Origin of the sequence: Ilumatobacter coccineus YM16-304 (assembly GCF_000348785.1) — a bacterium.
GTDB classification, from domain to species: domain Bacteria; phylum Actinomycetota; class Acidimicrobiia; order Acidimicrobiales; family Ilumatobacteraceae; genus Ilumatobacter_A; species Ilumatobacter_A coccineus.
In genome coordinates this window covers 687,648-743,640 of record NC_020520.1, presented here as the reverse complement: position 1 = coordinate 743,640, position 55,993 = coordinate 687,648, and the positions used below count along the sequence as shown (strand labels likewise).

Below are 55,993 nucleotides of genomic sequence, written 5' to 3'. Positions count from 1 at the left end.
AACTCGACCTGCTCGGACGCATCGTCGACGAGGTCGGTCGACCGATGAGCTTCACGGTGCAGCAGAACGACGAGACACCGAACCGCTGGCGCGAACTCGTCGCTCGGATCGACGAGTGGAGCACTCGCGGTGCCGACGTGCGAGCCCAGGTCGCCGTCCGGCCGATCGGGGTGCTGCTCGGGCTGTCGGCCACCGCCAACCCGCTGCGTCGCTGCCCCACCTACGCCCGCCTGCACGACCTGCCCGTGGAGGAACGGGTCGCCCATCTCGCCGACCCGGCGACCCGCGCCGACATCATCGCCGAACACGCCGAGGTGCGCGTCCGAGACTTCCCGGCGCTGATCCACGGCGGCTTCGACCGCATGTACCCGCTCACCGATCCGCTCGACTACGAGCCCACTCCCGAGGACAGCGTCGCCGGTCTGGCCGCCGCGGAAGGGGTCGACCCGGTCGAGAAGATGTACGACCTGATGCTCGCCGATGACGGCGCGCAACTGCTGTACATGCCGTTGATGAACTACGCCAACGGCAACCTCGACGACGTCCGCGAGATGATCCTGTCGGAGCACTCGATGTTCGGCCTGTCCGACGCCGGCGCTCACTGCAACATCATCTCCGACGGCACGTTCCCGACCACGGCGATCACGCACTGGACCCGTGACCGCGATCGTGGCGAACGGATCGATCTCGAGTTCATCGTGCACCAGCAGACCCAGCGCACCGCGGCACACGTCGGCTGGCACGACCGTGGCGTGATCGCTCCGGGCTACCTCGCCGACATCAACCTCATCGATCACGACCGCCTGGCCTTGCGCCCGCCACGCCTCATCGACGATCTGCCCGCCGGCGGCACTCGACTGATGCAGCCCGCCGACGGATACGTCGCCACGATCAAGCGCGGTGTCGTCACCGCCGAGAACGGCACGCTCACCGGTGAGCGTCCGGGCCGTCTCCAGCGCGGCGCGCAGCCGGCGCCGGCCTGAGACGGCTCGGCTGCTCGGGAGGCGATCGCCACCGCCTCCCTGACATGATGAGCTCGTGAGCACTCCACAACGACTTCAGCTCGGCGTCCACGTCGGCCAGCAGAACGCGGCGATGGCCGACCTCATCGCACTGTGGAAGCGGCTCGACGACACCGTCGACTGGATCTCGATCTGGGATCACCTGTACGAGGCGCCACCCGCTGGCGGGACCACGCCGCACTTCGAGGCCGTGGCGACACTCGGTGCGCTCGCGTCGGTCACGTCGAAGGCACGGCTCGGCTGCCTGGTGTTCTGTGTGCCGTACCGCAACCCGGCGGTGCTGGCGAAGTCGATCGTCGCGATCGATCACATCTCCGAAGGCCGCTTCGAGCCGGGTTTCGGTGCCGGTTGGCACGAGCCCGAGTTCGTCGCCCACGGCTTCACCTTCGACGACCTCGGCACGCGTTTCGACATGCTGACCGAAGGGCTCGAGATCATCAGCGGCATGCTGTCGGCGGACGAACGCACCACCGTGACCGGCGAGCATTTCCGCGTCGACGACGTCACGTGTGTGCCCGGCCCGTACGACGGGTCGATCCCGCTCTGGACCGGTGGGCGCGGCCCGAAGCGCACCCCCGAAACCGCCGCACGCTTCTGTACGGGTTGGAACGTGCCCTACGTCGGACCGGCCGAGTTCCGCCGACTCAACGACCGCCTCGACGCCGCGTGTGAAGCCGTCGATCGCGACCCGGCGACGCTCCAACGCTCGGTCAACCTGGCGTTCCACATCGGGGCCGACGAAGCGGCCGCTGCCGCCGAGCGCCAGAAGATCCTCGACCAGTGGGGTCCCGAGCAGGCCGAACGCGTCACCGAAGGGGCGCTCACGGGCACCGCCGATCAGGCGATCGAACAGATCGCGGCGTACCGCGAGGCCGGTGCCGACATGGTCAACATCGCCCTTCGGTTGCCGGTCGACGGTGATGCACTCGATGCCTATCTCGACGATGTCGTCCCAGCCGCCCGAGCGCTCTGAGACCGGAGCCGGCGCCACGACCAGGGCCAACGGCTCGGCCGGAGCCAGCCGCTCATCCGAGCCAAGTGTCGCTGCGGAGGTCGGTGTCGGGCCGCACCCGACGCCATGGCCCGACGACGAGCGACTCGACCCCGAACTGCTCGAGCACGGCGACCGACGCAACGTCCTCGACCGATATCGGTACTGGTCGGTCGACGCGATCGTCGCCGACCTCGACACGTCGCGCAACGCGCTCCACATCGCGATCGAGAACTGGGAACACGACTTCAACATCGGCACGGTGATCCGCAACGCCAACGCGTTCAACGCGGCGGGCGTCCACGTGATCGGACCACACCGATGGGATCGACGCGGCGCGATGTCCACCCACCGGTACCTCCACCTCCACCATCACCCGAACGTCGAATCGTTCGCCGCGTGGTGCACCGAGGCCGAACTGGCGATCATCGCGATCGACAACGTCGACGGATCGCTGCCACTCGAGTCGAGTGTGCTTCCCGAACACTGCGTCCTGGTGTTCGGCCAGGAGGGACCCGGGCTGTCGAGCGATGTGTTCGACGTGGCCGCGGCGACCTACGCGATCACCCAGTACGGAAGCACGCGCAGCGTCAATGCCGGCGTCGCCAGCGGGATCGCGATGTTCGCATGGGCACTCCAGCACGCACCGTCGGCGACGTGAGCCGGGCGACCCGGCGAGTCGGAACAGCGCCGACGGTTCAGGCGGCGGTCGAGTGCACCTGCTCGGCGGCGTGCGCGGCACCACGGGCGCCGGTCGAGATCGTGTCGTGCATCGCGCGGATGCGCGTCGACGCCGACTTCGTACACATCGACGGCACCACGGCGTGCACGAGCGCAGCACCTGCGGCAACGGCGAGGTTGCGAGCGAACCCGAGCGACACACGCATGTGCTCGCCGTAGGTCTCGCCGACCGATGCGGGGTGTTCGGTGAAGGCTTTGCGCATCTCCATGGGTGACCACGGTACGAGAAACAGCCTGGGCGTGCTTTGCGTTGTTCGCGTGGATTGAGTCGATTCGAGCAATGCTGTCGCTCCTTTCTCGCCCGATGCGCACTATTCTTCGATTGTGGACGAAGTTGATCGGGAAATTGTGCGTTTACTGCAGATCGATGGCTCGCTGACGGCCCGCGAACTCGGCGAGCAGGTCGGGCTCACGTCGACGCCCTGTTGGCGACGCGTCAAGGCCCTCGAGGACGACGGCACGATCGAGCGCCGCGTCGCGCTGATCAACCCGTCGTCGGTCAACCTCGGCGTCACCGCGCTCGTCAACATCCGCACCAACGACCACAGCCCCGAGTGGCTCGAACGGTTCCGAGACGCGATCGCACTGTTCCCGGAGATCGTCGAGGCGTACCGCACCAGCGGAGACATCGACTACACCCTCAAGGTGCTCGTGCCGAGCATCGAGGCCTACGACCACTTCTACAAACGCCTCATCGCAGCGATCGATCTCTACGACGTCCGCTCGATCTTCGCCATGGAAGAACTCAAGCGCACCACCGAACTCCCCCTCGACTACCTCACCCCCTGACCCCCGGTTTTGCCCCTCAGATCCGTCACATCTGACGCATCCCAGGAGCAAAACCGAACGGCCACGACCCGCACCAGGTTTTACCCCTCGAGAACGTCACGGGTGACGGATCTGAGGGGCAAAGCGGAGATGTCGAGGCGGCGCAGCGACGATCGTTCATGGCGAATTCACTCAGTCACAGTTGATTCAACATCCATTGAGTGATTGAGTGAAGGTTGATGAAGACCAACGACGACCTGATCCGCCGAGCCGAGGTCCACGCCGCGCTCGGCGACCCGACCCGGTTGGCCATCGTCGACGAGCTCTCGGTCAGCGACCGCTCCCCCGGCGAACTCGCGGCGCACTTCGACGTTCCGGCCAACCTGCTCGCTCACCACCTCGACGTGCTCGAAGAGGCCGGCCTGATCGAACGCTTCATCTCGCGGGGCGACCGGCGACGCCGCTACGTCCGTCTCGCCGGACCGCTTCCGGTCGGAGGCCCCTCGCGCATCGACCTCGACGGACGCTCGGTGCTGTTCGTGTGCACCCACAACTCCGCTCGGTCCCAACTCGCTGCCGCCATGTGGAACGACCGGGTCCCGCACGCGCCGGCCAGCTCGGCCGGAACCGAGCCGGCCGCACGCGTCCACCCGCGCGCGATCCAGGCCGCCAAACGACGCGGCCTCGACCTCACCTCGGCGGTGCCCACCCGAGCCGACCCGGCCGAGCTCGAACAGCCACTCGCCGAACGACTCGTCATCACCGTCTGCGACCGCGCACACGAAGAGCTCAACCCGAGCGATGACTGGCTGCACTGGTCGATCGACGACCCCGTCGAGCACGACTCGGCGACCGCCTTCAATCGCGCGGCCGACGACATCGACACCCGCATCACCCACCTCATCTCACAAGGAACCTCAACGACATGACCACACGCATCGGCATCAACGGTTTCGGGCGCATCGGACGACTCGTCGTGCGCGGCCTGCGCCAGTACGACGACCTCGAACTCGTCCACGTCAACGAACTCTCCGGTGATGCCTCGGTCGCCGCGCACCTCCTCGACTTCGACACCGTGCACGGACGCTTCGGCGGCGACATCTCCTCGACCGACGACACCATCACGATCGACGGACACGAGGTCGCGTACTCCTCGCACGACGCACCCGGCGACGTCCCGTGGAACGCCTCAGACGTCGACATCGTCCTCGAATGCACCGGTGCCTTCAAGACCACCGAGAAGCTCGAGCCCTACTTCGACCGTGGCGTTCGCAAGGTGATCGTGGCCGCACCGGTGAAGAGCGACGGCGTGCTCAACATCGTGATGGGTTGCAACGACGACCTGTACGACCCGGCCATTCACCACGTCGTGACCGCCGCCTCGTGCACGACGAACTGCCTCGCTCCGGTGGTGAAGGTGCTGCACGAGCAGATCGGCATCGAGCGCGGTGCGATCACGACGATCCACGACGTCACCAACACACAGGTGATCGTCGACGCACCGCACAAGGACCTTCGCCGGGCGCGCTCGGCGCTCAACTCGCTCATCCCGACCACGACCGGTTCGGCGACCGCGATCACGATGATCTACCCCGAACTCACCGGCAAGCTGAACGGCGCTGCGGTGCGCGTCCCGCTGCTCAACGCATCGCTCACCGATGCCGTCTTCACGATGCAACGCGACGTCACGGTCGACGAGGTCAACGCCCTCTTCGAAGCGGCTGCCAACGGTGAACTCGCCGGCATCCTCGGCTACGAGAGCCGACCGCTGGTGTCGGCCGACTACACCAACGACACGCGCTCGGGCATCGTCGACGGCCCCTCGACGATGGTGATCGACGACCGGATGGTCAAAGTGCTCGTCTGGTACGACAACGAGTACGGCTACGCCTTCCGCATGGCCGACCTCGCGGCCAAGGTCGCCGACGCGCTCTGAGTCGGCCGCCTCATGCAACTCCGCAACTACATCCTGGTCACCGCCGGATACTGGGCGTACACGCTCACCGACGGCGCGCTGCGGGTCCTCGTCCTCCTGCACTTCAACGACCTCGGCTACTCGCCCGTCGCCATCGCGTTCCTGTTCCTCGCCTACGAGTTCATGGGCATCGTCACCAACCTGATCGGCGGGTGGGTCGGGGCCCGAACCGGGTTGAGCCGGACGCTGGTCGCCGGGCTGTCGCTGCAGATCGTGGCGCTCGGTGCGCTCACGTTCCAGCAGGCGGAGTGGGCCGAATGGCTGTCGGTCACGTACGTGATGGGTGCCCAAGCGCTGTCCGGGGTGGCGAAGGACCTCACGAAGATGAGTTCGAAGAGCGCCGTGAAGTTCATCGCCGGCGACGGCGACGGCGCGCTGTTCAAGATGGTGGCGGTCCTCACGGGTTCGAAGAACGCGCTGAAGGGCATCGGCTTCTTCGTCGGTGCCGCGCTGCTCGCATGGCTCGGCTACGACACCGCACTGTGGTCGATGGCCGCCTTCGTCGCCGTGTCGCTGGCAGCCGTCGCACTGCTCCTCAACGAAGACATCGGCAAGTCGAAGAAGAAGCCGCCGTTGCGTTCGATCCTGTCGAAGTCGACGGCGATCAACCGGCTCGCCGTGGCGCGGTTCTTCCTCTTCGCCTCGCGTGACATCTGGTTCGTGGTCGCACTCCCGGTGTTCCTCGACGAGGAACTCGGCTGGTCGTTCTACGGCGTCGGCGGATTCCTCGCCGCCTGGACCGTGGGCTACGGCATCGTGCAGTCGTCGGCACCTCGGTGGCTTCGACGCGGCAGCGGTGCCCACCTCGACGAAGTCGCCGCCGCTCGCGTGTGGGCGTTGGCGCTCGGCGTCGTGTCGGCGGCACTGGCGACACTGGTGGCGTTCGACATCGGGGTGACCGCCGTGGTGGTCGGCGGACTGTTCGTGTTCGGCGTGGCGTTCGCGCTCAACTCGTCGTTGCACTCCTACCTGATCCTGGCGTACTCGGACGACGACGACGTCTCGGTCGACGTCGGTTTCTACTACTCGGCCAACGCTGCCGGACGACTCGTCGGAACGCTGCTGTCCGGCTTGCTCTACCTGTGGGGCGGACTCGCTGTGGCCCTCTGGGGTGCCGCTGCGTTCGTCGCGATCACGTGGTTGCTCACGCTTCGGCTTCCGGCGATCGAGCGCCCCGCTCCGGTCGCAATCAACGCCTGACGGCCCCGGCGATCCCATCGAGAAACACCGGAGTCAGCGGCCGGGCCTGGCAGGCTGACCGGGTGATCGATGCACGCTCCACGATGGCGGTCGCCGCTGGCGCCACCGCAGGGGCCGGTGCGCGGTGGGCCGTCGTCGAAGCAGTGCCTGAGCCCGACGGGTGGCCATGGGCCGTGTTCGTCGTCAACATCGTCGGCTCGTTCGTGCTCGGCATCGTCCTCGCTCACACGCATCACCGCACCGACGATCCGACCCGAGATCCGCTGCGGCTGCTGATCGGCACCGGGTTCTGCGGCGCACTCACCACGTTCGCGACGTTCGCCGTCGAGGTGGCCGTCTTCCTTCGTGACGGGCGGGTCGCGATCGGGTTCGGCTACCTCGCGGTGTCGATCATCGTCGGCATCGTCGCGTTCCTCGGCGGCCGTCGCGTCGGCGGCGCCCGCGACATCGAGCGAGTTGCGGCATGATCGTGATCGGCTTCATCCTGGCGGCGATGCTCGGCGGCGTCGTGCGCTGGCGAGCGAGCGAACTCAACACCGACGACCTGCCGCGGGGCACCTTGGCGGTCAACGTCGGCGCAGCGTTCGTCGCGGGCTTGCTGATCGAGTCGTCGCCGACCGTGGCGGTCATCGCGAGCACGGCGTTGCTGGGTTCGCTGTCGACGTTCTCGACCCTCATGGGCGAACTCGTCGATCGCCGCGACCGGCGATCCGTCGCCGCCATCTACCTCGCCGTCACCATCGTCGGCGGCGTCCTGGCGGCCTGGCTCGGCCTCACCCTCGCCCCCTGACCGCCACACCGCAGTGTTTCCCCCGCAGATCCGTCACCGATGACGGAATCCAGGGGCAAAACCGAGACGGCCGGGCCTCGACTGGGTTCTACCCCGCAGATCCGTCACCGATGACCGATCACAGGAGCAAAACCGAGACGGCCAGACCTCGACTGGGTTTTGCCCCCGCAGATCCGTCACGGATGACCGATCCCAGGGGCAAAACCGAGAAGGTCGGGCGTCGACTGGGTTCTACCCCGCAGATCCGTCACGGATGACGGAATCCAGGAGCAAAACCGGGTTGGGCGGGTGGGTGGGGTGTCGGATGGGGTCAGGAGACGTAGGTGTCGCGGAGTTCTCGTTTGAGGACCTTGCCGGTGGGGTTGCGGGGGATGACGTCGACGAACTCGACACCCTTCACCGCCTTGAACGGGGCCAACTTGCCGGCGGTGTACTCCATCACCTCGTCGGCGGTGAGGCTCTCGTCGGAGCGGACGATCACCGCGAGCGGTGACTCGCCCCACTTGTCGGACGGCATGCCGATGATGGCGGCGTCGGCGATCTTGTCGTGACCGAGCAGCACGTTCTCGATCTCGGCCGGGTACACGTTCTCCCCACCCGAGATGAGCATGTCTTTGATGCGGTCGACGATGGTGACGAAGCCGTCGGCGTCCATCGTGGCGACGTCACCGGTGTGCAACCAGCCGTCGATCAGCGTGTCGGCGGTGGCGTCGGGGCGGTTCCAGTACCCGGTCATGATGTGGCCGCCCTTCACCAGCACCTCCCCTGCCTCACCCGGATCGCAGTCGGTGCCGTCGTCGCGGACGACGCGCACCTCGGTGAAGAAGAACGACCGACCGGTCGAGCCGATGTGCGTGGGCGCGTCGGCCGCCGAGATCACACACGCCGGGCCGCAGGTCTCGGTGAGTCCGTACACCTGGTGGATCTCGATGCCGAGATCGGTGTACGCATTGATCAGGTTCACGGGCACCGGCGCGGCACCGCTCATCACCCAGCGCAACGTGGTCGCATCGTGCGCTTCGGAATCGAACACCGCCAGCATGAACTGGAGCATGGCCGGCACCATGAGCGTGATCGTGACCTTCTCGCTCTTGATGAGGTCCCACGACTGTGCTGGATCGAACGCGCGCAACAGCACCAGCGACGCTCCGTTGAACACCACGCCCAGCACGGGGGCGAGGGCACCGACGTGGAACAGCGGAAGTGCGTTGAGGAACACGTCGCCCTGACGGAAGTCGTTGGTGGTCGCCATGGTCAGGTTGGCCCACAGCACCGTGTCGTGCGTGTGCATCACGCCCTTCGGCAGCCCCGTGGTGCCCGACGTGTACATGATGAAGCACAGGTCGTCGCCGTCGGTCTCGGCGCTGGCCGGGTCGGCGCTCGCCGCCGACATCCATGCGTCGTAGTCGATCACGCCGTCGGCCGCGTCGCCGCCGTGCTGGATCCAGGTCGCCACGTCGGTCTTGTCGCCACGCCCCCTCAGGTCGGCGCAGACCTCGGCGAACTCGCTGTCGAACACGAGCACGGTCGCACCCGCGTCTTTGAGGATGAACTCGAGTTCGTCACCGACGAGACGCCAGTTGAGCGGAACGTTGACCGCCCCGATCTTGGCGACCGCGAAGAACGTCTCGACGAACTCCACACCGTTCATCAGCAGGAGCCCGACACGATCGCCGCGCTGCACGCCGGACTCGACGAGCGCGTTGGCGACCTGGTCGGAACGCCGGTTCAGTTCGGTGTAGTCGAAGCGGCGGCCCGTGGCCGGTTCGAAGATCGCTTCGAGTGACGGATCGCGATGTGCTCGCCTCGTCAGTAGCTGGCCGATGTTCTCGCTCACGATGATCCCCTGTCGTCCGTGTCGGTCGTGTCGACGCAGGACTCTAGATCACCGGCTCGACCTCGCGATCCGACTTGCCCGGCCGGCGCCGGCGGCGAGCCTCGAGTCGCTCGAACATCACGGTCGGCCACCCCGCGCGCTCGGTTGAAATCGCACCGATGAAGTCTGACTACGTTGCTGTCGTGACTACATCTGCGAGCGATTCCAACACCTGGTTCGGCGACTCCGCGATCGGCGACCGTTTTCCGGCCTGGACGCGCGGCAACGCAGCCGACGTGTTCCCCGACCCGTTCAGTCCGCTCGGCCAGGACCTGGTCGTCAGACAGGGTCTGTGCATCTCGCTTCGCGACGCCTACATCGACATCGGCGTGCTCGACTGGGACGAGTTCGAGAACCCGGAGTCGCCCGAACTGTTCGCCATGTTCGGTGGCTACCTCTACAACCCGCTGTCGCTCACTCGCCTGCTCGGCGCCCGCATGCCCGGCGTGACACCGCAGGCCATCGACCTCGCGTTCTTCGACGATCGAGACGACATCCCCGAATACGAGGAACAGCCGTGGCACCAGTCGCCGAAGCACGAGGCCGCGCTGGCCGAGTCGATGGCGTGGACGATGTCGACCGATTCGATTCCCGAGCTCGACGCCGACAAGGAGTACGCCGAGTCGCTGCGCACCAACCGGCCCGACCTTGCGTCGGCCACCGACTCGGCACTGCTCGCTCGGGCCCGTGAGATGGTGCCGGCGATCCAACGGCTGTTCGAGAACGCGATGCGGATCTCGTCGCTGAGCTCGCTCGGCCCGGGTGCGCTCGGCGCGCTGTGCGAGGCCGTCGGCGACCCGACCGCCTCGATCCGTCTGCTCGCCGGCATCGACGTCGACTCGGCAGCACCGTCGCATGCCATGTGGGAACTCGGCCGAGTCGCCAACGCCTCCGAAGAGCTTCGCGCCGCGTTCGAGGGCGGACCCGATGCCGTGCTCGACACGCTGCGCGCCAGCGGCTCCGACGACGCGAACGACTTCCTCGCTCGCTTCGACGAGTTCATCGCCACCTACGGGTCGCGTGCTCAGAACGAGTACGACATCATGTCGCCGTCGTGGGAGGTGCGGCCGCGCATCGCGCTCGCCGCGATCGACCTGATGCGTCGCTCCGACGAGTCGAAGGCGCCGTCGGTGCGTCACGACGCGTCGGTGGCCGAACGTGACCGGGTGGCTGCCGAGATGCGCGAGAAGCTCGCCGGCGACGAAGAAGCGGCCGGGACGTTCGAAGCGGCGATGCAGTCGTCACGTCTCTTCCTCAGCGGGCGCGAGCGGGCCAAGACCAACGTCGTGATCGCCATCAACGAGATGCGCATGGCGCTCCGCGAGTTCGGTCGTCGCCTGGTCGAGCGCGGCGTGATCGACAAGATCGAGAAGATCTTCATGCTCACCGACGACGAGCTGTCGCAGTGCCGTCACGATCCGGAGTCGATGAAGGATCTCATCGAGAGCCGCTGGACCCAGTTCCAGACGCTGTACGACCGCGAGCCGGTGTTCGTCGTCAACCACGATGTGCCGGGCCTCGACCAGATGACCGAGCGCAACAGCGTGGCGGTCACGCAGTCGAGCGCCGGCGACGTGCTCACCGGCAACGCCGGATCGGGTGGCACCGCACGCGGTCGAGCGCGCGTCATCCTCGACGCCAGTGATCCACTCGCACTCGAGCCGGGCGACATCCTGATCGCCCCGCAGACCGACCCGTCGTGGGTGCCGTTGTTCGTCCCGGCTGCGGGCGTCGTCGTCAACGTCGGCGCGATGGGGAGCCACGCGATGATCGTGTCGCGCGAACTCGGCATCCCGTGCGTGGCTTCGGTTGCCGAGGCGACCCGGTTGATTCCCGACGGTGCGATCGTGGAGGTCGACGGCTCGGCCGGCACGGTCACCATCGTCTCGCTCCCCGACTGACGGCCGTCGAGGCATGACGGCGCGAGATCGTGACGGCACGAGATCGCCTGACAACGAGCACCACCGGCGACCATCGGCGATCATGAGGCAACGTTGACTGAATTCGGTGCCGCCCACGACCGATACTGACGCGGTGGGGATCTCGCAACGGCACGTCGTCGCACTCGCCGGGCTGGCACTGGCGACCGCGCTCTCGTGGTCGAGTTCGACGCGCCTCGCGGCGCTCAGCGGCACGATCACGAACGGAGCGACAGCCACCGAAGTCGCTGTTCGCATCGAGACACCGCAGCCGAACGGACCGGTACCCGCACGGGCCGAGCCGGTCGACACGTCGAATCCCGATCATGTCGTGGGCACCGGCACGCCGGCCAGTTGCACGTCGGCAGCGGTGGTCGCAGCGGTCGCCGCCGGCGGTGTGATCACGTTCGACTGTGGCCCCGATCCGGTCGTGATCGAGATGGACGCCACTGCGAAGGTCGTCAACACCTCGCCGATCGTCGTCCTCGACGGCGGTGGCCTCGTGACGTTGAGCGGGCAGGACACCCGACGCATCTTCTACATGAACACCTGCGACCAGGCGCAGACCTGGACCACGCCGCACTGCCAGAACCAAGACCACCCGAATCTCACCGTGCAGAACATCGGCTTCACGCGCGGCAACAGCACCGGGCAGGAGACCATCGACGGTGGCGGGGGCGGCGGAAGCGGCGGGGCGATGTACGTGCGCGGCGGCCAGGTGCGCGTGCTCAACACCACGTTCACCGCCAACCGATGCGACGCCAGCGGGCCCGACGTCGGCGGAGCGTCGCTGCGCGTGCTGAGCCAGTACGAGGAACGGCCGGTCATCGTGGCCAACAGCACGTTCGGTGGATCGCCCGACGAGGCCAACCGCTGCTCGAACGGTGCCGGGATCTCGTCGATCGGCGTGTCGTGGGAGATCTACAACAGCCGGTTCAGCCACAACCATGCGACCGGCGACGGCGCCAATCCGGCGCGCGCCGGCACGCCCGGCGGTGGGAACGGCGGAGCGATCTACCTCGACGGCAACCGCTTCACGCTCGACCTCGTGAACACGGTGGTCGAGGACAACACCGGGAACGAGGGCGGCAGCGCGGTCTTCTTCGTCTCCAACAACCGGACGGGCGAACTGCGCATCACGAACTCGGTGCTGCGCCGAAACACCGGTGACCGGTTCGGAACCGCCGGATTGCCGGGCATCTTCTTCCTCGGACTCGGGAGCCCGCAGATCACCGGTTCGGTGATCGAGTGACGCTCGAGCCGGTCGCGGCTCGTCGCGTCAGTTGACGAGCTTGGCGAGCTTCGGGAGGACGCACGGGCGCCCGGAGCAGGCATCCCAGGTCGCGAGGCCACCGCCGAGCACGCGGTGACCGCGCACTTCGTTGAGGTCGGCGGCCAACGCCAGGTCGGCAGCGAGTTGCTCAGGTGTGTAGGCCCGCCACAGTTCGGGGCGGGCGGCATCGGCATCGTCGATGCCCGCACCATCGGCGCAGTTCCAGCCATCGTCGGCCTTGTTCCGCGACCGGAGGATCTTGATCTGCCCGGTCCGGCTCACGAGAATCGTCCCTGGGCCGACCGAGACGTTCTCGGTCTCGACGCTTGCCACTGCACCTTCGGTACTCATGCTTGGTTCTTCGGCCGGTTTGGACAGAAGTTGAGAGAATCCACACAAAAGACCTGCAAGCCGGCACATTCTTTGGCCGAGCGGCCCGCTGAGACCGATGCGATCACTGCACGATCCAGGAGTTGATGGCCATGGATCCCGACTTGTTGACCTGCACCACTGCGGTCGACGTCGCCGTGTAGTCACGGTCGGCGACACTCACGATGCGGATCCGCTTCTGAGCGATCGGGTTGTCGAATCGGATGTCGAGCGTCGGCACGGCGGCGGGGTCGACGTCGATCTCGCCCGCGATCACTCCTCCGGTCAACGCGATCTTCGAATCGGCCGGCGACGCCGAGCTCAGGGCGATGCGCCCCTGCGGGACGGAGACGTAGCCGGCGATGGAGACCGTGACCTCGGCATTGTGCTCGACGGTGAAATCGAGGATGGCGGTGCGTTCGGACGGCGGCAACGTCGGTGTGGTGTCGGGGGCTGCCATCGCGCCCAGGGCGTACAGATGGTCGTCGATGTCACGGGCGTCGCCGACGTACTCGACGGCGGGGGCACCCTCGCTCTGCAGTGCCACGATCTCGATGTCGTAGAGGCCCGGAACCAGTCCGGTGCCGGGCAGGACACACATGGTCTCGTTCCACCAGGCGTCGCAGGTGAGCGTGCCGCCGAGCAGTTGGTCGGTGGCGGTGACGCGGTAACCGGTGATGGGGCTGCCACCGTCGTCGCCGGGTGCGTCCCAGCTCACGGCGATGCCGTCGCTGTGGTTCGCGGCAGCCTGGTTGTCGGGCTTGCCGGGCACGTCGGCGCTCGGCACCTGATCGTTCCCGCCGAGATCGATCCGGTCGGCGTCGAACGCCTCCGACGGAGCCGAGGTACCGGCCGCGTTGCTGGCCGTCACCGTGACGATCGGGTGGAGGCCCGACGCCGATGACTGGTTGGTGAGACCCGTGATCGTGCAGGAGGTCTGGATCTCGTAGCCCGGTCGAACCGCCGGTGAACAGCTCCGACCCGACACGGAGTCGGTGGCGGTGTAGCCGGTGATGGGCGACCCGTTGTCGGCGGGAGCATCCCAGAACACCGTGAGCCGGCCCCGGTTCGCAGGTCCGCCGTTGCCCGACCGATCGCGCTGATGGCTGACGGACGAGGTCACGACCGGAGCCGACGGCGGGCTGGGCTTCGGACTGAGCCGTGACGGGACGTAGCCCTCGTCGGCGGCGAGCGGGTCACCGTCGACTCCGATCGTCGAGGCGGGAACGTGGATCACGCCGGCGACCGACAGATCGTCGCCGAGGGCTTCACCGGCGGCGAACGGTGCATGGGTGCCGTTGACCGACACGATCGAGACGTTCGACGACGCGGCGACGCCGGTCTCCTCGTCGGACACGTACCGCTGGTTCATCACGAAGCGGATGTCGTCGGAGCCGTCGTCGTCGATCTCGATGCGGGCGGCATCGCCGAACACGAACGTGCCGCCGAGGCCGCTCATGTTGAGCGGGTTGGGCAGCGGGTTGGCGCCGGCGATCGCTTCGGGATCGTTGGTGCAGCCGACTTCGGCGCCGTTGCCGACCACGACGTCGGCACCGCTCTTCAGGACGATCGGCTGCGTGAAGTAGTAGACGCCGGACGTGAAGTACGTCGGGCCCGAGATCTCGATCGGGGAGGTGAACGTGCCGGGGAAGAACACGCGACACGACGAGTAGTTGGGATCTTGCGCTCCGGGCAGCATCGACACGTCTCGAGCACCGCCGCCGCTCGCCGCACGCACCGGGAGTTGCGGCAGCCACACCGTGCCGGCGGTGGGCGACGAGGCCCAGTCGGGGGTGCCGAGCCACGCTGCCGGGTTCGCCGCGGTGTTCGGGTTCGCGTACGGGTTGGGCACCGTGACCTCGGCGGGGATCGCCGCGTCGGCTTGGACGGTGGCGACGTGGAACGGCATCGCTGCCGCGTCGCGCAGTGTCTCGGTGGCGATCACGTCGCAGGTCGTGGTCACGTCACCGAGCGAACTCGGCAGTTCGCCGCCGGTGCACATGTCGTACAGATCGGCCTGATGGCTCAATGCGACCCAGACGCCACCCTCGGAGAGTTCGACCGCCTCGGCCTTGTCGGTCGGGACGCTGTTGGCCTTCGTCACCGTCGACACGTAGTAGAGCATCGGCAGGACGAACAGCGTGGCGATCACACCGGCGAGGAGGACGAGCACGAGGATCGCGCCGCGGTCGTCGTGACCGCCCGGCGCGCCGGGTGCGTCGGATGCACGGACGTTCGCTGTGATCGGGTCGACGACGACCGTCGGGGCGGCGCTCACGTCGTCACCTCGAGGATGCACGACACCGCTTCGTTGGGTCTCACGCGAACCGTGATGCCGTCGTACGCCGAGTCGGGAACGTCGATCACCGCTTCGGGGACCCGTGGATCGGCTCCTGCGCGACACGACCAGCCGACCGGGGTGTATCCGGCTTGCGTCTGGAGTTCCTGCGGGACGATGTCGACATCGAAGTACTCGGTGTCGCTCGGGATCTCGAAGTCGAACGTGCCGGTCTTGAACGTGCTCGACGTGGTCACGCGTCGGACCTCCGACCCGATCACGACACCGTCGTCGTCGCGGAACTCGCTGTTCTCGTAGACGAACTCGTCGGAGACGGGCGTTCCGTCGGCGAGGCGCGTCTGGAGGGTGAGCGTGCCACCGCAATCCTTGAGCGCAGCCGCTCGCATGGCTGCAGCGAAGTTGGCGGCGTTGAAGTTCGACTGCTCGTAGTAGTTCGCCACCTCGGCGTTGGTGTATTCGCCACCCGACTGCACGGCCGGCACCTGGCCGCTCGGCGCGTTGGCGAGCAGCTCGGTGAGGATGTCCTTGCCGGCACGGTTGACGACGGGCGCCGGGTCGGCGCTCGGGTCGGTGTAGGCCTGGCGGTTCTGGATCCACTTGCGGTCGACGCTCTGCAGCCCGTTGCCGACGCCGACGAAGATCAGGTCGATGCCGCGGTTGGCGTCGAGCAGCGCGTCGGTGCGGTCGAACGACTCCTGGTTGAACTTGGTGACGGCGGTCTGGTTGTAGATCGCCGTCCACTTGCTCGGGTCGTACTTGCCGGCGTTGTAGTCGACTTGCGTGCCGGTGTAGAACTGATCGGCTGGCTTGCCCGACTCCGGATCCATCCGGCGGTGCACGGTCGGCACGCCGTCGGTGAAGAACACGATGCGGTTCGACGCTTGCAGTGCAGCGGTGCCGTCGGCGTTCTTGAGCGCCCGGAAGAACGGGTCTTCCCAGTTGGTGCGAGCACCGGCACGGCGGTCGCTGAGCTTGGTGACTTCGGCGACCAGTGCATCGACGGCGGCTTCGTCGGTCATGTCGACGTACTTGTGCCAGTCGTTGCCGGGGCCCATCGGCCGAGCGTGATCGCCGAACTCGATGACCTGGATCTGGGTCGGTGTGTCGCGGAAGGCGTTGATGAACGCCTGCACGCCAGGCTCGACCACGTTGTTGAGGTCGTTCGTGGGGATGGAGCCCGACGTGTCGACGAGCAGCGAGATCGGGCCGCCGCAGCGGGAGCGAGCCCGGACGAACGACGGGACGATGAAGTCGTCGGCGGCGATCTCGTCGGTGGTGCGACCGCCAGCGGTCAGGCTGACGGTGTTCTCGCCGCCACCGGCACCGGCGGACTCGCCGCCACCGTTGATGGTGACGACGACACGGCGGGCTGTGTCGGAGAGGTCCGGGTTCGAGTCGGGTGCGGCGACGTCGAACACCCAGGTCGGGGCGACGTCGGCGTAGGCGCTCGGGTCCGGCGGCCCGTCCAGATCGTGCAGCACGACGTTCATCCGGCACGGCTCGGAACCGACGCACTCGATGCGCTGGATCTGCCACTCGTCACCGACGCGGATGTACTGGTACTGCACCCGGGTGACGATCTCGATCGGCGCGTCACCGGCGCTCGCACCGGCGATCTGCGTCGTCCAGGCGAGTTGCAGCGCGTTGGATCCCGACAGGTCGATGCTGCCGCAATTGCCGCACGGCGTCGCCGTCGGCGAGGTGTCGACCGCCGGCAGGGTCAGGTCGGTGACGTCGGTCGACGCCAGGTCGGCGGGCAGCCAGACGTCGATGTTCTGTTCGGCTCGGGCGACGTTGACCCGGCCTTCGGTGCTGCGCGACACGCGGAACGTGGTGACGATCGCCGTGCCGATGACGGCGGAGAGGACGCCCATCATCGTGATGACGATCAGCAACTCGGGCAGCGTCATGCCGGCGTCGCGGCGACGCTGCAGACGGGTCTTCGGGAGGGATTCAGTTGACATCGCTCTTCACCACCATGAGGGTTCGTGTGATCGCTTGCGTCGGATGGGTGGCGGAGATGGTCAGGCGCTGCACGTCGAACGGTTCGAGCGTCGTGCCGCAGTCCTGCGGGGCCCAGTCGGCCGACTCGTCTCCGGTGTTGGCCTGGAGGACCTCGACCGAGACGGTGATCTGTTCGGCCGGCCAGCCTTCGGCGAGCGCCGCAGCCTGCACCACGGTGTCGTAGTTGCACTGTTGGCGGGAGCGGTCGACCTGGTCACCGGCGTTCAGCAGCACCGTTTCGACGCGGGCCGCCTCGTACACGGTCGACGAGGCCCGGACCATCGTGAGCACCGCGGTCACCAGCGAGGCGACGATGGTGCCGAGCAGCACGATCGAGATGACGATCTCGAGCAGAGTCGAGCCGCGATCGTGCTCGCTGCGTTGCTCGTGTGCCGCCGAGGGCGTCTCGCCGCCCATGCTTCGTCTGTCCGCTGTCATCTCGCCCGCCGTTCTTTCTGCCGACCACGGTGATCGTTACGACGACCACGTAGAGGAACGAACCCCAGTATGAAGCGGTGCCGACGGGCCGGGGTCAGAGCGAGCAAACGGCTGTGTCAAGGCTCGCGGCCGCGCGTCAAGCGCGTGTCAAATCACTCGGCGGGGCGCGCCAGAACGCGTCAGATCGGCCGGTCGGCTCAAGAAACTTGACGATGTGGCAGCGCTCGAAGGAGCGCGGTTGCAGTGCGATCTACTCGGCCCAGGCCTTGATCTTCTCGATCGTCTCCAACGGATTCTCTCCGGCCGGATCGATGTTGAGGCGGGTCACGCCGACCTCCTTGTAGACGGCGATGCGCTCGCGGACCTGGCCTTCGTCGCCGCAGAGCATCGAGAGGTCGAGGTACTCGTCGGGAATTGCTGCGGTGGCCTCGGCACGCTTGCCCGACAGGAAGAGGTCTTGTACCTGCTCGGCCTCCTCCTCCCAGCCATATCGCTTGAAGAGGTCGTTGTAGTAGTTCTTGTTCTTGGCGCCCATGCCGCCCACGTAGAAGGCGATGTGCGCGCGAGCTGCTTCTCGGGCAGCTTCGACGTGCGGCCCGTCGCCGAGGGCGACCACGCCGCCTGCGATGATCTCGAGCGGCGGCAGGTCGTCAGACCGTTTGGCGGCACCGGCGGCGAGCGACTCACCCCAGACCTGTTCGAAACGATCGGGGACGAAGTGGATCGGCTGCCATCCGTTGGCGAGCTCGGCGGTCATCTCGACGTTCTTCGGGCCGATCGAGGCGATGACGATCGGGATGTCTCGCTCGGGTGGGCGACCGACGAACTTGAGCGCTTTGCCCAAACCGGTGCCCTGCCCGTCGGGCAGCGGAAGGCTGTACGCCGTGCCGTCGTGGCTGACCTTGTCACCCGACCACACCTTGCGGCAGATCTCGATGGTGTCGCGGGTGCGGCCGAGTGGCTTCTCGAACGGCACGCCGTGCCAGCCTTCGATGACCTGTGCGCCCGACGACCCGAGCCCGAGGATGAAGCGTCCACCCGACAGCGCGTCGAGTGTGGCTGCGGTCTGCGCGATGAGCGCCGGTGAACGCGAGTAGATCGGCAGGATGCCGGTCATCAGTTCGAGGGTGGTGGTCTGACCCGCGAGGTAGGCGAGCGTCGACACCAGGTCGTAGCCGTAGATCTCCCCGCCCCACACCATGTCGATGCCGGCCGACTCGAGATCGCGAGCGTGGCTCGCGAGCTTCTGCGGGTCTCCGTTGAATCCGATCGTCGTACTGAGCTTCATGACGAGACCGTAGGGGGTCTCGACTGATCGCGCCGAACGAGCGTCGGGCGACGTGGGTCAGCCGGCGGCGCGATCGAGCGTGACGGTGATGCCGCCTGGTGGCGCATCGGGGAGGTCGGTCACCGTGATCGACAGGACGTCGCCGGCGCACTCGAAGGTGCCCGAACCGCTGATCGCGTCGGTGCCGACGGTCTGGGTTCCGCCGATCGGCAGGTCTTGCAGCACGCCGCCGATCTCGATCTGGAGCTTGACGGTGGCTTCGCTCGCCGAGTCGAGCACTGTGATCGCGTTGCCGTCGACCGTGTACGTACCGGGGTCGTCGCTGTCGATGGTGGTGACGAGCGCTCCCTGCGGCGTCGACAGGCGGTGCGTCCAGGCCAGCCGTTGTCCGCGGGACGTGCCGTCGGCGTTCATGGTGATCAGGTACTCACCCGACACGTACTTCCAGTCGACGGCGGCACCGCCGGTCATCTCTGGCGGGATCGCCGCTGCGATCTCGTCGAGAAATTCCTGGCTGCGCAGGCTCCAGGTACCGATCAGACACTCGCCTGGCGCGGGCGGCACCGTCGTGGTCGTGGTGGTCGTGGTGGTGGTGGACGTCGTCGTGGTCGTGGTGGTGGTGGAGGTCGTCGTCGTCGGATCGGTGGTCGCGGCGCCGCCGCCGATCGTCGTGGTCGTACTGGCATCGACGGTGTCGGTCGACTCCTCGACCTCGGTCGTGGTGCTCGATGTCGCCGATGTGGCGCCGCCGCCCCCGCTCAACACGTCTCCGTCGTCGTCGGAGCCACACGCGGCCGCCGTGAGGGCGAGCGTGGCCACGATCACGGCGTTGCGAACTCGGTGCGAGCGACGGGCGTTGAACGGCTTCATGATCGCGACGATAGAGAATCCACCCCGCCGCCGGCCCGGAATTTCAGCCGTCAGCGCGGTGCGATCACTTCGGGCGCGACGCGTTCGACCGCCGCCCGAACCGATGGCCGGTCGGTGCCGACGGCGAGCACCACCGCCACGTCGGGCGACACCGGCAGCCACGCGACACGACAGTCGTCGGAGATCGAGGAACGCGATGGGCCGGCGTCGACGCCCACGAGCACCGCCGACAGCACGTGGCGCGCGGTGCCGACCGACACGACGCTTCCGGCTCCCGGCACGTCGGGGCCGAACGACTCGTCGTGGTGGACGACCGTCGCTGCGTCGCGGACGACCCGGAGCACCAAGCGCAATCGCCCCGACGGCTCGCCGGTCCGACCGAGTGACACCTCCTCCACGATCCGACAGGTCGACGAGGCAGCGAGGTCGACCGAGGTGACGACCTCGTGGTCGGACCCCACGACCGACACGGTGGGTTCACCGATCCAGTCGAGGTGTGCGTCGGCGCCGACCTCGCACCGGGTGGTCATCGACGACGAGGCACCCGTCGGGCCGGGAAGGACGATCGTCGACGCGACCGTGCCGATGTCGGCGACGGCGCCGTCGAGCACACCGATGTCGAGCGACAACTCGTCGCCACCGACGGGGGCAGCCGCGGACGCGGCGATGAGCACGCGCTCACCGCATCGTCTGATGCTGAACGGCGGGTCACCCTCGGCGCGCTGCAGGTGCGCTCGCCCCGTGTCGGCGTCGGCAGCGACGACGATGGTGCCGTGGGCGATCACCTCCGGGCACTGATCTGGGTGGTGATCCAGTCAGCGACGCCTCGGGCGCCCGACTGATCGACCAACGACGTGGGCAGGACCGGACGATCGTCGCGTCGCTCTCGGGCGTCGCTCAACATCCGGTCGACGTCGGCGCCGACGTAGGGCGCGAGGTCGACCTTGTTGATCACCAGCAGGTCGGCCATGGCGACGCCGGGCCCTCCCTTGCGGGGCACGTCGTCGCCGCCCGCGGTGTCGAGGACGAAGATCTGCACGTCGACGAGACCACGACTGAAGATGGCGGTCAGGTTGTCGCCGCCCGACTCGACGAGCGACAGGTCGACGTCGCCGTGGAGTTGTTCGAGCGCTTCGACCGCGTCGAGGTTCGCGGCGATGTCGTCACGGATCGCCGTGTGTGGGCAGCAGCCGGTCTCGACCGCCACGATGCGCTCGGTCGGCAGCACCGCGGCGGCGCGCAACGCGTCGGCGTCTTCCGACGTGAAGATGTCGTTGGTGACCACCACCATCGAGAGCTCGTCACGGAGCAGCGCGCAGAGCGAACCGACGAGCGTGGTCTTGCCCGAACCGACCGGGCCGCCGATGCCGACGCGCAGCGCGCGGCGGCCGGTTCCCGACTCGGGTCGGCTCGGGGCGCGCGCGTTGTCGAAGAGGTCGTGGGGGATGTCGTGCGGAGGCATGGGTCTCGTTTCAGGCGACGAACAGTCGGGCGTCCCAGCGCCCGTGGTCTTCGGCCAGGATCTCGGTGAGGGAGCCGCCGCACGCTGGGAGCTGGGCGGGGGTCGAACGTACCCACTGGTCGGCGTCGGCGGCCCAACGGTCGGCGCGATGTCCCGCTCGAGCTTGGATCGCCGCGGCTTCCATCGGGTCGAGTCCGAGCAGACGGATCGCCGCGGAGGTGACCGCTGCCGACAGGTGGTGGAACGCGAGCAGCGCGGCATCGGCCGGCGATGCTCCCGCCGCGGCGCACAGGGCGCCGAGCACGACGGCTTGATGCGTCGCGCGGTCTCGAGCGTCGATCGCGTCGAGCGTCGGGCTCGCCCAGATGCCGCGTCCGGCACGCAACAGTTGGCGTCCGAACTTGTGACTCGCCTCGCGTAGCCGCGGCGAGGGGACGCGTGCCGAGTACTCGGCATCGACCAGTTCGAGGTCGGCGATCGAGGGCGCAACCAGCCCGGCCACGTGTGCGGAGAACGCGGCGTCGACCACGCCGGTCGTGGCGAGACGCCCGAGCAGGTATCGCTCGAGGGTGGCGCCGTCGCCGATGTCGCCGATCCGCACGGCGGCCTCGACCCCGGCCGAGTTGGTGTGCCCGCCCGCCGGGAACCGACCGTCGACGAGCATCAGCAGTGCCGAGTTCATCGCCGGGCTGGTTTCGTGGAGTCGGGTCTCGCCGCGCCGGGTCTCGTGCGGACGCTCGGGTCGGTGAGCACGATCAGTAGAGGAAGTAGCGCTGGGCCATGGGCAGCGACTCGGCCGGCGACTCGGTGATCAACTCGCCGTCGAGGCGCACCGCGAACGTGTCGGCATCGATGTCGATGTCGGGCGTCGCGTCGTTGAGGGTCATGTCGGGCTTGCCGATGCTGCGCGTGTCGGCGATCGGCACGAGCGGGCGGCGCACGTTCAACCGGTCGGGAAGCCCATCGTCGAGCGCGGTGTTCGACACCCAGGCGAGCGACAGGCCCGGAGCGACACCGGGGGCGGCGCCGAACATCGGTCGCGGCAGCTGCGGCTGTGGCGTGGGGATCGACGCGTTGGCATCGCCCATCTGCGCCCAGGCGATCATGCCGCCCTTGACCACGACGTGCGGCCGAACACCGAAGAACGCCGGGTCGTAGAGCACGAGGTCGGCGAGCTTGCCGACTTCGACGGAGCCCACCTCGCCGGCGAGCCCGTGGGCCACGGCCGGGCAGATCGTGTACTTCGACACGTAGCGCCGAGCGCGCAGGTTGTCGGCAGGCCCGTCGCGCTCGTCGCCGATCGTCAGCGCTCCGCGTCGAGCTTTCATGACGTGGGCGGTCTGCCAGGTGCGGAGCACGACTTCGCCGATGCGTCCCATCGCCTGCGAGTCGGAGCCGATCATCGAGATCGCTCCCATGTCGTGGAGGATGTCTTCGGCGGCGATGGTCGACGGGCGGATGCGACTCTCGGCGAAGGCGAGGTCTTCGGGCACCGACGGGTTGAGGTGGTGGCACACCATCAACATGTCGAGGTGCTCGGCCACGGTGTTGATCGTGTGGGGCCGCGTCGGGTTGGTCGACGACGGCAGCACGTTCGCGTGCGAGGCGACGGTCATGATGTCGGGGGCGTGGCCACCCCCCGCACCCTCGGTGTGGAACGTGTGGATCGAACGTCCGGCGATCGCCGCCAGCGTGCTCTCGACGTAGCCCGCCTCGTTGAGCGTGTCGGTGTGGATGGCGACCTGGACCCCCGACGCATCGGCGACGGTGAGGCACGCGTCGATCGCCGCCGGCGTGGTGCCCCAGTCCTCGTGCAGCTTGAAGCCGGCCGCTCCCGAGCGCAGTTGTTCCCACATCGCCGCGGGTTCGACGGTGTTGCCCTTGCCGAGCAGGGCGACGTTGATCGGCCAGTGATCGAGCGCTTCGAGCATGCGTTCGAGCCACCACGATCCGCTGACGGTGGTCGCTTTGGTGCCTTCGGCCGGCCCGGTGCCGCCGCCGATGATCGTGGTGATGCCGGAGGTGAGCGCTTCGTCGAGGAGCGTCGGGGAGATGAGGTGGACGTGGCAGTCGATGGCGCCGGCGGTGAGGATCCGGCCGTTGCCGGCGAGGATCTCGGTCGACGGGCCGATCACGAGCGCCGGGTCGACGCCGTCCATCGTGTCGGGGTTGCCGGCCTTGCCGATGCCGACGATTCGACCGTTCTTCACGCCGACGTCGGCCTTGACGACGCCCCAGTGATCGAGGATGACCGCGCCGGTGATGACCAGATCGGGCGCGCCGTCGGCGCTGGTGCGCGTCGACTGCCCCATCGATTCACGGATGACCTTGCCGCCGCCGAACACGACCTCGTCGCCACCGGCGCAGTGGTCGGCGGTGACCTCGATCCACAGGTCGGTGTCGGCGAGGCGAATGCGGTCGCCGGTGGTCGGGCCGTAGAGGTTCCGGTAGCGCGATCGGTCGATGAAGCTCATGACTGGTTCCCGTCGAGTGGGCCGCGCACGTCGCCGCGCAGACCGGGGACGATCCGCTCACCAACGAGCGGGACGAGGTCGACGTCGGTGGCGATGCCCGGCTCGAATCGGATGGCGGTTCCGGCCGGAACTCCGAGGCGATGACCGCGAGCGGCGTCGCGATCGAAGATGAGCGCCGGGTTCGCTTCGGCGAAGTGATAGTGCGACCCGACCTGGATCGGACGGTCGCCACCGTTCTCGACGCGCAAGGTCAGCACGGCACGGCCTGCGTTGATCTCGACCGGTTCGTCGGGGCCGGCGATCTCACCGGGGATCACGACGCGGGTCCGATCGGGTGGTGCAGGGTGACGAGCTTGGTGCCGTCGGGGAACGTCGCCTCCACTTGGACGTCGGCGAGCATCTCGGCGATGCCGTCCATCACGTCGTCGCGGGTGAGCACGTGGCGCCCCGCCTCCATCACGTCGACCACGGTGCGACCGTCGCGGGCCGCTTCGAGCACCCAGTCGGTGAGGATGGCCACCGCCTCGGGGTGATTCAGCTTGAGCCCTCGCGCCTGACGGGCGCGGGCGACGTCGGCAGCGACGTGGACGAGCAGTCGCTCCTGTTCGTGCGGTGTGAGATGCATCGAGGTGAGTTTCGCGCCATCGCGACCGGTCGTGCGCTATCGCCCTGCGGAGACTTCGAGAATCGAGTGGTCGACCGCCGCGTGGCAGCCGACGATGCCGTCGACGACCTGCGTGATGCCGAGGTCGATGGCGACCGACGCGAGGGAGTACGCCTCGTCCATCGTGAAACCGCCGCGGTCGACCATCATCTTGAGCATCTGTTCGGCGGCCATCGCCATCGCGTTGCCGAGTCCGTCGACACCGTCACCGAAGCCGTGGGTGATCCACTGCGTGTCGGTGCGCAGGAGCGGAGCCTCCGCCTTGACGTCGTCGACGACCGAGAGGCGCAACGTGACGTCGAGCGACGCTTCGATCGCGGTGCCGCAGATCTCGCCGTCGCCCTGCGCGAAGTGGGGGTCGCCGACGTAGAAGCCGGCGCCTTCGTGGAACACGGGATAGTGCACCGACGCTCCGGGTCCGAAGCGCCAGTTGTCGACGTTGCCGCCGAACACGCCCGGCGGGATGCTGCTGACGCGGCCGCCTTCGGGTGCCACGCCCATCACGCCGAGGTGCGGACGCACCGGCACTTCGACGGCGCGCCCGAACGGTTGGCGCTGCGACGGGTCGGGTTCGGAGATCACGCCGGGCAGGTCGTACAACTCCATGGCGGTGAAGTCGAAACCGAACATCGGGCGGGCGGTGGTCGGAAACCCTCCCGCCGGGTCGGGATCGACGAGTTCGTAGATCGTGATGCGTTCCTTCTGGAACTTGTTGTGGAACAGGCCCCAGTTCGCTGCACAGTTCGAGCCGTATGGCATGCGTGGCGTCATCGACAGCAGATCGACGCGGAGCGTGTCGCCAGGCTTGGCGCCGGCGACCTCGATCGGGCCGGTCATGATGTGCACGCCGGGCGTTCTGGTCTCGGGGGCGATGCCGTCCCAGATCGCTTTGACGCCCTCGTCCATCAGCAGATCGGGCGCATCACCGGAGTGATGGGTGACCGCTTCGATCGTGATGGTGTCACCCGACTCGACCTGGAGGACCGGAGCCTCGGACGCGTCGAGATAGCCCCAGAAACAGGTGTTGGGTGTGGCGTTCAACCTCGTGTTCATGATGGTCTGACCATAAGACCACTTCGTGAACGGAGGATTTCGACATCGTCACGATTCCATGAGCGGGCCGACCCGCTCGGCCGGCCTCACCAGATGCCGATGAGGCGACCGGCGAGGTACAGCGCGGCGCCGATCATGAAGATACGCACCAGCTTCTCGCCGCCCTTGACCGCGAGCTTCGCTCCGAACCAACCACCGGCGAGGAAGCCTGCGGCGAGCACGAGCGCCGGCGCCCACACGACGTTCCCCTGCAGGATGAACACCGGCAAGGCGATGACGGTGACGATCAGGTTGATCAGCACCTTGACGCTGTTGGCGGTGACGAGGTCGAAACCGGCCCGGGTGAGTGCCGCCAACATCACGAGGCCGACGCCCGCTTGGAACGCGCCGCCGTACAGCCCGATACAGAAGAAGACGGCCATCGTCACCAGCACCGACCAGGGTTCGGTGCCTTCGGCGGGCTTGGGTTTGAAGATCGTGAGGATGATGATCGGGATGAGCAGATAGCCGAAGATCGTCTCGAACGTGTCGTCGGCGATCTGGCTGATGCCGAACGAGCCGATCAACGACCCGACGACGGTCGGCGCCAGCACGGGTGTGGCACCGGTGAGGCCGTCGACGCCCGAACGGCGGAAGGCGGCGACCGCTGCTCCGCTGGCGGTGAGCACACCGACGCGGTTCGAGCCGTTGGCCTGGTTGCCGGGCACCCCGGCGAGCACGAGTAGCGGCACGGTCAGCGCCGAGCCGCCACCGGCCATCGTGTTGATGATCCCGGCGGCCAAGCCGCCGACGACGAGCAGCAACGCTTCCCACATCGTCATGCTGTTGTGCTCCTGTCGTCCACGATTGGGCTGATGGTCAGACCATTCGGGATGCTACTGCCCGAACACGACCACCATCACCGAACCGCAGCAGATCGGGTGCGTCATCGATCACACCCCCGACGTCGACGACTCAGTCGCGCAGCAGCGGGCGGGTGAGACAGGTGGGTCCACCTTCGCACGGGATGCAGAGTTCGTCGGCGGTGAACACCTCGACGGTGCACCCGGCCGAACGCATCAGTTCGACGGTGCCCGGAAAGCCCTCGATCGCGATCAGCTGGCGCGGGCCGGTGGCGAGGACGTTGAGGTTCAGCCCGAGGCTGGCGTCGAACTCGTGCTCGGGAGCGTGCAACAGGGTGTAGCCGAGCGACTCCATCCGCTCGTACAGCGCGTACGGGACGAGCGGCGCGTGGACGAGCGCGAGGTCGTGGTCGAGCGGACTGATCACCGACATCAGGTGGAGGCAAGCGTCGGGGCCGTGGAGGTACGGCAGGTCGTACGCCTCGACGGTGATGCCGGTCGGCTCGACGATGGCGGCGAGCTGGTCGATGCCCGCCTGGTTGGTGCGCACGCCTCGCCCGACCGCGATGGTCGACGCGTCGAGGAAGAAGCAGTCGCCACCTTCGATGGTGCCCGGTGCGTCGATCGTGCCCAGGATCGGCATGCCGATCGACTCGTAGAAGTCTGCGTGGAGTGCGGCTTCGGCCTGACGCAGGTCCTTACCGGGTCGCAGGATCACCGCGCCCGCTCCGACGACGAACGATGCGTCGTAGGTGAAGACCGAGTCGGCCAGCCCGTCGTCGTCGGCATCGGGGAGCCAGTGGATCTCCGCGCCCGACGCTGCGACGAGTTCGGCGAACGCGTCGTACTGCTGTTGCAGCGCACCGGCATCGATCGGCTTGGCGTAGTGCCACGTGTCGGAGTCGGCCGTGAGGATTGCTCCGGGCCGACGCATGCCGACCTTGCGCAGCGTGCCGCTCATCGTGGCGACGCCGAAGTCGCTCGTCGTGTTCATCACTCGTTCCCCTGTACTCGGTCGATGTGGTCGATGTCGTGGTGGATCAGCGCGCTGGCGTCGCTCGGTGAGAGCGCCGTGCAGAACTCGCCGTGGAGGCTGGCGACGCTGAGTTGGTGCACCGTCTCCGGGTCGTGGTCGACGCCGTCGGGTCCGACGCGGTTGGTCGTGGCGCACCCGTCGGGCACCAGGTAGGTGTCGTAGCCCATGTTGCCCGCCATGCGCACCGTGGTCTCGACGCACATGTTGGTGAAGAAGCCGACGACGACGAGTCGGTTGATGCCGTGGCGACGCAACTGGAGTTCGAGCTGCGTGCCGACCCAGCCGCTGTTGACGTCTTTGTCGATCACGATGTCGCCGTCGAGCGGTTCGAAGCCCGGTTTCTGCGCGCCGGTCGGCAGCGAGAACTTAAGCGGAGAGTCGGCCTCGCGGGAGTCGTGCCGGGTGAACGCGACGGTGCGACCTGCGGCGCGCCACTCGTCGAGCAGCGAGGCCATCACGGACTCGGCATCGGGGTTGTTGCGTCGGCCGGTCGGGCCGCCCCAGTGTTCGAGGACGTCGACGCCCTGCTGAACATCGATCAGCAACAGACAAGTGTCGGGTCCGAACCGCGGGATCACGACACGGCTCGATTCACGGCGCTGCACCCGGCGCCGATCACGGCGCCTTGCTCGACTCGATCACCTGCTCGATTCATCATCGGAGAGTCTGCCCGGTCAGCCCGGCGAGTCGGCGATCGCCGCTTCGGTCGAGATCCGGTTGGCACGAATTCTCGACCGGAGATACATCGCCAGCGCCGAACCGGTCAGGAGGGTGACCGCGCCGAAGATCCAGAGCGCTCGGTAGCTGCCGTTGTCGATGATGACGCCACCGAGTGCCGGGCCGAGCGCCGCGCCGGCGAACACGCCGACCTGGCTGATGCCGGTCGCCGCCGCAGGCGCCGACGGGTTGTTGCGCATGACCGACAGGTTGAACAGCCCCGGCCACGCCCAGCCGAACGCGAACGCCGGAATCGGTGCGATCGCGTAGGTGAGCGGCACGTCGACGGCGAGCACCAGCACGCCGAGGCCGCCGAGGCCGTAGAGCCACACGAGGCGTTGAATCGGCAGGATGCCGCGTCGGTCGACTTCGAGGCCCTGCACGAGTCGGCTGATGACGCCGACCAGCGAACCGAGGCTGAGGACGAGGCCGGCGGCACCCGGACTCACGCCCGACGCTTCGGCGCCGCTCGTGATGAAGCCGACCATCGCGCCGGCGTTGGTGGCCCCGAGGAATCCGACAACGGCATAGAGCGCCAACAGCTTCGTACCGAGGTCGGGACGACCGGCTTCGGCTCGCGGCGCCGTGGTCCTGGTGGACGTGATCGCTCGCCGAGCGGCGGTGTCGGCCGGAAGAGCAGCAGCCGCGACGATGGCGATGCCCGCGGCGACGACGTAGGCCCACTGCCAGCCCAGGGTCAGCGCGATCGCCGGCACGGCGGCGCCGCCCAACAGCGCTGCCGCAGGCATGCCCGACTGTTTGGTGGCGAGGGCGAAGCCGAGTCGTCGAGCGCTGATGTGCGTGCTGAGCATCAGGTTGGCCGACGGTTGATTGAGTGCGTTGGCCATACCGGCCAGCGCGAGCAGGAGGCAGAACTGCCAGAAGCTGCGGGCGCATGCGGCGATCAGGAGCATCGACAGTGCCGACGTCGACACACCGATCCGGAACGCGCGGCGCGGGCCGAGGCGTTCGGCGAGACGTCCCATCGGCGCCGACAGCACGGCGGCGAACGTGAACGACGTGCCCATCGCCAATCCGACCTGCGTGGCCGAGAGGCCGACGTCGTCGCGCAACTGCACGCCGAGCGCACCGGTCAGAAACGCGGGGAACGCGCTGCACATCGTCGCGATGGCGACGATCGGCCACGCGCGCCGTTCTCCGACCCGCTCGGCTCGCGCTCCCAGTGTCTCGACCATCCAGCATCGGACGGTACCGACTCGGCCCGCCTGACGATCGGTCGGTTGTCCGCTCGGCGCCCCGGCGCGCCGTTCTCGGTGCTCCGTTCTCGTTCTCGGCATCTGAGCGCTCGATGCTCGCGTCTCGGTGCCCGTCGTCTCGGCGTCCCGGTGCTCGGCATCCCGACGCTCAGTTCTCGGCGTCCCGGTGCTCGATGCTCGATGCTCGATGCTCGATGCTCGGCATCTGAGCGTTCGGTGCTCGACATCCCGGTATCCCGGTGCTCAGTTCTCGGCGTCTCAGCGTCTCGATGCTCGGCGTCTCGGTGCTCGGCATCTGAGCGTTCGGTGCGCGGCGTCAGGGTGCTCGCCGTCTCGGCGACTCGGTGCCTGGCAGCTCAGTGTTCAGTGTTCGTGTCGGTGCCGGGTGCAGGGCTCGGTGAGTTTCGGGTGGAGCGGCCGGGTGCGAAGCGCAGACTGCTCGGGTGGACGACGACGCGATCCCCATCGCCCTGCCCGAGGTGCTCGAGATCGACGGGTCGCCAGGCGCTCCCGGACTCTGCCTCGTGTGGCGCTTCGCGTCCGTACGGCGCGGGATCAGTTCGTCGATCGTGGGCGGCGGCATCGGTTCGGTGTCGTGGGCGCTCAACATGACCGTCGACGACGACTACTCGCGCTACGACCCCGACCAGCATCTTCTCGACACCTCCGACCGCCTCGGGTTGCAGGGTCGAGGCCTCGCCATGATGACGGCGGTCGCCGTCAGCGCATTCCAGACGGCCGACGTCGATGGAGCGGTTGCCTGCGCGACCGTCGGCGTGAGCCGTCCGGTGTGGGCTGCCGACCCGTCGGCCCGACGCGACGAGCCCCGACCGGACGCGCGCCGATCGCCGGCCGATGCCGAGTTCAGACCCGAGGTCGCCACCGCCCGTCGGCCCGGCACGATCAACCTGATCGTGTCACTCCCCACTCGGCTGACCGATGCTGCGCTGGTCAATGCAGTCTCGACCGCGACCGAGGCGAAGGTGCAGGCGCTGCTCGATGCCGGGGTCGACGGGACCGGGACTGCGAGCGATGCGGTGGCGATCGTGTGCGCGCCCGACGGGCCGGCCGAGCAGTTCGGTGGGCCGCTGTCGACGTGGGGATCGCGCCTCGCCCTCGCGGTCTACGACGCCACGACTGCCGGCATCACCGCCCAACGAGCCTGATCACCGGCAACGAGCTTGATCACTGGCGACGAGCCTCATCACTGGCAACGAGCCTCATCGCTGGCACCTCCCGCCGGGAAACCGAACTCCCGACCGATCCCACGTATCGTCGCCGAGCAAGTCCGGCCAGCCCACGTCAGGCCGGTCGGATCAATCCCGGTCGGTCGGCCCCCGGCCAGTTCAGACCAGATCGGGTCATGGCTTGGCATGTCGGAGCCCGTTGCGTCGGGGCGCGGTCGAGCGACGTCGCCGAACCACGATGCGACGTGGTCGGAGCACGCGTCGCCGCCAACTCGCCGACCGATCGTTGAAACTCTGACGCCGGGGTCCGACCGCCGCACTCAGGCGGCGTTGCGTCTGGGAGGGCCGGTATTCATGACCTGACCGTCGGGCAAGGTGAGCGTCAACTCCCGATGGGGTCCGAGCTCGACGACCCAGCCGCTGTGGTGGATCTTGGCGTGATGCGCCGCGCACACCGGCAGCAGATTGTCGAGATCGGTGCGACCGCCGTGGCGCCACCACACGATGTGATGCAGCTTGCAGCGGTCGTAGCGGACCGCACACCCCGGGATGGCGCAACACGAATACAGACCTCGCAACGCTCGCCGCTGTGCCCGATTGGCCAAGCGGGTTGCCCGACCCAGATCGAGGCGGCCCGGCGCATGCACGACGACGCCGTTGCGGACGACAACGCCCGCCACGTCATCGGTGCCGATCATCTCCGCGAGCACACGACCCGGCACCTCGACCGGAATCGGCCAGTCGACCCGCGGCCCGTCGGCACCGCCGCCGACCGGCTCGGTTGCATCGATCACCGCGACGAACTCCGGGCGTCCGGCCTGCCCCGATCCGGCGCTGCCCTCGACGAGTCGGGCGAGTGCGTGGGCGGCGAGGAACTTGTTCTTCTCGACCGGGTCAGACGGACAGTGCTCGGGGACCCGCTCGGAGAACAACGATTGGATCGCGTTGTCGAGCTTCGACGTCAGCGCGATGCCGGTGACCGGGTCGAAGCATCCGCGGATGTTCCACATGCCGTCGTTGTCGGTCCAGGTCGACACTCGCACGCGCTGCTTCTGCCGGGTGAGTCGCTCCTCGCCCGACTCCGACTGCAGCCGACGGATCTCGAGATCGAGCCGCTTCGAGAACTGGTCGACCGTTGCCGCTGCGGCGACATCGACCAGTGCCTCGACTCGCTCGATGAACTCCTCGCGCTGCTCCCCGTCGAGCTTCTTCGATCCGCGCGTGACCGCATCGACATGGCCGGCGGTGATCGCACCGTCGCCCAACGCGTCGGCCATCCCCGGAGTCTCCGCCAACGTGTCGGAGCGCTCGCGATCCTTGTTCGCCTGAGCCAGCGAGCATCGCGCGGCGTCGGCGATCGCTGCCTCCGGAAAGGCCTCGACATCGGACAGCTGGCCGATCAATCCGGCCAGCTGCGCATCGACCCATGCCTTCACTTCGCGAGCGTCGACCATCGCCCGACGGATCGCCGGCGACCCAGCCGCCGCATCGCCGCGCACCCGAGCGATGCGTTGCGCCCGCTCGAAGATCGCCCCCGGAGTCATACGAACAAGTGTACGACAGGGGTGCTACAGAGTTGGAGAAACGTGCCCGTTCCGGCCGCGGCGAACCACGGCTCGCCTCCTCACACCCCCACCGACCCCTGCACATTCAGCCCGGCAACGCAGGGGGACGACGAGAGCGAACACGACGCAACACGTCACGCTCCGGTGCAGACATCGGCCACGACGCGACCGCGGAGTGGCGGCGCATCCCACGGCGGTCGCCGGGTCCCCTCGACTCCCCGACTCCCAGCCCCTCGGTCCAATCCGTCACCGCGTGGTGGGCGGCGCTTCGAGGAGGGATCGTTGTTGCTTGATGTTGTCGAGGATGGCCTCGGTCCGATCGGTCATCCCCAGCCCCTCCGTCGTGGGCCACCCCGCGATCTCGGCCTTGGCGAAGTCCACCCATCGGACGATCAGGTCGAACAGCTCGAGCTGGAACGTGGCGAAGAGCACGGAGAGGTGCGTTCGCTGCGGGAACGGGTGCTGACCGTCGAGGTAACCCGCGTTGATCGTGGCGACCTGCTCGCGCATCTCGGCGGCGTCGGCGGCCATCTGATCGAGTGCAGCCGCGAGGTCGTCGACGCTGCCGTTCTCGGCGAAGAGCAGCCGCACCAGGGCCTCGGCTTCGAACACCGGGGGCTGCGGCACGGTTCCCATCCACGCTCCCAGCGCTGTCCGGCCGTCATCGGTGATCGTGTACATGGTGCGGTTGCGTTGGCCCACCGAATCCTGGTGCGCGCTGGCGAGCCCGTGCGCGACGAGCTTCTTCGGCTCGGCATACAACAACCGCTCAGACTTGGGCCAGGCAAAGCGCAGGCTCCGCTTTGCCTGCTGTGTGAGTTCATAGCCGGTCCACGGCCGGATCGCGAGCAGCCCCAGCACGGCGTACGACGATGGGGTGAGACGCGAAGGCACGTCTTGACTTTACTGCATGATGCAGTAAAGTCCATCATGCAAGTTGCAGTATTCGATCGCTGCTCGGCAGCCAACGAAGTGGACAGCACATGGACGTAACGGACTACATCGGATTCGTGGCCACGGAGGGCGAGTTGTTCGCCTCGACCGCTGAGCACGGCGAGCTGAGCGCGCGGATCGCACCCTGTCCCGACTGGGACATGGGCGACCTCGTGCGTCACCTCGGAATGATCCACCTGTGGGCTGCGGCAAACGTGGCGTTTCCGGAGTCGGACTGGCTCGACGTCGACGAACTCCCCGACCTGGTCCGGTACTGGCCGGACCTCGCGAACGGCGGCCAGTATCCAGCCGACACCGAGCTGGTCGCCTGGTATCGCGACACCCTGGACAACCTGATCGAGGTGCTGACGTCAGCACCCGACGACGTCGCCGCCTTCACGTTCCTCCCGGCGCCGACACCGCTCACCATGTGGGCCCGCCGACAGGCCAGCGAGATCGCGATTCACCGATTCGACGCTCAGCAGGCGCGCGGCATCACTGCGCACTTTGCTCCCCACTTCGCCACCGACATGCTCGACGAACTCCTCTGTGGATTCACCCCACGCCCGCGCTCGCTCGACATCGATCGCCCACAGGTGGTTCACGTGCACGCCGAAGACACCGGCGAGCACTGGTACGTCACCATGAGCTCCGAAGCCATCACGACCTCACGCGACGGTGACTCAGCCGACCTCACGCTCTCCGGAACGGCATCCGACCTCTACGTCCGGCTCTGGAATCGCACACCTGGGTCGAGCATCGACATGCGCGGAGACACCGACATCATGAACTTCTGGAACCAGAACTTCCGCGTCCGCTGGAGCTAGCCGAGGCAGCCGACGGGCCGTCCGTCGACGGCGTCGGACGGGACGATGACGACCTCGTCGCAACCGATGACGCACGTCTCGGGCAGGCCGATTTCAACACGTGCTCGACGGCAGATCGGCATCCACGGACGGCGCGGTGCAGGCGATGACGACGAGTGAGACGGCAGCTCCGAGTGTCCACGCCGGCGCTCACACACCATCGAAGGCCGGGGGATAGATCACCTTGCCGCGGAGCGTCGCGTCGTCGGGATCAAACGAGCTCAGCAGATCGACCTGCTCCGCCTCGGGAGGTGCCCAGTCGGGAAGGTCGATCTCGATGCCGTGCGAGGCCGAGTGTTCGAATCCGAAACGTCGGTAGTAATCGGGGCTCCCTTCGACCACCACGAGCGGCTCGCCACGCTCGTCGGCGAGGGCGAGCACAGCACGCACGAGCGCGCTGCCGACGCCGGCTCGCTGGCGGTCGGGCCGCACCGACAGCGGCGACAGCATGCTGATCCGTCGATCGGTCATCGCGCTGCGCAGCACGGCGCCGCTCACCATCACGTGCCCGACCACGTCGCCGTCGACCTCGGCCACGAGCGCCATGTCCGGCACGTACTCGGGTGATGCTCGAATCCGGTCGACGAGGTCGGCTTCCACGTCTGAGTCGAAGGCGGCAGCCACCACGTCGCGAATCACCGAGTGGTCATCCGACGACTCCGGCCGGATCACGATCGGTGTGTGCTCCTCCTCCATCGACCGAGCTTCCCACAGGCGACCGGCCGACTGCCCCGCCGTTTCCGTCGACGGCGAGCAATCAGCGCCAGCGCCGCCGATGCGAGCATCCCGTCACGATCAGCGGCGGCGGCGACATCCGTGCGACACCGAGGCTGCCGACCGGCGAGGAGGGCGACACTAGGTTCGAGCCATGACCGAACGTATGCCTGCCGTCTCCCTCGTCGCCGTTCCCGGACGACGTGCGACCACCGTCGAACTCGCCGTCGACATCGAGCGACGCGGGTTCTCCGGCATCTACTGCCCCAGCTTCGGCGATGCGATGGGGCTGTGCCTGTCGATCGCCCACGCCACCAACACGATCGAGTTCGGCACGTCGATCCAACCGATCTACCTGCAACACCCGATGGCGTTGGCCACGTCGGCCACCTACCTCCACGAGATCGCCGAGGGTCGATTCCGCCTGGGCATCGGCGTCACGCACGGTCCGGTCATCAAGCGACTCGGCGTCGAGACCGGCAAGCCGCTGAGCGACATGCGCGAGTACGTCTCGACGATGCGTGCGAGCGCCGAGCAGATGGGCGACCTGCCCGACATCGTGCTCGCCACCCTGCGCGACAAGATGGTCGGCCTGTCGGTCGAGGTCGGCGATGGCGCCGTGTGGGCCAACGGCTCGCGCAGCCGGATGGAGCACTCGATCGGGCTGGTGCCGACCGACCGGCGTGACGACGGCTTCTGGATCGGCAACATGATCCCGACGGTGATCGACGACGACATCGAGGCGGCTCGCGCTCGCAACCGCAAGACCCTGCAGGGCTATGTGGCGCTGCCGAACTACCGCAACTACTGGATCGACGCCGGCTACGACGCCGAGATGGCCGCAGTGAGCGCCGCGCTCGACGCCGGCGACCGTGACGCCGTGTTCGCTGCGATGAGCGACGAGTGGCTCGACGACTGCACGCTCTCGGGCCCGGTCGACCGAGTTCGTGAGGGCGTCGAGGCCTGGTTCGACGCCGGCCTCACCGCACCGATCCTGGTGCCGTCGTCGACATCGGGCGGCCAGAACAAGGCACTCGCCGAACTCTTCGACGCCTACAGCTGACCGCTTGTTTCTTTTCGACCCGGTCCGAGGGAAACAAGCGCTTGTTTCTTTTCGACCGGGACCGAGGGAAACAAGCGGCGGGCTGGCGGGTGGTCAGGCGTAGGAGACCTGGCAGAAGCCGTGGTTGCAGTAGCCGCCGGGGTTCTTGGCGAGGTACTGCTGGTGGTACGGCTCGGCGTAGTAGAACTCGCCGACCGGCGCGATCTCGGTGGTGATCTCACCGAACCCACCCTCGGTCAGCTTCGCCTGGTACTTCTCACGCGAGGCCTGCGCGACGGCGAACTGCTCGTCGGAGTTGGTGTAGATCGCCGACCGGTACTGGCTGCCGATGTCGTTGCCCTGACCCATGTACTGGACCGGGTCGTGGTTCTCCCAGAACACCGCGAGCAGTTCTTCGAGGCTCACCACCGACGGATCGAACACGATCAGCACCGCCTCGGTGTGCCCCGTCATCGACGTGCAGGTCTCTTCGTAGGTGGGGTTGGGCGTGGTGCCACCGGCGTACCCGGCCGCCGTGGTGTAGACGCCGTCCATCTGCCAGAAGAAGCGTTCGGCGCCCCAGAAGCAGCCCATGCCGACGACGAGCGTGTCGTGACCATCGGGCCACGGGCCGACGAGTGGGTTGCCGTTGACGAAATGCTCGGCGGGCACGGAGATCGGCGTGTCGCGCCCCGGCAGGCACTCTTCGGGGGCTGGGGGCGGTGCGGGCTTCTTGCGGAACATGATGGCGGTTCCCTTCGTCTTCGATGGAGGGCACCCGGATCGGTGCCGTGACCACATACAACCATCCACGCGTCGATTTCATGCCCGCTCCCGCGTCGCGAAGCTGGCTACATCGCTCCGGGAGCGCCGTAACCAACTCGGTCGGAGGTCAGCCGATGGTGCGGAGGAACGACCGGAGCAACCGTTGGAAGGCGGCTTCGAACTCGTCGTAGTCGTCGCGCAGACCGGGCGGCGCCCACGACGCGGGTCGCAGTTCGCTCGGCAGTTGCGGCTCGACGCGGAGGAAGCGCACGACCGCGGCCGACAGCACGAACGTGTTCGGCAGCACCGACGGGTCGTCGGCGTCGAGCGAGGCGCGGTGCCGCAGGAGCGCCGAGCGCAGGTCGAGCGACCGCTGTTCGATCTCGGCGAGCGGCCACAGTTGTTCGACGAGGTCGGACGGGTCGTCGGCCGTCAACTCGCCGGTCACCAGCACGACGTCTTCGGGTCGGTCGGGTGGCGCAGTGTTGGCCGGACGCATCCAGATGTCGGGCTTCAACTCGGCGAGACGGGCCCCGACCATCGCCGCGCGAAACGCTCGGCGTTCGGCGATCGGTCGGCCGCTCGCCACGGCGATCGAGGTGTACCAGCGGCCGTCCCACTCGTCGGTCGGTGTGCTGCGACCTTCGTCCTGCTGACGCTGGCGGAGCAGCAGGCGCGGGCCGAGCGAGTAGTCGGCGTCGTCGACCAGCAACTCGCCGTTCGCCACCATGCGCGACAGGGCCGTGCGAACCGTGCCCGATCGGATGCCGAACAGTTCGGTGAGGGCGATCAGCCGACGCGCCGACAGCGTCGGCGGATGCGTGCCGAGCAGCACCGACAGCACGATCGAACGGGCACTGAGCGACTCGAGACCGAGCGCCTCCACATCCGGGCTGATGTTACCGATCTTGCTCACAACGATCAGAGACTGTATCATCACCGCATGGCAGCGACGATGGTCCCGAGCGACGAACTGCTTCCCGATGTGTTGCCGACCGATCGGCTCAACGAGCGCGGCATGGCCACCAAAGGGCTGCGCGACGAGCTCCGCCGGATCAACAATGCGGCCAACGTGCTCACGGTGATCGGCGCGGTCACCGTGTCGTTCGGGTCGGTCATCCTCGCCGGCTACGTCAACACGTGGTGGGCCTACCTCCTCGCGTTCGTCGTCATGGCTCGCGGCCACGTCGGCCTCAACATCCTCGGACACGAAGCGGCGCACCGCCTGCTGTTCTCCAACCGTGCCGTCAACGACTTCGTCGGCCGCTGGATCCTCGGCTACCCCACGTATCAGGCGATGCAGGGATACCGCCGCGCCCACTTCGCCCACCACCGTGACGAGATGGGGCCCGAAGAACCCGACCTCGTGCTCTACAGCGGCTACCCGGTGCCGCCCGACTCGTGGCGCCGCAAGCTGCGCCGCGATGCCACCGGCGTGAGTGCGTACAAGAACTTCCGTGGGCTGTGGCGTGCCGCACGCGGCGGCGCCCTCGAAGCGCGCCAGATCATCGCCGTCCAAGCCGTGATGCTCGGCGCGTCGCTGGCCGTGATGCGCCCACTCATGTACGTGGTGTGGATCGTGTCGTGGTCGACGTTGTGGCGGGTGTCGAACCGGCTTCGCGCGATCGCCGAACACGGCGGGATGATCCGCTCGAAAGACCGCCGCCTCACCACCCACGTCATCCGCCAGTCGCTGATCGCGCGCATCTGGATGGTGCCGTACAACACCGGGTGGCACCTCGCGCATCACGTCGACATGGGTGTGCCGTGGCGCAACCTGCCGCGCCTGCACGACGAGTTGGTCGCATCGGGCTGGGTGATCGAGGAGCTCGAGTACCCGAGCTACCGCGCCTTCTGGAAGGCCGCGAGTTCGGGCACGGTGAAGCAACCCGACCTCGCCGGCGCCGGGTCCGGTCAGTCGTCGATGCTCGAGTTCTGACCCGGATCGCCCGCCGCACCACCGGCCGACCGGCGCCTACGATCGGTGCATGTCCGCTGTCTACTCCTTCGATTCCGAACTGTGGGAGTGGACGTCGAAGACCTCGTGGTTCTTCCTCGACGTGCCGGAGTCCGACGCCGACGACATCGAAGAACGGTTCGGTCGGAGCGCCGCCGGATTCGGATCGGTCCGCGTCGAGGTCACGATCGGTTCCAGCACCTGGCAGACCTCCATCTTCCCGTCGAAGGAGAAGGAGACGTACGTCCTGCCGGTGAAGAAGGCAATTCGCACCGCCGAGCAACTCGTCGCCGGATCGGTCGCCCGCGTCGAGTTGACGGTCATCATCGACTGACGTCGCGGGCCGCAGACCGCACGTCGCGGCGCCGTTCGCCGCGAGCGGCGGTTCGCTACGCGGGTCGATCGTCGGCGACGAGCGCAGCGCCCCACTCCGACAGCGGTTCGCCGGCCTCGGCCTGTTCCATCTGGCGCTGGTCGTAGTAGTCGCGCCAGGCGACGATCTTGTCGCCGTCGAACTCGAACACGGTCGCGTGCGGTGTCTGCACTCGGTGCCCGGCCGGATTGACGTAGTCGTCGACGCCCTCGGTGAACACCATGTCGCCGTTCTGGGCGCTGTTGATCGTGCGCCACCGCACCTGGGTCTGGTGCCCCTGGAGGAACTCGAGCATCTGGCGGACCCGGGCCTTGCCGACCGCCGGTCGCTGCCCGATGGCGAACGTGAACACGACGTCGTCGTGCAGTTGGTCGAGCACCGTGTCGATGTCGTGACGGCGCCAGGCGTCGATGATCGCGTCGACCGCGTCGACCTGCGGGCTGCTGCTCGCTCGGTTGCCAGGCTGGCTCATCGGGCTCCTCCGTACTCGCTGCGGGCGGCCCACGTGGCGTGCGTGCCGCTCGAGATCTGGTGCGGGAGGATGATCCGACAGATCGGGCCCGCCGCCACGTCGCGTGCGTCGATGATCACACACTCGGAGCGGCCCTCGTTCACGTCGGTGATGAACGACACGAGATAGCCGTCGTCTTCGGCCGTCGCTCCGACGCGTGGGGCGAACGGGGCCTCGCTGCCGAAGCGTCCGTCGCCGAACGCGAGCGATGTCGACTCACCGGTCTCGAGGTCGTGCTTCACCATGCCGTTGAAGAGGAAGTAGCCGGGTTCGGCGGTGGTGGAATAGAGGTAGCGAGCCTTCTCGCCCGCGTAGTGCTGGTTGAACATGCCGAACTCGAGGTTGCGCTCGTCGAGGTGTTCTTCACGCGTCGCACCGGTGTCGAGGTTGAACCTCCAACGATGCAGCTTGGGCTTGAACGAGTGCTCGTCGATCGCCGCCATCAGCTTGCCGAGCCGCGGGTCGATGCCGGGCACGTCGAGCGGGGCCGGGTCGGGGTCCTCCTGGAAGTAGCCGTCGAGGACGATCTCGTTGCCCTCCTCGTACGCGTTCATCCAGTGGAGGACGAAGGTCGGGTCGGCTTCGAACCAACGGATCTCGCTCGGCTGACCGAACCTCGGCACGATGGCGAAGCGGGTCGGCAGGTGGTCGTGGAAGGTCGGGACGTGGAATCCCGCTTCGAGCAGTTCTTCGTTCCAGAAGAACGGCAGGTCGATGAGAATCGAGAAGTTCTTCGTGAACGCCATGTCGTGCGGCAGGCGCGGCCCGGGCAACTCGATCGGGATCAGATGCTTGAGCTTGCGGTCGGCACCGACGACGCCGTAGTGCATGTACGGCGCCTGCTTGCCGTAGTTGAAGAACAGCAGCTCACCGGTCGCCAGGTCGACCTTGGGGTGCGCCGACACGCCTTCGGGCGGCACCCAGTTGGCGGTGCCGATCTGGTCGAGCGTGTCGGGGTCGAAGCGGTAGCCCTCGCCGCACATGTAGTGGGTCGACAGGATCTCGCCGGCGTGCACGACCACGTCGGTCGACGACGCGTCCTTCATGCCACCGCGTGCGCCCCAACCGGGTCGCAGCGACTTCTTCGGGTTGCCCGTCAGCCCGGTCCAGATCGCGTGGCCGGCTTCCTGCTCGGCGAGGAACCCTTCGGTGCGGACGAACCGGTTGCGGTACGTCGCCTTGCCGTCGTGGAACGACATCGTGTGGAGCATGCCGTCGCCGTCGAACGGGTGGTAGATCCCGATCGCGTCGTGCACCGGGTTCTCGGTGTTGCGGACGTAGATCCCGTCGAGGTCGGTCGGGATCTCACCGATCACCTCCATCTCGGTGGCGTCGACCTCCTCGTACTGCGGCGTCCACGCGCCGTTCATGTAGGGATGATCGTTCGGGGTGATCGTGGGGGTCACTCGATTGACGACGTTCACCGGCATGCACGAATACTGACGCACGCGAACCCCCGGTGCCCAGTCACCGCCGACGCTCGCTCGGCGCTGCACTCCGCCGCGCTCCGCCAGCAGCCACCGATCAGCACCGATGTACGTTCGCGCGATGACCGACGCCCTGACCAGCGACGAGATCGCACGCCTGCGCCGCTTGCTCGTCGAAGACGACATCCGCAAGGTGAAGCTGCTGTATTCGCAGTTGATGGACGCCGGGCGCATCGACGAACTGGCAGAGATCTTCACCGAGGACGCCGTGTGCGTGTTCGGCAAGTTCGGCGAGTGGCACGGCCGCGACGAGATCCGCACCAACTTCGCCAAGGTCGACGCCGAGCATCACGACGGCATCCCCTTCTACGCGCTGCACGCCACCACCGACCACTGGGTCGAAGTCACGGGCCCCGACTCGGCGATCGGCCGCTCCTACCTCATCGACATCGTCACCGAGACCCCGACCGATGGCGAACCGATCGTGGTCGTGGGCGTCTACGACGAGACTTACCGCAAGGTCGACGGCAACTGGCAGATCGCCCGATGCGTCCTCCAGTTCCTCTGGCCCACGACCGACGTCACCCCCGACTTCCACGCCCCCTTCCCCCAGAGTTGATTACGGCGCTCCCGGAGCGATGTAATCAACTTCTCGGCTCCGCCCCTGGTCATCGCCCTCCCAGGTGCAATCGATCAGCGTTGGCGAGGGCGCCCAGACCTGCAAAGTTGGTTACATCGCTCCCGGAGCGATGTAACCAACTTGCTCGTCTCCAACGTGGTGAGGGCGCCTTAGCCTGCACGGCGATGGATTCACTGCGAGCGACGGCGTCGTGCTGACGGCCGACGAACAACACGTCGAGCAGCCATCGAAGAAGTCGCCCGGAACTCGGCCCTTCGACCCGCGCCGCGTCCGCTTCTACTACGGCTGGGTCATCGTCGTCGTCGGCACGATCGGGGCGATGGCATCGGTGCCCGGCCAGACCGCCGGCGTCAGCGTCTTCACCGACGACCTGATCGACACGACCGGCCTGACCCGGCTGCAACTCGCCATCGCCTATCTCATCGGCACCGGCACGAGCGGCGCCCTGCTCGGCTACGGCGGCCGGGCCATCGACCGATACGGATCACGCGTCGTCGCACTCGGCGCCACCCTCGGACTGGCGTCGACGCTGCTCGGCCTCAGCGTGGTCGGCCCGATGGGGACCGCCGTCGGCATCGGCGTGATGTCGATCGGGTTCGGCTGCCTCCGCTTCAGCGGCCAGGGGCTGCTCACCCTCGCGTCACGAACGATGGTCGCGCAGTGGTTCGACCGCAAACGCGGTCTCGTCACCGCGATGTCGAGCGCGTTCACCAGTTTCTCGTTCGCCGTCGCGCCGGCGCTGCTCCTCGCACTGATCGACATCGACGGTTTCCGCACCGCGTGGCGGATCCTCGCCATCGGCCTCGTGGTCGTCGTCGCCACGATCATCGCCACGTTCTACCGAGTCAGCCCCGAAGCAGCGGGCATCGAGATCGACGGCGGGCCGAAGGGCTCGCGAGCCGCTCGAGCCCGCGGCGAGGCTCCCGCCCCGACAGCGCAGCGCTCCCCCGTGGTCGGGACCGACGACGACGCGACCCGGGCCCAGGCGATCCGTGACGTCCGCTTCTGGGCACTCACGATCCCGGTGGCCGCGCTGTCGTCGACCGGCACGGCGATCACGTTCCACATCGTCGACCTCGGTGCCGAACTCGGTTTGACCGACGACGAGATCGTCAAGATCTTCGTGCCGCTCGCGTTCGTCAGCGTGCCGATCACCTTGCTCACCGGCTGGCTGCTCGACCGGGCAACACCGCTGTTCATCGCCGCCGCGATGGCCTGCGCGCAACTGATCATGTATCCGTCGGTCAGTTTCCTCAACACGGGCTGGGGCGTCGGCCTCGCCATCGTGAGTTGGGGCGCATCGCAGGGCTGCTTCTCGGCGCTCACCTCCGCCGCCATTCCGAAGGTCTTCGGCCGTCGTCACCTGGGTTCGATCTCGGGCGTGCAGATGAGCGCGATGGTCGTGGCGAGCGCGATCGGCCCCGCCCTCTTCGCCCTCGTCCAGTCGCTCACCGGCGGCTACCGCACCGCGCTGATCATCTCGATGATCGCTCCCGCGACCGGCCTGCTCCTCGCGATCGCCGGGCTCCGTCGCCACCGAGCGGCCTGACCCGGCACGCGTCGTCGAGCGACTCAGCGCGCCATCGGCGAATCAGCTCACGTGGCGCTGTTGTGTGCTTCGAGGAGTTCGTTGCGATAGCTGTGCGTCCCGTCGAAGCGCGACAGGAGGTACGGGCCGGTCACCATCGGTTCGTGGCGCGGGGTCTCCCCGGGGGCGAGACACGTTTCGAGCGTCTCGATGCGGAGGTGGAACGGCGGCGTGACGAAGAGCGGCGACGAGTACCGGTCGACGCCGGGCGGGTTGACGACGCGGTGCGGGTTCGACACCCACCGGTCGTTGGTCCAGATCGCCATGAGGTCGCCGAGGTTCACGACGAGTTGTCCGTCGGGCACGACCACGTCGGTCCACTCGCCCGATCGCTGCCGCACCTGCAGTCCGCCGTTGCCGTCGTCGGCCAGCAACGTGAGCGTGCCGTAGTCGGTGTGCGCACCGCAACCGAGTTGCCCCGGCTCGGGCGTGAGCGTCTCCATCGGTGGGTAGTGGATGAGCCGGAGGTGGAACATCGTCTCGCCGGGCTGGCCTTCGAGGAAGGTCGGTTCGAGCCCGAGCGCCATGGAGAGCGCCCGTTCCATCCGCAGTGCCGCCTCGATCATCGCGTCGCGGTACACGTCGACCACTTCGCGGAACCCGGGCAGGTCGGGCCACTGGTTCGGGCCGTGCAGCGGCGTGCCGGCGATGACCTCCGGGTGATCGGGCCCGTGGTCGATGCCGGTGTCGATCGTCTCCTTCATGTCTCCGGCGAGTTGTGTGCCGACCGCGTCCTCGTCGCCGGCGAGTGCGCCTTCGAGCGTCTCGGTGGCGAACCCGACGTAGCCCCGGTGGCAGGCGCTGCGCCCGATCGCGATCTCTTCCTTCTTCTCGATCGGCAACGCGAAGAACGACCGCATCGCGTCGAAGTATGCGTCGCGCACGTCGTCGGCGACGCCGTGACCGCTCACGAGCAGGAAGCCGGTCGATCGCAACGTGTCGTCGATCTCGCGTGCGATCGCCGCGGCCTCGGGTGACGGCAGTTCACGACCGGTGGCGAACGGAGACAGATCGAAGGTCGGCAGCGCCATCCGCAGATCCTGCGCCGAAACGACAGGGCGGGTCAAGACGCCCCGAGTGGTGAGCCGTCACATCGGTCGGGCCCGGTGGGCCGTCTGTGCTCTCGTCGCGAGCAGCACCTAGGGTCCGTACATGGACCGACGCGTTGCGCCGATCGTCATCGCCGCATTGCTGATCGCATCACTCTTCGCCTCGGTCGCCACATCTGGCGGCGTCGGCATGTGGACCGAACCGCAGTGGGATCCCGCTCCCCCGACGCAGGAACCGGTCGAGATCGACACGTCGGGCTTCGACCTCGAACCGACCGACGAACCCGAGCAGACCGATCGCGATCCGATCGAACTCCCCGGCTGGATCGAGGCCGTGTTCCGCGTGATGCTCGTGACCGCAGGGGTCGCAATCGGCATCGCACTTCTGATCGCGGCGTGGCGTCATCGACCGCGTCTGCGGTTCCGCAAGCGTGTGGTCGGCGACGACTTCGAAGCGCTGCCCGACGTCGCCGCGGCGATCGTCGACGAAGCCACCGCGCAGCGAGCCACGCTGCAGACCGGCTCGCCGCGCAACGCCATCGTCCAGTGCTGGCTCCGGCTCGAGCGCGACGTCGCGAGCGTCGGGTTGCAACGGCATCCGGCTGACACGTCGGCCGAGTTCACGCAGCGCGTACTCGCCCGGTACAGCGTCGACTCACGAGCGATCGGCGAACTCGCTGCGCTCTATCGAGAGGCGCGCTTCTCGACCCATCCGCTCGACGAGTCGGCACGCGTCGCAGCCCTCGACGCACTCGACCGCCTGCACCAGACCCTCGCCGCGGCGAACGACGACGCGCTCGACGCCGTCGAGAGCCCGTCCGCATGACCGCCGGAGCGACGGCGTCGCGCGTCGACTGGCGCATCGGGGCCACGGCGGCAGTCGGAGTGACCGCCGCTGTCGGCATGATGCTGCTCGGTATGCAGCCGCGCCTCGTGCTCGTCGCGTTCGTCGTGCTGATCGTGTCGGCCACGACCTGGCTCCTCGTCGACGTCGGCAGCGCCTCCGAACCGTTGCTGTGGCACGACCACGGCTCGGGGGAGACGACCTCCTCGCGCCCCGATCGTCGCGTGCTGATGCTGCGGGCTCGGCTCAAACGCAACGCCCGCACCAACCGCAGGGTGGGCGGCGGATCTGCCGAACCCGACGAGCACGAACTCGCGATCAGCGACACCCTCGTCGCGGTGATCGACGATCATCTGTGCGCCGAGCACGGGCTCGACATCGAACTCGCCCCCGACGCGGCAGCAGCGGTCATCGGCCCCGAACTCACCCGGTTCATGACCGACCCGTCAGCTCGCCGATCGATGACGCAGCGACGAGCGCTCGCTCGCACCGTCGCACTGATCGAAGCGCTCGAACGACCGTCCGCCCCCGGCTCGCAGTGAAGGAACCCGACATGACGCAACTCGAACTCCCGAAGGTCTCGCAACTCGCGAGGTCGATCCTCGACGAGGTCGAGACGGCGGTGATCGGCAAACGCGACGCGCTCACCATGGTCCTCAGCGGAATTCTCGCCGGAGGCCACGTCCTCCTCGAGGACTTCCCCGGTCTGGGCAAGACGCTGGCGGCGCGGTCGTTCGCGCAGACCCTCGGGCTCGACTTCGCCCGGGCCCAGTTCACACCCGACCTGCTCCCTGCCGACTTGACCGGCTCGTTCATCTTCGATCAGCGCGTCAACGAGTTCTCGTTCCGCAAGGGCCCGCTCTTCACCGGCCTCCTCCTCGCCGACGAGATCAATCGCACCCCACCGAAGACGCAGGCTGCGCTGCTCGAAGCCATGCAGGAACGACAGGTGACCATCGAAGGCGAGACGTTCGCGCTCGATGCGCCGTTCCACGTGCTCGCCACCGCGAACCCGGTCGAGTACGAGGGCACCTACCCCCTGCCGGAGGCACAGCTCGATCGGTTCATGATCCAGGTGAGCTTCGGCTATCCGACGCTCGACGAGGAGTGGGACGTGCTGCACCGTCGACTCGATCGACAGCGCGAGGAGCAGACGCTGCGCGGCATCATCGACGCGCCCACGCTGCTCGACATGCAGGCGGCCGTCGAGCAGGTGACCGTCGACGAGAGCGTCGGCCGATACTGCGTCGCACTGGCCACGGCGACGCGCAGCCACGCCCACGTGCTCATGGGCTCGTCGCCACGAGGATCGCTCGCGCTGATGCTGGTCGCCCGTTCGTTCGCCGTCATCGCCGGCCGCGACTACGTCACGCCCGAAGACGTCAAGGCCGTGGCCACCGCGGTCCTCGCTCATCGCATCGCGGTGAAGCCCGAGCTGTGGATGAGCAACGCGAGTGGCGCCTCGGTCGTGGCCGCGGTGCTCGCGTCGGTGCCGACCCCCGCCGCGCTCGAACCGGACAACGCATGACGTCGGTGTCGGAGGCTGTGCATGCATGACCGACCGATCCCGGGCGGCGACGTGAGGGCGGTCACGTGATGGCGGCGACGCGATGACGGTGTCGACCGAGCGTCCGTGGCGCGCCAGCCCTGCCCACTTCCGGGCCGTGGCCATCGGTGCCGTCGGCATCGCGGTCGCGCTGCTCTTTCGCGTCCCGATGCTGCTCGTGCTCTCGGCGCCCTTCGTCTTGGTCTCGGTCTGGTCGACCATGACCCGCCCCGAACGCAACCCCACCCTGGCCGGCCGCATCGGCCCGGCCGCCGTGCGCGAGGGGGAGGCGACGACCTGGACCGCTGAGCTGACCGACGTCGGCGGCGTCGATCACGTGATCGCCTTCGCCCCCGAGCGTCCGTGGCTCGAAGCCAAGCCGAGTTCGGGTGTGGCCACCGTCGCCGTCGGCCACGACGATCCGACGGCCACCGTGGCGATTCCGATGCGGGCGACGCACTGGGGCCGACACGACATCGGCCCGATCAACATCGTCTCCGTCGCGTCGTGGGGTGCGTTCCGTTGGAAGTCCCTCGATGTCGGCTACCAGGTCACGACGCTGCCGCTCCCCGACGTGTTCGACGCGGCGTCGCCGACGCACCGGGCCGACGGACTCGTCGGGCTCAACCGTTCGGCGCATCCCGGCGACGGCAACGAGTTCGCCGGGATCCGGCCGTTCCAATCCGGCGACCGGCTCCGACGCATCAACTGGCGCCGCTCGCTGCGCAGCGACGAACTGCACGTGACCGCCACCTATGCCGATCAGGATTCGCACGTCGCGCTGTTCATCGATGCGCTCGCCGACTTCGGCCCGTCCGGCGGCATCGACGGGCCGTCGTCGAGCCTCGACACGACCGTGCGTGCCGCCGGCGCGATCTCGGAGTACTTCCTGCTGCGCGGCGACCGCGTGTCGCTCCGCGTGCTCGACTCGCGCTTCACGGCGACAGTGCCACCCGCGAGCGGCCGCAGTCATCTGCGTCGGATCCTCGACGTGCTGGCCACCGTGGAACCCGACATGTACCGGCCGGTCTCGGCACAGGGCCGCGCCCCCACCATGGTCCCCAACGGCGCGTTGGCCATCATGTTGTCGCCGCTCGTCTCACCGGTGGCGTTGCAACGAGCCACGTCGATCGCGAGTCGCGGCCTCGGCGTGGCCGTGATCGACACCCTGCCCGACGACGTCCACCTCGACGACGACGCCACCACCGAACTCGCGTGGCGTATCCGTCTGCTCGAACGGCGCCGCGAGGTTCGCCTGGTCCAACAGGTCGGCGTCCCCGTCATCGCCTGGCGCGGACCGGGCAGCCTCGACCCGTTCCTGCGCGAGATCGCTCGTCGCTCGTCGGCTCCACGGATGGCCCGGCGATGAACGCCGCCCGACTACAGCAGTGGATCGACGAGATCCACGCGACGAGCCGACAGCAGTGGCTGCTCCGCCTGCTCGCGCTCGCGGCGTCGCTCGGAGCGGTGCTGGCAGCGACGGGGGCGAACGGTCGATGGTGGCCGCTCGGGCTCGCGCTGGTGGCCGGACTCGCCATCGCCTCGGCCGTACGACCCGACACGCACACCGCCGACGTCACGATCGCCATCGTCGTGTGGCACTGGTTGGCGGTCGTCGACGACGTGACCACGCCGTGGCTACCGGTGGCCAGCACGTGCCTGCTCGTCTATCACTCGGTGATCGCCGTGTCGGCGTCCGTTCCGATCGGTGGCGTGCTCCCGACCGCCACGCTCGCCGCCTGGCTCCGGCGAGTCGGCGCGGTGTCGAGCGCCACCGTCGTGGTGTGGGTCCTCGTGCTCGCGTTCGATCGTCGCGCCGCAGACGGCAACGGCCTGCTCACCGCGCTCGCACTGGCGATCGCCGCAGCCGGTGTGGCGATCGTCCGAGCACGAAGCATCGCCCGACCCTCCTGACGCGCGGCCGTCGACTCCGAGAACGAGTGGCGGCATCTGCGCGACCCGTGATATCCCGGCCGTATGAACACATGCGACTGCCCACTCATCGACGGCGACGTCGCGTCGGCCGTCGGCTCGCCTCGAACGGATGGTGCGTGATGTCGATCACCGCCGACGTCGAGGTGCTCGCCGCCATCGGACCGCGAGTTCGCAAATCGCCGTTCTGGGACGACACCGTGCAGGCCGGTCTCAGCGCCGTGTCGAGCTACAACCACATGTGGCTGCCGATGAGCTACGGCGACGCCGACGAGGAGTACCGGTTGCTCACCGAGGCCGTCACGATCTGGGACGTCGCTGCGCAACGCCACGTCGCGGTACGTGGACCCGACGCCGACTCGATCGTCCAGTACGTCACCGCGATCGACGCAAGCAAGATCGACGTGGGCATCGCGGCATACGCGCCGATGGTCGACCACCACGGCGTCCTCATCAACGACCCGATCCTGTTCCACGTCGACGTCGACGAGTGGCACTTCTCGATCGCCGACGCCGACATCCGTCTGTGGATCGACGCCATCGCCCGTGAGCGCGGTGCCGATTGCTCGGTGACCGAACTCGACACGGTCACCCTTGCGCTGCAGGGTCCACTCGCCGAGGCCGTCATGTCCGATCTGGGCGTCGACGTCGACGGGATGAACGACCTCGAACAGCGGTCGGCGACGATCGACGGACTCGACGTCATGGTGTCGCGATCGGGTTGGAGCACGCAGGGCGGCTACGAGATCTTCCTCGACGACCCTCGACACGCATCGCGTCTGTGGACCGCCGTCGCGTCGGCCGGCCAAGCGCACGGGATCGGTCCGGCAGCGCCGAACCCGTCCGAACGCATCGAGAACGTCCTGCTGTCGTACGGCACCGACACCGGCTATCACGCCAACCCACTCGAACTCGGTCTGGGCGACACGATCGATCTCGACCACGACGACTTCGTCGGCCGCGACGCCCTCCGCCGCATCCGAGACGCCGGACCCGAACGACGACTGCTCGGGGTGGTGATCGACGGACCGCGCCGCGACACGTTGCCGCACCCCGTTCCGATCTCGTCGGGAGCGACGACGCTCGGCGAACTCCGCGCGGCGGCGTGGTCGCCGCGATTCGCGGTCAACCTCGGTCTGGCCCTCGTCGATCGCGACGTCGAGCCGGGTTCCACCGGCCGCGCCGAGCCGCCATCGGGTGCGTGTGAGCTGACCTTCGTCGAGCTGCCGTTCGAGGAGCCACTGCCGGGCCACGACCGCTGATGGAGCTCGGCGCGTGTCCGAAGTCGATGAGGTACGGACCGTGCGGCGGCGTTCGCACCGGCGGCGGCTGCGAGGTCGTCGACGAGCCGTGCCCCTTCGTCGGCCGACCACTCGTCGAGTGGGCCGGCACCGAGCTGGCACCCAGAGCGATCGAACTGCCCCGCTTCCTCGTCGACCATCGACCGACCGGTGACGATCGCGTCGATCGGCAGGTTCTCGACGACTACGCCGCGTCCGGTGTCGCCGTCCTGCTCGGCGATCATCTCGATGATCCCCCGGCTGTCGACCGGGTCGCTGCAGCGGAGCGCACGGTCGACGCCGGCGTGCCCACCATCGCCACGATCACCGGACGCGACCGTTCAACCGACGAGCGCGCCGAGATGATCGACGGTCTCCTCGCCGCCGGGGTCGCGGCCGTACTGTGCGTGACGGGAGATCATCCGAGCGCACGCTTCACCGCTCACCCGGACGTGACGTTCGTGTCGGAAGGAACGTTGCTCGCCGGCGAAGTGCGCTCGCGCGGCGGACGAGTCGCGGTTGCCGAGAGTCCGGCTGCCGAGCCGACCCGCCAGCGCGCCGCCCGTCTCGTGGAGAAGCAACGAGCGGGCGCCGACATCGCCGTGCTCAATCACAGCGGTCCGGTCGCCGACGTCATCGCATTCGCCGAACAGGCATCGGCGCTCGGCTGCCGGCTCCCGATGTACGCGCCGGTACCGGTCATGACCGACTTGGCGTCGATGGCGGCGCTCGAGCAGTTCCCTGGGCTCACGATCGCCGACGACGCCGTGAATGCGATGCACACGTCGAGCGACCCGTTCTCCACGGGACTCGACCTGGCGGTGGCGATGGCGGGCGAGTTGCTCGGTTCCGGTTCGATCGCCGGCGTCAACCTGTCGGGTGTGGCGACGTCGGGCGGCGCAGTCGAACGCGGCAGGGTGATGCGACGCGTCGTCGACGCGGTGACCGCCTGAGCTCGCATCGCCGGTTTGCGTGACCGACGCCGACCGAGGGCACTGGTTGCGTCACGCGAGCGGCGTCGCCGACTGACCCACACCACGCGTCAGTCGTCGACGTCGACCTTCGGGCCGCGCGGGATGAGTTCTCCGACGGTGGCTCGGCCCGATTCGGTGCCGTCGATGTTGCCGACCTCGATCACCATCTCAGCCCCACCGAGTTCGAGCGCGACCTGGAGGCAGGCCCCGCATGGCCACGTCAGGTCGCCGTCGGTCGACGGTGCGACCAGGCCCAGTCGCGCCGGGCGCTGGCCCTGAGCGACGGCGGCGAACAACGCCACGCGCTCGGCACACATGGCGAGTCCCAGCGAGACGTTCTCGACGATCACGCCGGGGACGATGTCGCCGCTCGTGGTCTCGAGCGCTGCTCCGGCGCGGAACTTGGAGAAGGGTGCGTACGACTTCTGCCTCGCCTCACGTGCGATGTCGAGCAGGTTCACGTCAGTAGTCATCGGTTCAGCCTTTCAGCTCTCGGGGGTCCGTGCGCGACGGAGCCCCGAACCTGATGATTCGGGGCTCCGTCTGATCATCATCGAGTGACGATCGCGTCGTTCAGGACGTCTTTTCCTTGAGCTTGTCGATGCCGTCGTTGACCTTGTCCTTGACGTCGTCGACCTTGTCCTTGAGTTTGCCGGCGGTCTCGTCGGCTTCGCCCTCTCGCTCGAGGTCGTCGTTGCCGGTCAGATCGCCAGCGGCCTGCTTGATGCGGCCCTTTGCCTGGTCAGCTTCTCCACTCATGTGGTTCTCCTTTGTTTGGCGGGTGTGCGGCGGTTGCGATGTGTCACCGTCCGCTTTCGAGACAATGGGGTCGTACCCGCCACCCCGTTCGCTCAAACGTCTGGCACGAAATGATCTGCACACGGCAGCGTCGAGCGATCACCAACTGCCGACGCGTCATTACGGGAATTCTCAGTACCCCCATTTCGGCAACGAATGGACCGCTTTTGCCGAAGGGTCAGGTGGCCAGCTTCCCGCGCCTTTCCTCTCTCCACGGTTTGAATCAGTCGCCGATCGGGTACTGCTCGTTCACCTGAGCAACCACCACAGACCGGCCACGGCCGGAAGGAAAGAGGAATCTCATGTTTGCAACACTCGGAGTCATTCTCATCGTCGCCGGCGCCATCGTGGCCTTCGGTGTCGACACCGCCGTCGACGGCCTCGACCTCGAGGCAATCGGCTACATCCTCATGGCAGGCGGTGTGCTCGCACTCGTCGTGGCGGCGATCCAGGCCGCCGGATTCATGTCGATGTCGAGTCGCCGCATGCGCTCGGAACGCCATGTGTCGCCTGACGGACAGCACGTCGTCGAAGAGTCACAGGTGCGCTGATCCCATCACACCGACGCCATCCCGACGGCTGGCGTCCAGATCCCCCCCAACAACGAAGCGCCCCGGTTGCGACCGGGGCGCTTCGTCGCGTTCGGGGTCTCCGCGCCGAGCGATCCGCCGACGATTCCGACCTCTTCACCGACCCACTCGAAGCAACACCGTCACAACGACTCGAACGTCCTCCAAGTGGGGGATTTCCAGCGAAAGGTGCAGTGCCGATTTGAAAGAAATATGCGACATCGACGAATGGTTTCCGGCAATTCGGGTAACTCTCATTACAGCTCCGACATGGAGCTTCCGCCAACGAAAGGAATCACATGTCTACCGACCGCAAAGTCACCAAGGACCTCATCGAAACCCTTCAGGACGGAAAGAAGGGCTTTGCCGAAGCCGCCGACAAACTCGCCGAGACCGACCGCGCCGATCTGGCGTCGAAGTTCCGGGCATTCTCCGAACAGCGTGCCGACTTCTGCACCGAACTCGACCGCATGGCCGCCGCGTACGGCGACGACATCGACGAGGACGGCAGCGTGCTCGCCGCCGTTCACCGTGGCTGGATGTCGCTGAAGGACGCAATCGCCGGCTCCGATCCCGACGGTGTGCTCGACGCCGCCGAACAGGGCGAGGACCACGCCGTGTCGGAGTACAAGAAGGCGCTCGAGGCCGACATCTCGGCCGACCTGCGCCAGACGATCGAGCGTCAGTTCCTGCACATCCAGTCCGCTCACGACGAAGTGAAGCGGCTCCGCGACACCGTCGCCTGACGCACGCACCGAGGACGCTTCCGGGCGCCGGACGCTTTGTCTCTGAGACAAAGCGTCCGGCGCCCGTTCTCGTTTTCCGACCCGAACACCGACGCCGAAAGGACGGCCGATGAGCCGCTCGTCAACACCCGAGTCCGATGCGGAGCGCAACGAGCGACTCCACCATTCGAAGATCGCCATGGGCGGAGGCTTGGCGGCCGCGATCGTGGGGTTCGGCGGCATGGCGTTCGTCGGGACGGCCACGTCGTTCGAGGCGCGCCGACTGCTCGATGCGGTGCTTCCGACGGTTCGCTTCGCGGCGTCGTCGTACGTGGCCGGCGGGGCGACGATCCTGGCGTTGATGCTGACGCTCATCACGTTCAGCATCAGCAACGATCTCGAGTTCAGGCAGAGCCACTACCGCCGGATCCGGCAGATCTCGTTCCTCACGACCTCACTGATCGTGGGGTCGGTCCTCCTGTTGATGTTTCTCAGCTTCCCGCTCGGTGAGGCCGACGCGGAACCGAGTTGGTACGTCGTCGTCTACTACGCCGTGCTGTTCGGTGGCGCCGTGACCGGCGGGGCGTTCATCTCGGTCGTGCTCATGTTGCTCTACGCCATTCGGGGGCTCGTGCTCGTCGGGCAGAACCCTGAGCAAGCCGAACTCGTGATCACCGATGAGGAATCGGACTGAGCCCGCCGGGGGCTCCTACACGGTGGCGTCGCCGCGGCGGAGGCGGCGACCGATCCAGAACGGCACGAGCTGCGCGAGCCCGAAGTTGATGCCGCCGATCACCAACACCACTCGCAACCATCCGACGTCGTCCCCGAGACCGTCGCGGGTGTCGACCGCGACCGCTCGGGCGTCGCGCACGTTGCGCCGATACTGGTCGGCGAGGCCCTCGGTCGCTTCGAGTTCGTCCACCACCGTGTCGAGATCGATCGACAGCTGCGACACGTCTCGCCGCAGTCGACCGATCGACGTGCCGAAGTCGTCGAGGTCGTCGGCGGTGCCGTCGAACGCCTCGGGCAATGGCTCCAACACGTCGGCGATCTGGCGAATCGACGTTCCGAGGTCGGTGTCGGGGTCGTAGTTCGGCGTGAGCGGGAGGTCGTCGAGCCCCTCGAGCAGCCCGTCGATCGCGTCGCCGACCGCGGCCAGCTGACGCAGACTGGTCGTTGCATCCCCGAGCGACGGCCCGACCACTTCGACCAGCTCGTCGATCTCCGTCACCACGCCGTCGGCGTCGTCGAACGACGCAGCCACCGCGTCGAGTGTGGTGGCCGCCGTGTCGAGCGCTGCGGAGGTGGCATCGAAGACGTCGCCGGCGAGCACGATGGTGTCGTCGACCGTGTCGAGGGTGTCGATCGTGACGGTCAACGACTCACTCGACGAATCGTCCAGTCGTCCGACGAACTGCCAGGCCAACACGGTGCCGACCGCAGCGACGAGTACGCCGACGATGGCGATGCCCACCATCACGTTGCCGAGCCGACGACCAGCAGGGGACGGCAGGGCTGGGTCGAGCGGCGCCGTCGCGCTCGTCGCGCTCACTTCGTTCATCTCGTTCATCTCGTTCATCCGGACGACCTCATGTGACTCGGAGCCGTCGAGCGAGGAGCAACCATGCACCTCCGCAGTAGACGATCGAGGCCGCAGCGAGGCCGATCACATCTGCCGTCGCCGGGTCGTCACCTCGCAGCATCACGTCTCGGAAGATGTTGGTCCCGTAGGTGACGGGCAGCGCCCACGACACCGCCTTGAACGGATAGCGGAACGAATCGAGGTCGAGGAAGAAGCCGCCGAAGAAGAGTCCGGCGAGCAGCGCGAGCAACGCGTACTGAACGGCCTGAGTGTCGGAGCGGGCGATCAGCGACAGCACCGACCCGAGACCGATCGCGGCGACGAGCAACCCGAGGCCTCCGAGCACGAGCGCCGTGGGCGAACCGCGCATCGGGATGTCGAGGCCGAAGCGCAGCGCTGCGAAGAGCGCGGCTCCTACGGCGGCACCGATCGCCAGGAACGACACGAACTTCCCCAGTAAGACCCGGCCGGGCCCGACCGGGCCGACTCGAAACACCTCGAACAGCCCGAGCGCTCGATCCGACACCAGGCTCATAGCGGCGAACGTGAGCACCATGTGCTGCAACAGCAGTGCGATCGCCGCCGGCGCGAAGAACGATTCGATCCCGACCTGCTCGCGTTGGATGTTCGCCGTCTCGCTTCGGAACGGCCGGACGATCACACGCGGGTCGAGCGTCGTGACCTCCGCACCGTTCTCCGTCACCAGGTCGAGGAGCGCCTCGACCGACTCGACGTCGTCCTGCCCGATCTCGTCGACGATCCCGCCGAGTGACGAAGCCGCTGCTTCGAAGTCCCGAGCCGACTGGGAGAGTTCGCCGAACTCGGCGAGTTCGTCGTCGCCCGCTCCCAACCGGATGGCCAGCGATTCGGAGACCTCGGTGATCGCCGACAGCGAGTTCGCCGACACCGAGAGTTCGTTCGCGATCCGGGCGACCTCGGCGTCGTCGCCGGCCGCGACGGCCTCGCCGAGTTCGCTGACGAGGGAGGCCGCTTCGTCGACGTTGTCGGTGTAGGGGACGAGAGCGGCTTGTGCCTCGCCGACCACCGTCTCGAGAATCGTGGCGTTCAACTCCTGCACCGCGACCTGCACCGACACTTCGACAGTGGTCTGCGCGATCGGGTCGATCTTGTCGTGCAGCACGTCGATCGTCGCCTGCTCACCCGACAGCACGGCGTCGGCCGGGTCCTCCGGGAACACCACGATCAGGTCGACCTCACCCGAATCGAGCAAGGCCGTCGCCGCCACGACGTCGGACGAGTAGCCGGCGCTGTCGACGTACCGTCGGAGTTCGTCGGTGAAGTCGTCGACCGACGCCTCGTACGGTCCGTCGGCTGGGCCGACGAAGATCGTTCTCAGCACGGTCTGCTGCTGATCGAATCCCGCGGCGAAGAGCAGCAGCACCAGGAACGGTCCGAGCACCATCACGACGAGGAGCCGAGGTTGGCGGACGATCTCGGAGAGCTCCTTGCGGACGATGCCGAGGAGCTGGACCATCGCCGTCCAGACGCGGCTGACACTTCGGCTGCGTTGCGGTGTCGACGTCACGATGCCACCTGCCCGGGGGTCGGCTCGGCCGTGTCGCTCTCGACGAGCCTGATGAACACGTCGTCCCAGTCGGGGGCGATCTCGACCGCGCCGGAGATGTCGGGGTCGGTGGTGACGAGAGAATCGAACACCCGGGAGCGGGCGTCGGAGTCGGGGTCGACCACGAGGCGCACCGTGGCGTCTCCGTGGTAGTCGGCACGTTGGACTCCGGCGATGTCGCGACAGCTGCGGAGATCGTCGGAACCCACGATGCGCGTGTACTCCACGTCGATCAGATCGCCGCCATGCG

General features: G+C 67.7%; 60 protein-coding genes (2 of these 60 only partly in view). 28 read left to right on the top strand and 32 right to left on the bottom strand.

Annotated features, from left to right (window positions below):
- The 3 genes in view from YM304_RS03455 to YM304_RS03445 are tightly spaced (at most 55 nt apart) and all read left to right on the top strand, a layout consistent with a single transcriptional unit that may run on beyond the window.
- Positions 1-983: the 3' portion of an N-acyl-D-amino-acid deacylase family protein gene (locus YM304_RS03455; protein ID WP_015440250.1), read on the top strand. 763 nt of this gene lie to the left of the window's left edge; the window shows 983 of its 1,746 coding nt (coding positions 764-1,746); its start codon lies off the left edge, out of view; the stop codon is at positions 981-983.
- 55 nt (positions 984-1,038) lie between these two features.
- Complete coding sequence (locus tag YM304_RS03450; protein ID WP_015440249.1) at positions 1,039-1,995, top strand: LLM class flavin-dependent oxidoreductase; 957 nt, start codon at positions 1,039-1,041, stop codon at positions 1,993-1,995.
- Positions 1,967-2,674, top strand: coding sequence for a TrmH family RNA methyltransferase (locus YM304_RS03445; RefSeq protein WP_015440248.1), 708 nt, complete (start codon positions 1,967-1,969; stop codon positions 2,672-2,674). Before YM304_RS03450 ends, YM304_RS03445 begins: the two co-directional genes overlap by 29 nt.
- A 37-nt stretch (positions 2,675-2,711) precedes the next feature.
- On the opposite strand, the gene YM304_RS03440 is transcribed toward YM304_RS03445, so the two are convergent.
- Positions 2,712-2,963 (bottom strand): DUF6356 family protein, encoded by a 252-nt coding sequence (locus YM304_RS03440; RefSeq protein ID WP_015440247.1) that lies wholly within the window; start codon positions 2,961-2,963, stop codon positions 2,712-2,714.
- A 115-nt stretch (positions 2,964-3,078) separates the two neighbouring features.
- On the opposite strand from YM304_RS03440, the gene YM304_RS03435 reads away from it, so the two are divergent.
- The 6 genes from YM304_RS03435 (at position 3,079) to YM304_RS03410 (ending at position 7,487) form a co-directional block, all read left to right on the top strand.
- On the top strand, positions 3,079-3,543 hold the full coding sequence (locus tag YM304_RS03435; protein WP_015440246.1) for an Lrp/AsnC family transcriptional regulator: 465 nt from the start codon (positions 3,079-3,081) through the stop codon (positions 3,541-3,543).
- Positions 3,544-3,761: 218 nt separating this feature from the next.
- Positions 3,762-4,451: an arsenate reductase/protein-tyrosine-phosphatase family protein gene (locus tag YM304_RS03430; protein ID WP_015440245.1), complete on the top strand. Its 690-nt coding sequence runs from the start codon at positions 3,762-3,764 to the stop codon at positions 4,449-4,451.
- Positions 4,448-5,458, top strand: a complete 1,011-nt coding sequence (locus tag YM304_RS03425; protein WP_015440244.1) for an ArsJ-associated glyceraldehyde-3-phosphate dehydrogenase — start codon at positions 4,448-4,450, stop codon at positions 5,456-5,458. Before YM304_RS03430 ends, YM304_RS03425 begins: the two co-directional genes overlap by 4 nt.
- A 12-nt stretch (positions 5,459-5,470) precedes the next feature.
- Complete coding sequence (gene arsJ / locus YM304_RS03420) at positions 5,471-6,697, top strand: organoarsenical effux MFS transporter ArsJ (protein WP_015440243.1); 1,227 nt, start codon at positions 5,471-5,473, stop codon at positions 6,695-6,697.
- Between the two features lie 62 nt (positions 6,698-6,759).
- Complete coding sequence (gene crcB / locus YM304_RS03415) at positions 6,760-7,164, top strand: fluoride efflux transporter CrcB (RefSeq protein ID WP_154723289.1); 405 nt, start codon at positions 6,760-6,762, stop codon at positions 7,162-7,164.
- Positions 7,161-7,487: a fluoride efflux transporter FluC gene (locus YM304_RS03410; RefSeq protein ID WP_015440241.1), complete on the top strand. Its 327-nt coding sequence runs from the start codon at positions 7,161-7,163 to the stop codon at positions 7,485-7,487. The genes crcB and YM304_RS03410 overlap by 4 nt, the downstream gene beginning before the upstream one ends.
- 310 nt (positions 7,488-7,797) lie before the next feature.
- On the opposite strand, the gene YM304_RS03405 is transcribed toward YM304_RS03410, so the two are convergent.
- On the bottom strand, positions 7,798-9,324 hold the full coding sequence (locus YM304_RS03405) for a long-chain-fatty-acid--CoA ligase (RefSeq protein WP_015440240.1): 1,527 nt from the start codon (positions 9,322-9,324) through the stop codon (positions 7,798-7,800).
- A 182-nt stretch (positions 9,325-9,506) separates the two neighbouring features.
- Here YM304_RS03405 and YM304_RS03400 point away from each other — a divergent pair, with 182 nt between their 5' ends.
- Together YM304_RS03400 and YM304_RS03395 are read left to right on the top strand one after the other, a co-directional pair.
- The gene (locus YM304_RS03400; protein ID WP_162142030.1) at positions 9,507-11,264 is read left to right on the top strand and encodes a PEP-utilizing enzyme; all 1,758 of its coding nucleotides are present in this window, start codon (positions 9,507-9,509) and stop codon (positions 11,262-11,264) included.
- Positions 11,265-11,397: 133 nt separating this feature from the next.
- Positions 11,398-12,534, top strand: coding sequence for a hypothetical protein (locus tag YM304_RS03395; protein WP_015440238.1), 1,137 nt, complete (start codon positions 11,398-11,400; stop codon positions 12,532-12,534).
- A gap of 27 nt (positions 12,535-12,561) precedes the next feature.
- On the opposite strand, the gene YM304_RS03390 is transcribed toward YM304_RS03395, so the two are convergent.
- The 17 genes from YM304_RS03390 to YM304_RS03310 form a co-directional block, all read right to left on the bottom strand.
- Positions 12,562-12,906 carry a hypothetical protein gene (locus YM304_RS03390; protein ID WP_015440237.1) on the bottom strand — a complete coding sequence of 115 codons (345 nt, stop codon included), beginning with the start codon at positions 12,904-12,906 and terminating at the stop codon, positions 12,562-12,564.
- Positions 12,907-13,009: 103 nt separating this feature from the next.
- Entirely contained in the window at positions 13,010-15,223 is a 2,214-nt protein-coding gene (locus YM304_RS03385) for a fibronectin type III domain-containing protein (RefSeq protein ID WP_015440236.1), read from the bottom strand.
- Positions 15,199-17,187 (bottom strand): prepilin-type N-terminal cleavage/methylation domain-containing protein, encoded by a 1,989-nt coding sequence (locus YM304_RS03380; protein ID WP_083908193.1) that lies wholly within the window; start codon positions 17,185-17,187, stop codon positions 15,199-15,201. Before YM304_RS03380 ends, YM304_RS03385 begins: the two co-directional genes overlap by 25 nt.
- On the bottom strand, positions 17,177-17,644 hold the full coding sequence (locus YM304_RS03375; protein ID WP_015440234.1) for a type II secretion system protein: 468 nt from the start codon (positions 17,642-17,644) through the stop codon (positions 17,177-17,179). Before YM304_RS03375 ends, YM304_RS03380 begins: the two co-directional genes overlap by 11 nt.
- A 271-nt stretch (positions 17,645-17,915) precedes the next feature.
- Positions 17,916-18,953: an LLM class F420-dependent oxidoreductase gene (locus tag YM304_RS03370; RefSeq protein WP_015440233.1), complete on the bottom strand. Its 1,038-nt coding sequence runs from the start codon at positions 18,951-18,953 to the stop codon at positions 17,916-17,918.
- A gap of 57 nt (positions 18,954-19,010) precedes the next feature.
- A complete protein-coding gene (locus YM304_RS21890; RefSeq protein WP_015440232.1) occupies positions 19,011-19,823 on the bottom strand; it encodes a hypothetical protein in 813 nt (270 codons plus the stop codon).
- Positions 19,824-19,873: 50 nt separating this feature from the next.
- Positions 19,874-20,608, bottom strand: coding sequence for an urease accessory protein UreD (locus YM304_RS21885; RefSeq protein ID WP_015440231.1), 735 nt, complete (start codon positions 20,606-20,608; stop codon positions 19,874-19,876).
- Entirely contained in the window at positions 20,605-21,285 is a 681-nt protein-coding gene (gene ureG, locus YM304_RS03355) for an urease accessory protein UreG (protein ID WP_015440230.1), read from the bottom strand. Before ureG ends, YM304_RS21885 begins: the two co-directional genes overlap by 4 nt.
- Before the next feature lie 10 nt (positions 21,286-21,295).
- On the bottom strand, positions 21,296-21,967 hold the full coding sequence (locus tag YM304_RS03350; RefSeq protein ID WP_015440229.1) for an urease accessory protein UreF: 672 nt from the start codon (positions 21,965-21,967) through the stop codon (positions 21,296-21,298).
- A 73-nt stretch (positions 21,968-22,040) separates the two neighbouring features.
- On the bottom strand, positions 22,041-23,759 hold the full coding sequence (locus YM304_RS03345) for an urease subunit alpha (RefSeq protein WP_015440228.1): 1,719 nt from the start codon (positions 23,757-23,759) through the stop codon (positions 22,041-22,043).
- Positions 23,756-24,076, bottom strand: a complete 321-nt coding sequence (locus YM304_RS03340; RefSeq protein WP_015440227.1) for an urease subunit beta — start codon at positions 24,074-24,076, stop codon at positions 23,756-23,758. Before YM304_RS03340 ends, YM304_RS03345 begins: the two co-directional genes overlap by 4 nt.
- A complete protein-coding gene (locus YM304_RS03335; protein WP_015440226.1) occupies positions 24,073-24,384 on the bottom strand; it encodes an urease subunit gamma in 312 nt (103 codons plus the stop codon). The genes YM304_RS03340 and YM304_RS03335 overlap by 4 nt, the downstream gene beginning before the upstream one ends.
- A gap of 36 nt (positions 24,385-24,420) precedes the next feature.
- On the bottom strand, positions 24,421-25,476 hold the full coding sequence (locus YM304_RS03330; protein ID WP_015440225.1) for an acetamidase/formamidase family protein: 1,056 nt from the start codon (positions 25,474-25,476) through the stop codon (positions 24,421-24,423).
- A gap of 86 nt (positions 25,477-25,562) precedes the next feature.
- Positions 25,563-26,297, bottom strand: a complete 735-nt coding sequence (locus YM304_RS03325; protein WP_015440224.1) for a sulfite exporter TauE/SafE family protein — start codon at positions 26,295-26,297, stop codon at positions 25,563-25,565.
- A gap of 133 nt (positions 26,298-26,430) precedes the next feature.
- The gene (locus YM304_RS03320; protein WP_051071298.1) at positions 26,431-27,312 is read right to left on the bottom strand and encodes a dimethylarginine dimethylaminohydrolase family protein; all 882 of its coding nucleotides are present in this window, start codon (positions 27,310-27,312) and stop codon (positions 26,431-26,433) included.
- Positions 27,312-27,899, bottom strand: a complete 588-nt coding sequence (locus tag YM304_RS03315) for an isochorismatase family protein (protein ID WP_197536921.1) — start codon at positions 27,897-27,899, stop codon at positions 27,312-27,314. Before YM304_RS03315 ends, YM304_RS03320 begins: the two co-directional genes overlap by 1 nt.
- A 129-nt stretch (positions 27,900-28,028) precedes the next feature.
- A complete protein-coding gene (locus tag YM304_RS03310; protein ID WP_015440221.1) occupies positions 28,029-29,267 on the bottom strand; it encodes an MFS transporter in 1,239 nt (412 codons plus the stop codon).
- 464 nt (positions 29,268-29,731) lie between these two features.
- Here YM304_RS03310 and YM304_RS03305 point away from each other — a divergent pair, with 464 nt between their 5' ends.
- Positions 29,732-30,454 (top strand): adenosylcobinamide amidohydrolase, encoded by a 723-nt coding sequence (locus YM304_RS03305; protein ID WP_051071297.1) that lies wholly within the window; start codon positions 29,732-29,734, stop codon positions 30,452-30,454.
- A gap of 341 nt (positions 30,455-30,795) precedes the next feature.
- On the opposite strand, the gene YM304_RS03300 is transcribed toward YM304_RS03305, so the two are convergent.
- Complete coding sequence (locus YM304_RS03300; RefSeq protein WP_015440218.1) at positions 30,796-32,019, bottom strand: HNH endonuclease signature motif containing protein; 1,224 nt, start codon at positions 32,017-32,019, stop codon at positions 30,796-30,798.
- 267 nt (positions 32,020-32,286) lie between these two features.
- On the bottom strand, positions 32,287-32,934 hold the full coding sequence (locus YM304_RS21880) for a PadR family transcriptional regulator (protein WP_015440217.1): 648 nt from the start codon (positions 32,932-32,934) through the stop codon (positions 32,287-32,289).
- Between the two features lie 89 nt (positions 32,935-33,023).
- On the opposite strand from YM304_RS21880, the gene YM304_RS03290 reads away from it, so the two are divergent.
- Positions 33,024-33,800 (top strand): maleylpyruvate isomerase family mycothiol-dependent enzyme, encoded by a 777-nt coding sequence (locus YM304_RS03290; RefSeq protein ID WP_015440216.1) that lies wholly within the window; start codon positions 33,024-33,026, stop codon positions 33,798-33,800.
- Positions 33,801-33,989: 189 nt separating this feature from the next.
- On the opposite strand, the gene YM304_RS03285 is transcribed toward YM304_RS03290, so the two are convergent.
- Positions 33,990-34,535: a GNAT family N-acetyltransferase gene (locus YM304_RS03285; protein WP_015440214.1), complete on the bottom strand. Its 546-nt coding sequence runs from the start codon at positions 34,533-34,535 to the stop codon at positions 33,990-33,992.
- Between the two features lie 172 nt (positions 34,536-34,707).
- Here YM304_RS03285 and YM304_RS03280 point away from each other — a divergent pair, with 172 nt between their 5' ends.
- Positions 34,708-35,616, top strand: coding sequence for an LLM class flavin-dependent oxidoreductase (locus YM304_RS03280; protein ID WP_015440212.1), 909 nt, complete (start codon positions 34,708-34,710; stop codon positions 35,614-35,616).
- Positions 35,617-35,709: 93 nt separating this feature from the next.
- On the opposite strand, the gene msrA is transcribed toward YM304_RS03280, so the two are convergent.
- Positions 35,710-36,339 carry a peptide-methionine (S)-S-oxide reductase MsrA gene (gene msrA / locus YM304_RS03275; protein WP_015440211.1) on the bottom strand — a complete coding sequence of 210 codons (630 nt, stop codon included), beginning with the start codon at positions 36,337-36,339 and terminating at the stop codon, positions 35,710-35,712.
- 148 nt (positions 36,340-36,487) lie between these two features.
- Entirely contained in the window at positions 36,488-37,276 is a 789-nt protein-coding gene (locus YM304_RS24530) for a hypothetical protein (protein ID WP_041297948.1), read from the bottom strand.
- Between the two features lie 27 nt (positions 37,277-37,303).
- Between YM304_RS24530 and YM304_RS24525 the strand changes: the two genes are divergently transcribed.
- Positions 37,304-38,299, top strand: a complete 996-nt coding sequence (locus tag YM304_RS24525) for a fatty acid desaturase family protein (RefSeq protein WP_041297947.1) — start codon at positions 37,304-37,306, stop codon at positions 38,297-38,299.
- Positions 38,300-38,348: 49 nt separating this feature from the next.
- On the top strand, positions 38,349-38,651 hold the full coding sequence (locus YM304_RS03260; protein ID WP_015440208.1) for a DUF1905 domain-containing protein: 303 nt from the start codon (positions 38,349-38,351) through the stop codon (positions 38,649-38,651).
- Positions 38,652-38,706: 55 nt separating this feature from the next.
- Here YM304_RS03260 and YM304_RS03255 read toward each other — a convergent pair whose 3' ends face one another.
- On the bottom strand, positions 38,707-39,162 hold the full coding sequence (locus YM304_RS03255) for a nuclear transport factor 2 family protein (RefSeq protein WP_015440207.1): 456 nt from the start codon (positions 39,160-39,162) through the stop codon (positions 38,707-38,709).
- Positions 39,159-40,631, bottom strand: a complete 1,473-nt coding sequence (locus tag YM304_RS03250) for a carotenoid oxygenase family protein (RefSeq protein ID WP_015440206.1) — start codon at positions 40,629-40,631, stop codon at positions 39,159-39,161. Before YM304_RS03250 ends, YM304_RS03255 begins: the two co-directional genes overlap by 4 nt.
- 118 nt (positions 40,632-40,749) lie before the next feature.
- Here YM304_RS03250 and YM304_RS03245 point away from each other — a divergent pair, with 118 nt between their 5' ends.
- Positions 40,750-41,247: a nuclear transport factor 2 family protein gene (locus YM304_RS03245; RefSeq protein WP_070105314.1), complete on the top strand. Its 498-nt coding sequence runs from the start codon at positions 40,750-40,752 to the stop codon at positions 41,245-41,247.
- Between the two features lie 211 nt (positions 41,248-41,458).
- Positions 41,459-42,817 carry an MFS transporter gene (locus YM304_RS03240; protein ID WP_015440204.1) on the top strand — a complete coding sequence of 453 codons (1,359 nt, stop codon included), beginning with the start codon at positions 41,459-41,461 and terminating at the stop codon, positions 42,815-42,817.
- A gap of 47 nt (positions 42,818-42,864) precedes the next feature.
- Here YM304_RS03240 and YM304_RS03235 read toward each other — a convergent pair whose 3' ends face one another.
- On the bottom strand, positions 42,865-43,887 hold the full coding sequence (locus YM304_RS03235; RefSeq protein WP_015440203.1) for an isopenicillin N synthase family dioxygenase: 1,023 nt from the start codon (positions 43,885-43,887) through the stop codon (positions 42,865-42,867).
- A 121-nt stretch (positions 43,888-44,008) separates the two neighbouring features.
- On the opposite strand from YM304_RS03235, the gene YM304_RS03230 reads away from it, so the two are divergent.
- From YM304_RS03230 to YM304_RS03200, 7 genes are all read left to right on the top strand, one after another.
- The gene (locus YM304_RS03230) at positions 44,009-44,731 is read left to right on the top strand and encodes a DUF4129 domain-containing protein (RefSeq protein WP_015440202.1); all 723 of its coding nucleotides are present in this window, start codon (positions 44,009-44,011) and stop codon (positions 44,729-44,731) included.
- A complete protein-coding gene (locus tag YM304_RS03225; protein ID WP_015440201.1) occupies positions 44,728-45,291 on the top strand; it encodes a hypothetical protein in 564 nt (187 codons plus the stop codon). Before YM304_RS03230 ends, YM304_RS03225 begins: the two co-directional genes overlap by 4 nt.
- 11 nt (positions 45,292-45,302) lie before the next feature.
- Positions 45,303-46,277 carry an AAA family ATPase gene (locus YM304_RS03220; protein ID WP_041298822.1) on the top strand — a complete coding sequence of 325 codons (975 nt, stop codon included), beginning with the start codon at positions 45,303-45,305 and terminating at the stop codon, positions 46,275-46,277.
- A gap of 82 nt (positions 46,278-46,359) precedes the next feature.
- Complete coding sequence (locus YM304_RS03215) at positions 46,360-47,664, top strand: DUF58 domain-containing protein (RefSeq protein ID WP_015440199.1); 1,305 nt, start codon at positions 46,360-46,362, stop codon at positions 47,662-47,664.
- Positions 47,661-48,209: a hypothetical protein gene (locus tag YM304_RS24520; RefSeq protein WP_015440198.1), complete on the top strand. Its 549-nt coding sequence runs from the start codon at positions 47,661-47,663 to the stop codon at positions 48,207-48,209. Before YM304_RS03215 ends, YM304_RS24520 begins: the two co-directional genes overlap by 4 nt.
- A 140-nt stretch (positions 48,210-48,349) precedes the next feature.
- The gene (locus YM304_RS23630) at positions 48,350-49,489 is read left to right on the top strand and encodes a glycine cleavage T C-terminal barrel domain-containing protein (RefSeq protein ID WP_051071295.1); all 1,140 of its coding nucleotides are present in this window, start codon (positions 48,350-48,352) and stop codon (positions 49,487-49,489) included.
- 26 nt (positions 49,490-49,515) lie between these two features.
- Positions 49,516-50,460, top strand: a complete 945-nt coding sequence (locus tag YM304_RS03200; protein WP_162142028.1) for a methylenetetrahydrofolate reductase — start codon at positions 49,516-49,518, stop codon at positions 50,458-50,460.
- 89 nt (positions 50,461-50,549) lie between these two features.
- On the opposite strand, the gene YM304_RS03195 is transcribed toward YM304_RS03200, so the two are convergent.
- A complete protein-coding gene (locus tag YM304_RS03195) occupies positions 50,550-50,954 on the bottom strand; it encodes a cytidine deaminase (RefSeq protein ID WP_015440195.1) in 405 nt (134 codons plus the stop codon).
- A gap of 100 nt (positions 50,955-51,054) precedes the next feature.
- Positions 51,055-51,240, bottom strand: a complete 186-nt coding sequence (locus YM304_RS03190; RefSeq protein WP_015440194.1) for a CsbD family protein — start codon at positions 51,238-51,240, stop codon at positions 51,055-51,057.
- Between the two features lie 341 nt (positions 51,241-51,581).
- Here YM304_RS03190 and YM304_RS03185 point away from each other — a divergent pair, with 341 nt between their 5' ends.
- The 3 genes from YM304_RS03185 to YM304_RS03175 all read left to right on the top strand — a co-directional run bounded on the left by YM304_RS03185 (position 51,582) and on the right by YM304_RS03175 (position 53,267).
- Positions 51,582-51,830: a DUF6458 family protein gene (locus YM304_RS03185; protein WP_015440193.1), complete on the top strand. Its 249-nt coding sequence runs from the start codon at positions 51,582-51,584 to the stop codon at positions 51,828-51,830.
- Positions 51,831-52,147: 317 nt separating this feature from the next.
- Entirely contained in the window at positions 52,148-52,594 is a 447-nt protein-coding gene (locus tag YM304_RS03180) for a ferritin-like domain-containing protein (RefSeq protein WP_015440192.1), read from the top strand.
- A gap of 109 nt (positions 52,595-52,703) precedes the next feature.
- The gene (locus YM304_RS03175) at positions 52,704-53,267 is read left to right on the top strand and encodes a DMT family protein (RefSeq protein ID WP_015440191.1); all 564 of its coding nucleotides are present in this window, start codon (positions 52,704-52,706) and stop codon (positions 53,265-53,267) included.
- Between the two features lie 15 nt (positions 53,268-53,282).
- Here YM304_RS03175 and YM304_RS03170 read toward each other — a convergent pair whose 3' ends face one another.
- The 3 genes in view from YM304_RS03170 to YM304_RS03160 are tightly spaced (at most 10 nt apart) and all read right to left on the bottom strand, a layout consistent with a single transcriptional unit that may run on beyond the window.
- Positions 53,283-54,155, bottom strand: a complete 873-nt coding sequence (locus YM304_RS03170) for a hypothetical protein (RefSeq protein WP_015440190.1) — start codon at positions 54,153-54,155, stop codon at positions 53,283-53,285.
- A gap of 10 nt (positions 54,156-54,165) precedes the next feature.
- Positions 54,166-55,704, bottom strand: coding sequence for an ABC transporter permease (locus YM304_RS03165; protein ID WP_015440189.1), 1,539 nt, complete (start codon positions 55,702-55,704; stop codon positions 54,166-54,168).
- Positions 55,701-55,993, bottom strand: partial view of an ABC transporter ATP-binding protein gene (locus YM304_RS03160; protein ID WP_015440188.1) — the 3' portion only. The gene runs 691 nt beyond the window's last position; 293 of the gene's 984 nt are visible here — the last part of the coding sequence; its start codon lies beyond the right edge, outside the window; its stop codon occupies positions 55,701-55,703. Before YM304_RS03160 ends, YM304_RS03165 begins: the two co-directional genes overlap by 4 nt.

Bases quoted from the DNA above. Each gene is read 5' to 3' on its own strand.
- YM304_RS03200 (WP_162142028.1), top strand. From the start codon at position 49,516: ATGAGGTACGGACCGTGCGGCGGCGTTCGCACCGGCGGCGGCTGCGAG.
- YM304_RS24525 (WP_041297947.1), top strand. From the start codon at position 37,304: ATGGCAGCGACGATGGTCCCGAGCGACGAACTGCTTCCCGATGTGTTG.
- YM304_RS03380 (WP_083908193.1), bottom strand. From the start codon at position 17,187: ATGTCAACTGAATCCCTCCCGAAGACCCGTCTGCAGCGTCGCCGCGAC.
- YM304_RS03225 (WP_015440201.1), top strand. From the start codon at position 44,728: ATGACCGCCGGAGCGACGGCGTCGCGCGTCGACTGGCGCATCGGGGCC.
- YM304_RS03235 (WP_015440203.1), bottom strand. From the start codon at position 43,887: ATGGCGCTGCCGACCTTCGATCTGTCTCCGTTCGCCACCGGTCGTGAA.
- YM304_RS03335 (WP_015440226.1), bottom strand. From the start codon at position 24,384: ATGCATCTCACACCGCACGAACAGGAGCGACTGCTCGTCCACGTCGCT.
- YM304_RS03170 (WP_015440190.1), bottom strand. From the start codon at position 54,155: ATGAACGAGATGAACGAGATGAACGAAGTGAGCGCGACGAGCGCGACG.
- YM304_RS03425 (WP_015440244.1), top strand. From the start codon at position 4,448: ATGACCACACGCATCGGCATCAACGGTTTCGGGCGCATCGGACGACTC.
- YM304_RS24520 (WP_015440198.1), top strand. From the start codon at position 47,661: ATGAACGCCGCCCGACTACAGCAGTGGATCGACGAGATCCACGCGACG.
- YM304_RS03175 (WP_015440191.1), top strand. From the start codon at position 52,704: ATGAGCCGCTCGTCAACACCCGAGTCCGATGCGGAGCGCAACGAGCGA.
- YM304_RS03325 (WP_015440224.1), bottom strand. From the start codon at position 26,297: ATGACGATGTGGGAAGCGTTGCTGCTCGTCGTCGGCGGCTTGGCCGCC.
- YM304_RS03245 (WP_070105314.1), top strand. From the start codon at position 40,750: ATGACCGACGCCCTGACCAGCGACGAGATCGCACGCCTGCGCCGCTTG.
- YM304_RS03185 (WP_015440193.1), top strand. From the start codon at position 51,582: ATGTTTGCAACACTCGGAGTCATTCTCATCGTCGCCGGCGCCATCGTG.
- YM304_RS03255 (WP_015440207.1), bottom strand. From the start codon at position 39,162: ATGAGCCAGCCTGGCAACCGAGCGAGCAGCAGCCCGCAGGTCGACGCG.
- YM304_RS03430 (WP_015440245.1), top strand. From the start codon at position 3,762: ATGAAGACCAACGACGACCTGATCCGCCGAGCCGAGGTCCACGCCGCG.
- YM304_RS03375 (WP_015440234.1), bottom strand. From the start codon at position 17,644: ATGGGCGGCGAGACGCCCTCGGCGGCACACGAGCAACGCAGCGAGCAC.
- YM304_RS03215 (WP_015440199.1), top strand. From the start codon at position 46,360: ATGACGGTGTCGACCGAGCGTCCGTGGCGCGCCAGCCCTGCCCACTTC.
- YM304_RS03280 (WP_015440212.1), top strand. From the start codon at position 34,708: ATGACCGAACGTATGCCTGCCGTCTCCCTCGTCGCCGTTCCCGGACGA.
- YM304_RS03350 (WP_015440229.1), bottom strand. From the start codon at position 21,967: ATGAACTCGGCACTGCTGATGCTCGTCGACGGTCGGTTCCCGGCGGGC.
- YM304_RS03230 (WP_015440202.1), top strand. From the start codon at position 44,009: ATGGACCGACGCGTTGCGCCGATCGTCATCGCCGCATTGCTGATCGCA.
- YM304_RS03410 (WP_015440241.1), top strand. From the start codon at position 7,161: ATGATCGTGATCGGCTTCATCCTGGCGGCGATGCTCGGCGGCGTCGTG.
- YM304_RS03445 (WP_015440248.1), top strand. From the start codon at position 1,967: ATGTCGTCCCAGCCGCCCGAGCGCTCTGAGACCGGAGCCGGCGCCACG.
- YM304_RS03320 (WP_051071298.1), bottom strand. From the start codon at position 27,312: ATGAACACGACGAGCGACTTCGGCGTCGCCACGATGAGCGGCACGCTG.
- YM304_RS03285 (WP_015440214.1), bottom strand. From the start codon at position 34,535: ATGGAGGAGGAGCACACACCGATCGTGATCCGGCCGGAGTCGTCGGAT.
- YM304_RS03440 (WP_015440247.1), bottom strand. From the start codon at position 2,963: ATGGAGATGCGCAAAGCCTTCACCGAACACCCCGCATCGGTCGGCGAG.
- ureG (WP_015440230.1), bottom strand. From the start codon at position 21,285: ATGCCTCCGCACGACATCCCCCACGACCTCTTCGACAACGCGCGCGCC.
- YM304_RS03370 (WP_015440233.1), bottom strand. From the start codon at position 18,953: ATGAAGCTCAGTACGACGATCGGATTCAACGGAGACCCGCAGAAGCTC.
- YM304_RS23630 (WP_051071295.1), top strand. From the start codon at position 48,350: ATGTCGATCACCGCCGACGTCGAGGTGCTCGCCGCCATCGGACCGCGA.
- YM304_RS03345 (WP_015440228.1), bottom strand. From the start codon at position 23,759: ATGAGCTTCATCGACCGATCGCGCTACCGGAACCTCTACGGCCCGACC.
- YM304_RS03180 (WP_015440192.1), top strand. From the start codon at position 52,148: ATGTCTACCGACCGCAAAGTCACCAAGGACCTCATCGAAACCCTTCAG.
- YM304_RS21890 (WP_015440232.1), bottom strand. From the start codon at position 19,823: ATGAAGCCGTTCAACGCCCGTCGCTCGCACCGAGTTCGCAACGCCGTG.
- YM304_RS03390 (WP_015440237.1), bottom strand. From the start codon at position 12,906: ATGAGTACCGAAGGTGCAGTGGCAAGCGTCGAGACCGAGAACGTCTCG.
- YM304_RS03300 (WP_015440218.1), bottom strand. From the start codon at position 32,019: ATGACTCCGGGGGCGATCTTCGAGCGGGCGCAACGCATCGCTCGGGTG.
- YM304_RS03220 (WP_041298822.1), top strand. From the start codon at position 45,303: ATGACGCAACTCGAACTCCCGAAGGTCTCGCAACTCGCGAGGTCGATC.
- YM304_RS03260 (WP_015440208.1), top strand. From the start codon at position 38,349: ATGTCCGCTGTCTACTCCTTCGATTCCGAACTGTGGGAGTGGACGTCG.
- msrA (WP_015440211.1), bottom strand. From the start codon at position 36,339: ATGTTCCGCAAGAAGCCCGCACCGCCCCCAGCCCCCGAAGAGTGCCTG.
- YM304_RS03310 (WP_015440221.1), bottom strand. From the start codon at position 29,267: ATGGTCGAGACACTGGGAGCGCGAGCCGAGCGGGTCGGAGAACGGCGC.
- YM304_RS03330 (WP_015440225.1), bottom strand. From the start codon at position 25,476: ATGAACACGAGGTTGAACGCCACACCCAACACCTGTTTCTGGGGCTAT.
- YM304_RS03195 (WP_015440195.1), bottom strand. From the start codon at position 50,954: ATGACTACTGACGTGAACCTGCTCGACATCGCACGTGAGGCGAGGCAG.
- YM304_RS03290 (WP_015440216.1), top strand. From the start codon at position 33,024: ATGGACGTAACGGACTACATCGGATTCGTGGCCACGGAGGGCGAGTTG.
- arsJ (WP_015440243.1), top strand. From the start codon at position 5,471: ATGCAACTCCGCAACTACATCCTGGTCACCGCCGGATACTGGGCGTAC.
- YM304_RS03250 (WP_015440206.1), bottom strand. From the start codon at position 40,631: ATGCCGGTGAACGTCGTCAATCGAGTGACCCCCACGATCACCCCGAAC.
- YM304_RS03190 (WP_015440194.1), bottom strand. From the start codon at position 51,240: ATGAGTGGAGAAGCTGACCAGGCAAAGGGCCGCATCAAGCAGGCCGCT.